Consider the following 45,571-nt stretch of genomic DNA (forward strand, 5'->3'; position numbering starts at 1 on the left):
CCCGCCGCGCCGGAGGCGCGGCCAATGTCACAGCGGGCCTATGTCACAGCTTGACGGCGACGCCGCCGAGAATGGGCACGTCTGGGTCGGAGGCGAGGATCCATTCGTCGGGACGCCAGCGGCGTAGGCCGACCAAGCCGGGTTCGACCAGTTTCAGGCCGTCGAAAAAGGCGGCGATCTCAGCCGTGGTGCGGGGGACGGCGGGCGAGGTGGCACCCTCGTAGCAGTCCACCAGCGGGTGTAGTACGGGGTCCCGGTGCAGGTGCGAGATGACCAGGCAGGAGCCGGGGGGCAGGGCGGCGAGCAGCGTGGCCACCACCTGGTGCGGGTGCTCGGCGTCCGTCACGAAGTGCAGCACCGCCAGCAGCAACAGCGCCACCGGCTGGGCGAAGTCGATGAGCCCGCGCACCTCGGCGTCGGCGAGGATGTCGGCGGGTTTGCGCACGTCCCCCTCCACCGCCACGGTACGGCTGTCGCGGGCCAGCAGCGCCCGCGCGTGCGCCAGCACGATCGGGTCGTGGTCCACGTAGACGACCCGGGACTCCGGGTCCGCCCGCTGGGCGATCTCGTGCACGTTCTCCTGGCCGGGCAGACCGGCCCCGATGTCGATGAACTGGCGGATGCGCCGCTCGCCCGCCAGGAACCGGACCGCCCGGCCGAGGAACCGCCGGTTGGCCCAGGCGATCTCCCTGACCGGCGGGACCTGGCGGACCACCTCGTCCGCGCAGGCCCGGTCGATCAGCGTGTTGTCCTTGCCGCCCAGCAGGTAGTCGTACATGCGGGCGACGTTGGGGACGCTGACGTCGACACCCTCCGGCACGACGGGAAGCGGCGGCTTCTCGGGCGGGGGGGAATTCACGGTCCCTAGGAAAGGGGAAAGCCGCCTTTCTGGGGGTAGCCCGCGAGGGTGGCCAGCTGAGGACAATCAGGCATCAAGAGGCACGACATAGACATTGGCGAACCACGTGCCGACCGTGGCCGCGTGCAGATGACCGGAAACGCCCTTGTCGCCCTCGATCGCCATCACCACGTGGATGTGCGGGGCGCCGTTGACAATCTCCCCGGTGCCGGTCATCTCAGCCGGGACGTCATAGTCGGTGACGATGTCCTTGGTGGCGTCCGCGGCCGGCATGGTGGAGAGCCGGAACGAGTCCACCCCGCCGATCAGCGAGACGATGGCGCCGTTGGCGATGTCGAGCTCGGCCAGCCGGGCCTGGAGCGTCTCGATCAGCTCGCCGTTCTTGATCTCGATCAGATGCACGGGTCCACTCCACTAAGGATCATGCCAATAGTCCGGATATTTTCGGATATTGGCTCGGACCGCAATGCGGCGCGCAGGGCGGAAGTGGTGCTTTCGTCCGGATGATCCCGAAGGAGCATCGCCGAGCACCAGCGGGCGCCCGCGTCCCTCGGGTTGTACAGCTCCTTGATCAGCGCCTGCGGGCTGGTGCCCACCCGGTTGCCGACCGCGCGCAGGTAGAGGTCGCGGATCTCGTGGTCCCGGCGGAGCGCGTGGGTGGCCGAGTCCACCAGTTCCGGACGGGCCGACTTGGCCACGATGCCGCAGGCGTTCACCCGGAGCACGGCCGGGCCCTCCTCCAGCCAGCGCACCAGGCGGCGCGAGGTGGCCGCGTCCCCGGAGGCGAAGTGGGAGATCAGCAGGTCGGTCTCGTGCGAGGTCTGCACGGTGGCCAGCGGGCCGGTGTCACCGGCCGCGATGGCGGAGACGATCTCGGCCGCCGAGTCGTGGGAGTGGGCGGGTAAGCGCAGGTTCGGCGGGCTGAGCGCGCCGAACGAGCCGGACAGGGCGGGCAGCACGAACGCGCGCCGCCGTGCCTGCCCGAGTTCCAGCACCCGGACGTCGACGTCCAGGGCTCTCGCGATATGCGGCAGCCAGAACGTGGGTTGGCGCTTCCCGTTCTCCCACCGCGACACCATCTCCCGAGTAACCGTCGTGCGTCCCGAAATATCGCAGCAAAGGCGGGCGAGCTCTGCTTGAGATAATCCGGCGGCTTCCCGAAGGTCTTTGATCAGGGGACCGATCGCCACAAATACGATCGTACGGGCCAAGTGCCGCACATGTCCGTTCCCGCAATCCAATTCGGTCAACTGTCACATTCTGTTAACAGGATTCCCAGGCCACCCCTTAGAAACCAACCCACCCGGCAATCGACTCCGGTAGTCGTATGTGGGGTTTGCCCGGCCGCGCCGGTGTCTGGACTGAACGGAGGGAGCGCAGCGACCGGAGAGAGGGAAGACACCGGCTGCGAAGCGGCCGGGCCGCCGTGCCGGAGGCGCGGCCAATGTCACAGTCAGGACTTGACGCGGGTGCGGTTACGTGCGCGGAAGGCCCGTATTTGAGCTGCGGCCTTCTCGGCCAGTTCCAGCAGGGTGATCGCGATCTTCCGGAGGACCACCGGTCCACGTCGCCGGATCTCGCCGAGAAGCGTGAGCGCGCCCTCCTGCGCCCTGGCCAGGGCGGCGCGGCCCTGGTCGGCGGCCTCGTCGCGGCGGCGGGCCAGTTCGCGGCGGTTCTCCTCGGCCAGTTGGCGGCCCGCCACCTCGGCCCCGGCGGTGAGCAGGACGACCACCATCAGGGCCGCCCGGGTGGCCAGTTCGTCGGTGCGGCCGTCCAGCGCGTACCGACGTTGTTCGCGCCACCAGTCGACCCAGGCGGGGCCGCCCTTGCCGAGCGAGGACAGGCCCTCCAGGCGGAGGCGGCGACGGTGCCGCCGGATGGCGCCGGGGTCCAGGGTGGTCTCCACGGCCACCGCGACGCCCCGGTTCCACTCCCGGGCGACGATCTCGCCGGTGCGCTCGCGCATCTGGTCCAGCACGTCCCTGGCCTGGGCGAGGATGATGGGCAGCTCGTCGCGGACCCGGGCCACCTCACGGCAGTCGGCCCCGGCGCAGGCCTGGTGCCCGCACGGGTGCCGGGCGACGTGGGCGAGGGCCCCGGAGGTGAGCACCTCGGCCAGTACGAGGTGGCCGGTGGTGTCCCCGGAGGCCAGTTCCCTGAGCCCGTCCGCGTCCACGGCGAAGCCTCGGTAGCGGGGGCGCAGGCCGGGGGTGAAGGTGGCGGCCAGCCCGGTGAGCACCAGCGGGGGCGGTTCCTCCAGCAGGGCCCGGTCCAGTTTCCGGTCGCCGACGTCCAGATCCAGCCAGTTGGCCAGGAGCACGTCGCCGCCCTCGAGGAGCCACCGTTCGGTGTCGGCGGGGTGCGCGGTCATGTGGGCGACCAGCGCGGCGGGAGTGCGGTGCTCGCGGCCCTCGAAGCGGATCGGCTCGGGGACCCGGTCGGGCGTGACGGCGGGCGTGCCCCCGGCCAGCCAGGCGGCCACCTCGCGGCCGGTCCAGCGGGCCTGCGGGTCCACGGTGAGCAGGCCCGCCAGCAGCGGGCGCCACCGGCCGGGACCGGCCTCGCCCAGCTCGACGGCGGGCTCGCCCGGGGTGAACTCGGGCGGCCGGCCGGTGAGCAGCTCGTGCACGACCACGCCCAGCGCCCACCAGGTGGCGGGGTCGCCGTTCTCCCCTGCCTGGCTCTCCGGCGCGGGTGGGCGGCTCCAGCCGTACCTGGCGGGGCGCGGGATCAGGCCCACGCTCAGGGTGAGCGGTTCGAAGCCGCTCACGGTGAGGTCCTCGGGGCGGAAGTCGCCGAGGTCCCGGTCGGTGGCCGCGCGCCAGGCGGCGGCCAGGTCGGCGACCGCGGCGACCACCTCCTTGGCCCGCTCCTCCGTCCAGGGTTCACCGGTCATCAGGCCGCGCAGGGAGCCGGCGGGCTGGTGGACCTGGGTGAGCCAGGGCAGGTCGCCGGCGCCGGACCCGGCCCTGCCGTACCCGAGCAGTCCGGCCACGGGCTGGCCGGTGAGGCGGTCCAGCAGGGGTTCGTCCAGCCAGCGGCCCGGCTGGTAGACGCGGAGGGTGAGCGGTCCCGTGCCGTTGTTCCTGGGCCGCGCGAGGTAGAGGTCGCTCTCGTCGTCCTGGGCGAGCAGGGATTCGATCACGAATCGCCGCCGCAGGGAGAGGGGCACCAGGGAGAACCGGGTCACAGGGACGGATCCTCTCAATCACCAACTAAAGGGAGCCAGACGATCTGACTACGAACTGCTAACGGGCCTGGCCGCCCACCCGGTTCCTCGGTCGGCCATGCTGGAGGACATGGAGCTGACTCCGGCGCAGGCGCGGCTGCGGTTCCGGCGCGGGGAACGGGTTCCCACAGCGGGGTGGTGCCCCGGCTGGACGCAGGCGAACCTGCTCGCGGTCCCCAGGGAGCACGCCTTCGACCTGCTGCTGTTCGCGCAGCGCAATCCGCGGCCCTGCCCGGTGCTGGACGTGGGCGATCCCGGCGCGACCCGGACCGCGCTGTTCGCGGGGGATCTCCGTACCGACCTGCCCGCCTACGTGGTCTACCGGGACGGCGCGCCGGTGGCGGAGCTGCCCGAGGTGACCGCGCACTGGCGGGAGGATCTGGTTCCGTTCCTGTTCGGGTGCAGTTTCACCTTCGAGGAGGCGCTGCTGCGGGCCGGGGTGCCGGTGCGGCACATCGAGGCGGGGGTGAACGTGCCGATGTACCGCACCTCGCTGCCCTGCGTCCCGGCGGGCGTGTTCACCGGGCCGCTGGTGGTGTCGATGCGGCCGGTCCCGGCCGGTCTGGTGCCCACCGCCGTACGGGTGACCGCTCGTTACCCGGCGGTGCACGGCGCCCCCCTGCATGTGGGGGCGCCCGAGGAGATCGGGGTGACCGACCTGGACCGGCCCGACTTCGGCGACCCGGTCGAGATCCGCCCCGGCGAGCTCCCGGTCTTCTGGGCCTGCGGCGTGACCACGCAGGCCGCGGTGATGGCCGCCGCGCTGCCGTTCGCGATCGGGCACGCGCCCGGCCACATGGCGATCACCGACGCCCGGGATGCGGATTATGCGGTGCTGTAGGGCCGGAGCGGTCCGGCGGCGCTGCTAGCTTGAACGGCGTGGGGACGAGGGTGGCGCACGCGGTGTGGACGGGAGACCGGATCGCGTGGTGGGTGGAGGACGCCGCGCTGCCCCGGACCGCCACTTCCCGCGCGGAGGTCCGCGACCACCCTTTCGCCAGCTCTGAGCGGGCCGAGGGCTCCGTCGTCCTGCTGCTGCCGAGCACGGCGCGTGGACCGCTGCCGTCACCGGAATCGGGCCTGCCGGTCCAGGCCCGCGCGCCCCGGCCGGGCCGCTGGCGGGTCCCGGTCCGGTACGGCGCCGCCGACGACGCCCTGCCCGGCCCTTCGGTGCGGTACTTCGGCGTGGTGGAGGAGTTCGCCCGCGACCTCGTCCGCCGGGGCCGCATTCTGCCGCAACTGCTCGCTGAGGAGGCCCGCTGGCGGCCGGTGCTGACCGGCCAGGACGCGGCCCGGTTCCGGGAGCTGGCGCTGGCCATGCCGCCGGTGTGCCGGGCGGTGGAGCGGGAGCGGCCGTCGGCCGGGGTGCTCCGCGAGACGCTGGACGCGCTGGTGGACCGCACGGCGCGCAAGGCCTTCCCGGAACGGCTGATCGGCGCCTACCGGCCCGGCCGCAAGGCCGCGCTCGCCGACAGGTGGCTGCTGGCGCTGACCGACCCCGACCCCCGGCTCACCGAGGTGGAACAGGACGAGGCGGTTGAGCTGACCCGTGCGCTGACCGCCTGGTTCGACGCGGCGCACCGCTTCGACGGCCCGATCCGGCTGGGGTTCCGGCTGGTGGAGCCCGCTCTGGAGGGCGACGACTGGCGGGTGGCGTTCGACCTGGTGTCCACGGAGGATCCGAAGGTGCGGATCAGCGCGGCACGGGTGTGGGCCGGAGAAGGGTTGCCCGGCATCGAGGCCGACCCGGTGGAGGCGTTGCGCGGCGGGCTGACCAGGGCGGTTCGGCTCTACCCGGACCTCGACCGGGCGCTTCGGGTGCCGTACCCGACGGAGGTGACCGTGGACACCCGGGGCGCGTTCGGGTTCCTCCGGCACAACGCGCCGCTGCTCGGGGCGGCCGGCTTCGAGGTCACGCTGCCGCCCTGGGTGGGCAGTACCCGGCTGGGGGTGAAGATGACCACCCGGGCCCGGCGCGACCCCGGCGGGCAGGGGCTGGGCGAGCGGGTGGACTTCCGCGTCGATCTCATGGTGGGCGACCAGGTGATCGGTGAGGCCGAGCTGGCCGAGCTGGCGCGGCGGCGGGTGCCGCTGGTGCGGGTGGACGGCGGCTGGGTGGAGCTGGCGGACGGGCAGCTGAAGGCCGCGCTGCGGGCCATGGAGCAGCGCAGGGCCGGGGAGCTGACCGTGGGCGAGGTGATCCGCGAGGTCGTGGTCGGCGGCGTGGAGGAGCTGCCGCTGGTGGCGGTGGACGCCGACGGGCTGCTCGGCGACCTGCTCTCCGGTGAGACCGAACGGCGGCTGCGGCCGGTGCCCACGCCGGTGACGCTGCACGGGACGCTCCGGCCGTACCAGGAGCGGGGGCTGGCCTGGCTGGGGTTCCTGAACGGGCTCGGGCTCGGCGGCATCCTCGCCGACGACATGGGGCTGGGCAAGACGGTCACCACGCTGGCGCTGCTGCTGGCCGAACGGGAGGCCGGAAAGCCGGAGCCCACCCTGCTGGTCTGCCCGATGTCGCTGGTCGGCAACTGGCAGAAGGAGGCGGCCAGGTTCGCGCCGAGCCTGCGCCTCTACATCCACCACGGGGGCGCCCGCCGCCGCGACGAGGAGCTCGACGAGGCGGTGCGCGCCGCCGACCTGGTCATCACCACGTACGGCACGGCCCTGCGCGACCTGCCCGCGCTGGCCGGGCGGGCCTGGGAGCGGGTGGTCTGCGACGAGGCCCAGGCGATCAAGAACAGCGCGGCCAGGCAGGCCCAGGCGGTGCGCGGCATCCGGGCGCGGAACCGGGTCGCGCTGACCGGCACCCCGGTGGAGAACCACCTGGCCGAGCTGTGGTCGATCATGGAGTTCTGCAACCCCGGCCTGCTCGGCCCGGCCCGGCTCTTCCGGGAGCGCTACCAGGAGCCGATCGAGACGCGCCGGTCTGAGACCGCGATGGCGGCCCTGCGCCGCGCCACCGGCCCGTTCGTGCTCCGCCGCCTGAAGACCGACAAGAGCATCATCTCCGACCTGCCGGAGAAGCTGGAGATGAAGGTCTGGTGCACGCTCACCCCCGAGCAGGCCGCCCTCTACCAGCGGGTGCTGATCGAGGGCATGGGCCGGATCGAGGACAGCGACGGCATCGAGCGGCGCGGCAACGTGCTGGCCACCATGACCCGGCTCAAGCAGGTCTGCAACCATCCGGCCCACCTGCTCAAGGACGGCTCCCGGCTGGACGGGCGGTCCGGCAAGCTGGCGCGGCTGGAGGAGATCGCCGAGGAGATCCTGGCGGAGGGCGACAAGGCGCTGGTGTTCACCCAGTACGCCGAGTTCGGCACCCTGCTCCAGCCGTACCTGGAGGCCCGGCTGGAGCGGCCGGTGCTCTGGCTGCACGGGGGTCTGAGCAAGCGACGGCGGGACGAGCTGGTGACCCGGTTCCAGGAGGACGACGAACCCATGATCTTCCTGCTCTCGCTGAAGGCGGGCGGGACCGGGCTGAACCTGACCGCCGCCACCCAGGTGATCCATGTGGACCGGTGGTGGAACCCGGCGGTGGAGAACCAGGCCACCGACCGGGCCTTCCGCATCGGGCAGACCCGGAACGTGCAGGTGCGGAAGTTCATCTGCGCGGGGACGCTGGAGGAGCGGGTGGACGAGCTGATCGAGCGGAAGCAGGCGCTGGCCGAGCGGGTGGTGGGCGCCGGCGAGGAGTGGATCGCCGAGCTCTCCGCCGAGCAGCTGCGCGAGCTGTTCCGGCTGGACCCGGAGGCGGTGCGATGAACGACTTCCAGGACAGGGAGATCGAGGATGTTCCGTTCGCGGAGCGGATGGACGACTTCTACGGGACCGGGGTCTCGGTGGCCCGGCTGAGGGCCCATCGGGAGGCCGCCGCCCCGGCCGACCTGCTGCTGCGGGCACTGGAGCCGCCGCCCATCAAGATCCGGCACATTCCGCTGCTCGACCTGCTCCGCCCCGCCTACCGGGGTCTGGCCTCACGTGTCGACGAAATCCTGCCCGACCATGACACGGACGCCGTTGGGGATGGTGGTGAGGGTCAGGGGGGTGCGTAGCCGTACCTCGCCGTCGATGTCGGCGGCCATCGGGGGGTCGGTTTCGATGAGCATCTCCCGGCCGACCACGAACGGGCCGCCGGCCAGGCTCCGCCACTTGCCGGTGGTGGCCCGGACGAGGGTCTCCACCAGCAGCCTTAACCGCTTGCCCGACCCCAGCTGGTAGGCGACCAGCTGCCGGTTGTCGATGCTGATGTCGCGAGCGATCTGCCAGCCGCCGTGGAAGCGGCCGTTGGCGATGTTGAGCTGGTGGGTGAGGAGTTCGTGGCGGACGCCGTCCACGGTCACGTACGCGCGGAAGGGGCTGTGGCCGGGCAGCACGGTGAGGGCGGTCAGCGGGTAGGCGGGCCGGCCGAGCGCCCGCTTCAGCCAGGGTTTCACGGTGCCGGCCACCTCCACGGAGACGCCGAAGCTGGCCAGGTTGGCGAACGGGCGGTCGCCGCACAGGCCCACGTCGATGTCGGCCACCTTGCCCTCGGTGAAGATCCGCACCGCCCCGGCCAGGGTGAGCGGCAGCCCGAGGCTGCGGGCGAAGTTGTTGGTGGTGCCCAGCGGGAGCGCGCCGAGGGCCACGTCGCGGTGGGTGAGGTGCTTGACGGCGCTGCTCAGCGTGCCGTCGCCGCCGCCCACGACGAGCAGGTCGGGCTCCAGCCCGAGCGCCTCGTCCAGCAGCGCGCGGAGCCGCCGGGGGTCCTCCACCGGGAAGACTCCGAGCGGGGCGAACCCGGCGGCCCTGATCAGCCGCAGCACCTCGTCGTAGTGCTTGCGACCGCGCCGGGACTTGGTGTTGACCACGACGGCGGCCCTCCGGTTCTCCCGGACGGCCGCCGTGTGCTCAGCCTTGCTGCGCATGATCACATGCTAGCCCTGTATTTCGCGCATCAATCCCTACCGATATCCCGTTCGAAGGGAACCACGAAATACAGGGCTTGGCTCACTTCTTTGGTGCTGTCACCTGAAGAATCACGCCCAGGTTGAGCGGGAGTGGGGTGATCAGCTTGATCTTCGCGCCGAGTGCCTTGCCCTCGTCGCCGGGGTTGCCGGTGCCCAGGGTGAAGCCCAGGAGCTGGCTGCCGTAGACCTCCGTCGCCGGGGTGCCGTCGGGCTTAACGACCCGTACGCCGTACGGCTGGTTGTCCTTGGCGGGGACCACTGCGGAGGCGTCCCGGCTCCGGTTGATGAACGAGGTGCCGCCCCGCCACTCGAAGCCCGGGTACCAGGTCTTGGCGTCGGTGAACTCCTTGACCGGATCCTGCGCCGGGAAGTTCGTGCAGTACATGCTGTACGGCTCGCCCGCCGCCTCCAGGCACTCCTTGAACGGGTAGGTCTTGTTGAAGCCGAATGCCCCGTTGGACGCCTGCGGACGCATCGGGATGTTCTTACTCGTGCTGGGATCCTTGGTGGCGGCCACGCCGGTCCTGCGCAGCGGGTCGAAGTGCGAGTCGACCAGCAGCAGCCCGCCCTTGGAGCCGTAGGACGGCAGCTCGGCCGTGTGCAGCGCCGGGTTGTTCTGCTCGTAGTAGGAGGCGTCCCGCAGCCAGACCAGCAGGCCGGGCGCGTTGTACTTGATCTTCTCCACGTTCCAGACGCCGTCGCGCTGGTAGTTGGTATCGTAGGTGTAGGCCAGGCCCTTGTCGAAGCCGTCCAGGTTCCGCCACTCGGCCAGGTAGAACTGGTCGGTGATCTCGGTGCCGCTGTGGATCTTCCAGCCCTGGCCCTTGCTGTCGGTGAAGGTGCCGGTGGTGGCGGTCCAGCCGTTGGCGCCGGACTCCACGTCGTCGCTCCACACGGTGGCGCCGGCGGCGGTCACCGCGAAGTCGTCGGCGAACCAGCCGCGCTCCATGAACGCGGCGTCGGTGGCGTACCGCAGGCGCAGCTGCACGGTCTGGCCGGCGAACGGGGTGAGGTCCACGTAGTCGTGCCGCCAGCCCTCGGTGGTGCCGGTCAGGCCGTACTTCTTGTCGCCGTAGTCCTTCAGGCGCTTGTTGGGGTCGCCGTAGCCGTCGTCGGTGGAGACCAGCGTGCCGCTCTCGTCGTAGACCTTCTGCTCGTGCCAGGTGGCGCCGCCGTCGGTGGACACCTCGACGAAGCCGTAGTCCCACTCGTCCTCGATGACGTAGTCGTTCCACATCCAGAACTTCACGTCGGACCCGGCCGGGACCGGCACGGTGCGGGTGATCTTCGAGTCGGCCCAGTTCTGGTCGGAGCCGGTCCACCAGGCGTTGCCGCCGCTGTGCGGCACGGTCAGCTCGGTGGACTTGTCCGGCAGGTTGATGCGGACGCCGTCCTCGGTGAACTTGGGCGTGTTGGAGGACTGGCCGACGGTGATCGTCTTGGTGCCGTCGCCCATGTTGAGCGTCTTGGGGTTGGCCCAGCCGAGCACCCACTTGCCCCAGAGGTCGATGTGCGCGGGGAGTGACTGGAAGATCGGGCCGGAGTGCGAGCCGGTGGACATCAGCGACCAGAACTCAACGCTGGTGTCGCCGGCGCCGGTCACGTCGTAGAGGTCGGGCAGGCCCAGGTCGTGGCCGTACTCGTGGGCGAAGACGCCGACGCCGGAGTCCTCGGGCTGCACGATGTAGTTGGCGATCTTCTTGTTGGTGCCGGGGATGGTGTAACCCCCGGTGATCGTCGAGGCGTGGGCCCAGATGGCGTAGGTGCCCTCGGCGCCACCGCCGCCCGACTTGTCCTTACCCGCGTGCACCAGCACCAGGTGGTCGATGACCCCGTCCGGCTCCAGCAGGTTGCCGTCGCCGTCGGCGTCGGAGATGTCCTCCAGGTCGTAGTCGGCCCACGGGAAGTTCGGCTGCTGGGCGGCCAGCGCGTTGATCGCGTCGACGGCGAGCGCCGCCGCGCCGAGCGGGTTGTCGGGGTGGCCGTTGGTGTTCTGCGGGGCGTTGTCCTCGCCCGCCACGCAGGCCGCGGCGCCGTACCAGGCCTCGGAGTGCGGGGCCTTGATCCAGCCGACCGCCTGGCCGCTGACCGAGTAGGCGCCCTTGGACATCTCCTCGTACATGTTCTTCATGGTGGAGCCGGAGATGTCGATGCCCTTCTTCCCGTCCCGGGGGTCGGTCAGGTCGGGGCGGACCCGCTTGGTGATCCCGGTGGTGCTGTAGAGCATCTTGTTGAAGTGGTCGGCGGAGAAGTCGTCGACCCACATCGAGTTGTTGTCCTTGCCCGGCCCGGGCAAGGTGGCCGGATTCGGGATCTTGTTGTGCAGCGGGCCGTTCAGCTTGGTGCCGGGCGGCTCGACCACGCAGGTGTTCGGCTCGGCGGTGGACTTCTGGCGGCTGAAGCCGGAGAAGTCGTCGTTGGCGTTCTCGTTGAACTCCACCAGCAGTGTCAGCAGCTTCGCCGTCTGCTTGGTCTTGGCCTTCTTGTAGATGAACTCGAAGGGGTTCTTGCCGGTGCGCAGCGCCTCCCGCTCGTTGCGCGCCAGGATCCTGGCGGCGCCGGGGTTTCCGCTCGCGTACTTGCGGTCGACCTCCTTGGCGATGTCCTGGCCGGTGAGCGCGGTGGCGTCCTTGGCCTCCCGGCCGAGCCGCTCGGTGTCGGCCGCCGCGACATCGTCCTGGATCATCGGCGGGGCGTAGTTGATGTAGTGGTCGCTCGCCGACGGGACCCAGTTGGCCGCCGTCGCGTCAGCCGCGCCGGCCGGGATGGCCGCCAGCCCGGCCGCCGCGAGGCCGAGGGCGGGCACGATGGCGGTTAATCGGCGGGCTCTTGAGGATGCTCTCGGAAACAAGTCTGTCCCTCCCTGCCTGTGACGGCACAGCACGTGCGCCGCATGCGGGACGTTAGATCAACCCGCTGGAGAAAGGGAAAGTCAACTATGGATGTTGCGAAACCGTAATGAGACCGGAAATTTCACACGGCCGGTCAAACGACGGCGGCCGCCCGGGAGGTCCCGGACGCCCGCCGCTTTCCGCGAAACGCGGTTACTTCTTGGCCGCGGTCACCTGGAGGATGACACCCAGGTTCAGCGGGAGCGGGCTGAGCAGCTTGATCTGCACGCCCGCCGCCTTGCCCTCGTCACCGGGGTTGCCGCTGCCGAGCAGGAACCCGTTGACGTCCTCTCCGTAGAGTTCGGTCGCCGGGGAACCGTCGGGGTTGACGATCCTGGTCGAGTACGGCTGGTTGCCCCGCGACGGGACCACCACGGAGCCGTCCCTGTAGCGGTAGAACAGGCCGCCGTTGCGGAACTCCAGACCCGGGTACCAGGTCTTGGCGTCGGTGAACTCCTTGACCGGGTTCTGCGCCGGGAAGTCCGTGCAGTACATGCTGAACGGCTCGCCCGCCCCTTCCAGGCACTCCCGGAACGGGTAGGTCTTGTTGAAGCCGAACGCCACGTCGGAGGACTGCGGACGGGACGGAAGGTTCTTCAGCGTGCTCGTGTCCTTGGTGGCCGCGACGCCGGACCTGCGGAGCGGGTCGAAGTGGGAGTCCACCAGGAGCAACTGGCCCTTCGACCCCACCGACGGAAGGGTGAAGGTGTTGGCCGCCGGGTTGTTCAGGCTGTACGAGGCGTCCCGCAGCCAGACCAGCAGGCCGGGGGCGTTGTACTTGATCTTCTCCACGCTCCATTTGTCGTCGCGCTGGTAGTTGGTGTCGTAGGTGTAGGCCAGGCCGTTGTCGAAGCCGTCCAGGTTCCGCCACTCGGCCAGGTAGTACTGGGCCGCCTGGACGTCGCCGCTGTGCCTGGTCCACCCGGCGCCGGTGCTGTCGGTGAAGGTGCCGGTGGTGGCGGTCCAGCCGTTGGCGCCGGACTCCACGTCGTCACTCCACACGGTGGCGCCGCCGACGGTCACCGCGAAGTCGTCGGCGAACCAGCCGCGCTCCAGGGCCGCCGCGTCGGTGTTGTACCGCAGGCGAAGCTGGACGGTGGTCCCGGCGAACGGGGCCAGATCCACGTAGTCGTGGCGCCAGCCGTGGGTGTCACCGGTCAGGCCGTACTTCTTGTTGCCGTAGTCGTGCAGGCGGCCGTTGGGGTCGGAGTAGCTGTCGTCGGTGGTGACCAGCGTGCCGTCCTCGGCGTAGACCTTCTGCTCGGCCCAGGTGGTTCCGCCGTCGGTGGACACCTCGATGAAGCCGAAGTCCCAGTCGGACTCGATGACGTAGTCGTTCCACATCCAGAACCTGGCGTCGGACCCGGCCGGGACCTGCACGGTGCGGGTGATCTTCGAGTCGGCCCAGTTCTGGTCGTTGCCGGACCACCAGGCATTGGCCCCGCTGTGCGGCGTGGTCATGACCACGTGCTTGTCCGGCAGGTTGATCCGCACGCCGTCCTCGGTGAGCTTGGGCGTGTTGGAGGTCTGGCCGACGGTGACCAGCTTGGTGCCGTCACCGGGGTTGATCACCTTCGGGTTGGCCCAGCCGAGCACCCACTTGTCCCACAGGCCCATGTGGGTCGGCATGGACTGGAAGATCGGGCCGGAGTGCGAGCCGGTGGACATCAGGTCCCAGAAGTCCACGGCGGAGTCGCCGGCGCCGCTGGCGTCGTACAGGTCGGGCAGGCCCAGGTCGTGGCCGTACTCGTGGGCGAAGACGCCGACGCCGGAGTCCTCGGGCTGCACGATGTAGTTGGCGATCTTCTTGTTGCTGCCCGGGATGGTGTAGCCGCCGGGGATGGAGGAGGAGTGCGCCCAGATGGCGTAGGTGCCCTCGGCGCCACCGCCGCCCGACTTGTCCTCACCGGCGTGCACCAGCACCAGGTGGTCGACCACACCGTCCGGCTCCAGCACGTTGCCGTCGCCGTCCGCGTCGGAGGTGTCCTCCAGGTCGTAGTCGGCCCACGGGAAGTTCGGCTGCTGCGCGGCCAGCGCGTTGATCGCGTCGATGGCCAGGCGGGACGCGCCGGCCGGGTTGTCGGGGTGGCCGGACATGTTCTGGGGGGCGTTCCCGCCGCCGGGGTTGCAGCGGGCGGCGCCGTACCAGGCCTCCGAGTGCGGGACCTTGATCCAGCCGACCGCCTGGCCGGTGACCGTGTAGGCGCCCTTGGACATCTCCTCGTACATCTTCTTCATGGTGAAGCCGGAGATGTCGATGCCGTTCCTGCCGTCCCGCGGGTCCTTCAGGTCGGGGCGGACGCGGGTGGTGATGCCCTTGTCGGAGTAGAGCATCTTGTTGTAGTGGTCGGTGCTGAAGTCCGCCACCCACATGGAGTTGTTGTCCTTGCCCGGTCCCGGCAGGGTGGCCGGGTTCGGGATCTTGTTGTGCAGCGGGCCGTTCTGCTTGGTGCCGGGCGGCTCGACCACGCAGGTGTTCGGTTCCGCGGTGGACTTCTGGCGGCTGAAGCCGGAGAAGTCGTCGTTGGCGTTCTCGTTGAACTCCACCAGCAGCGTCAGCAACTTCGCCGTCTGCTTGGTCTTGGCCTTCTTGTAGATGAACTCGAAGGGGTTCTGGCCGGTCCTGATGGCCCGGTGCTCCCGACCGGCCAGCACGCGCGCCGCGGCGGGGTTGCCGCTGGCGAACTTGCGGTCGAAGCGCTCGGCGGCGATCTGCCCCGGCGTGCCGGACCGGTTGTTGGCCCCGGTGGGCACCCGTTCCGCGCCGGCGTCCCCGACGTCGTCCTGGACCATGGGCGAGGCGTAGTTGATGTAGTGGTCGCTCGCTGACGGCACCCAGTCGGCCACCGTCGTGTCGGCCGCCGCCGCGTTGACCGCCGCGCCGGGGATGGCCGCCAGCCCCGCAGCCGCGAGGCCGAGAACGGAAGCCACGGCGGCCAGTCGCCGGGTCCGTCCTAAGGATGATCTGCTTGACAAGGTATGACCCTCCCTGCCCGGGGTTACCGGGCGACATCCTTCAAGCGCGCAAGGGGTTGACGCGCGCCTGCGACGTGCGAAACCCCGGAAATCACAGGGGATGACACACGTCGCAAGCCGGACGTTAGATCAACAGGTCAAGGAACGGTAAAGTCAACAGTGGATGTTGCGAAACCGTGATCGATTCGGATTTTTCATGCGACGGACGGCGATGCGACGGCCTGAGCATTCCGGCTGGCGATTATGTTCGAAGCGTGAAAGATCTGATCGCGGCGCTGCCGCCGGGACGGGTGATCGTGGACCCCGACGTGGTCGGCACCTATACCCGGGACCGGACCTATCTTCAGCCAGGGCAGGCGGTCGGGGCCGTGCTGGCCGAGTCCCGCGAGGACGTGGTGACCACCCTGCGCTGGGCCACCGAGCACCGGGTGCCGGTGGTGCCGCGCGGCGCGGGCACCGGCCTGGCCGGGGCGGCCACCGCCACCGACGGGTGCCTGGTCCTCGCCCTGCACCGGATGACGGCCATCACCGAACTCTCCCCCGACGACGAGATCGCGGTGGTGCAGCCGGGCGTGATCACCGCCGACCTGGACCGCGCCGCCCGGGTGCACGGCCTCATGTACGCGCCCGACCCGTCCTCGTACGAGATCTCCACCATCGGCGGCAACCTGGCCACCAACGCGGGCGGTCTGCGCTGCGTGAAGTACGGCGTGACCCGGGACTCCACGCTCGGCCTCGAGGTGGTGCTGGCCGACGGGCGGGTGCTGAACACCGGCCGCCGCACCATGAAGGGCGTCACCGGCTACGACCTGACCAGCCTGTTCGTCGGCTCGGAAGGCACCCTGGGCGTGATCACCGAGGCCACCGTACGGCTGCGCCGCGCCCCCGCGGAGCCCCCGGCCACGGTGGCCGCCGAGTTCGGCTCGCTCCGGGACGCCGCGGCGGCGGTGGCGGCGATCATTGCCGCCGGCTGCCAGCCGGCCATGTTGGAGCTGATCGACCGCAACACCCTCCAGGCCATCGACGACTGGAAGCACATCGGCCTGGAGCCGGGGACCCGGGCCATGCTGATCGCCCAGTCCGACGCCGCCGACTCGGCCACCGCCACCGCGCGCATGGCCAAGCTCTGCGACGAGAACGGCGCGTCGTTCACGGCCGTCTCCAGCACCCCGCAGGAGTCCGCCGAGTTGGTCGGCATCCGGCGGCTGGCCTACGACGCCAAGGAGCGGCTCGGCGCCTGCCTGGTGGAGGACGTCTGCGTGCCGCGTTCCGCGCTGCCCGACATGATCTCGGCCGTGGAGGCGGCCGGGGACCGGCACGGGGTGCTGATCTGCACGGTCGCGCACGCCGGTGACGGCAACGTGCACCCGGTCTTCATCTTCGAGCACGGGCTGGCCGAGCCGCCCGAGCACGTGTGGGCGGCGGCCGATGAGGTGTTCCGCGCCGCGCTGGCGCTCGGCGGCACCCTCACCGGGGAGCACGGGGTGGGGATGCTGAAGCGGCGCTGGCTGGCGCTTGAGGCCGGGCCGGTGGTGGCCGATCTGCACCAGGGCATCAAGGCTGTCTTCGATCCGCTGAACATTCTCAATCCCGGCAAAGCCATCTGACACTGGTACCGTTCAGCCACTTGAGCACCGATATTTCGGGGAGAAGTGGTGGAAGGGGATCCGGTACGGCTGGGGCCGTTCACGATCGTGCGCCGCCTGGGCGAGGGCGGGCAGGGCGTGGTGTTCCTGGGCACCGGGCCATCCGGGGAACAGGTGGCCGTCAAGCTGCTGCACACCCGGCTCACCGCCGACCCCGAGGCCAGGACCCGCTTCCTGCACGAGGTGGCGCTGGCCCAGCGGGTGGCCAGGTTCTGCACCGCCCCCGTGCTCCACGCCGACCTGGCCGGCAACCAGCCGTACATCGTCAGCGAGTACGTGCCCGGCAGTTCCCTGCGCGACCTGGTCGACCAGGAGGGCCCGCGCCGGGGGGCGGCGCTGGACCGGCTGGCGATCAGCACGGCCACCGCGCTGGCCGCCATCCACCGGGCGGGCATCACCCACCGCGACTTCAAACCGGCCAACGTGCTGATGGGCCCGGAGGGCCCGGTGGTGATCGACTTCGGCGTCGCCAAGGCGCTGGACTCGCCGCAGACCACCGGCACCGGCGCCACCATGGGCACCCCGGCCTACCTGGCCCCCGAGGTGATGTCCGACGGCCAGGCCACGGCCGCCTCCGACGTGTTCGCCTGGGGGGTCACCATCGTCTTCGCGGCGACCGGCCGCCCCGCGTTCGGGGCGGACTCGATCCCGAAGGTGATGAACCGCATCCTGCACCAGCCGCCGGACCTCGGCGAACTGACGGGCGAGCTGCGCGAGCTGGTCACCGCCTGCCTGGCGAAGGACCCGGCGCGGCGGCCGACCGCCGAGGCGGTGGTGGCGCATCTGACGGGCGGCGCCAAGGTCACGGCTCCCCTCCCGGCACGCCGTCCCGACCGGCGGCGTCCGGTGATCGTGGCCGCCGCCGCGGCCGTCTCGGCGCTGGCGGTCACCGCCGCCGCCGTGCTCTCCAACCAGCAGCCCGACCCGGTCCCGGTGGCGGCGCCGCCGACGTTACCCGCCCCGGCGGCCACCACCCCGGAGAGCTCGCCGTCCCGGCCGCCCCGGAGGTCGCCCGCGCCCGTGAAGAGCGCGGCGGTGGTCCCGGTCAAGCAGCCGGTGAAACCGTCCCAGACGCCGAAGCCCACGCCCAGTCCCACGCCGAGCCCTTCCCCCACTCCCTCCCCCAGCCCCTCGCCCAGTCCTTCCCCCAGCCCGTCGCCGACGCCGAAGCCGGCGCCCAAGCCCAACCCGTACACGCCGCGCGGGCTCTGCGGCGGGCAGTTCCGGGTGATCGGCACCCACGGCTGGTCCGGCAAGGCGACCACCTACCTGCTGAAGAACCCGGCCAACAACCGCTACTGCGTGGTGACGCTGTCCAAGAACGAACTGGAGGGCAAGGTCAGGATGGGCGCGGTGCTGCTGGTGAAGGACGGCCCCACCGGCCGCGACTGGGGCCGGTACACCGCCTACGCCGGGCCGATCAAACTGGCCGCCCCCGGCAAGTGCGTGATCTGGGGCGGCGGCTACGCCCAGACCTCCTGGAAGAGCACCTGGACGCACTGCGGAACCTGACCCCGAGCACAATGTGCCCATGAGTCTGATCGCCAGCGGGCTGGACACGGCAGCCCCCGAGTACGGCGCCCGTCGTGCCGCCATGCTCGCCAAACTGGACGACCTGGCGGCCGAGCACGCCAAGGCGGTGGCCGGCGGCGGCCCCAAGTACGCCGACCGGCACCGGGAGCGGGGCAAGCTCCTGGCCAGGGAGCGGGTGGAACTACTGCTGGACCCCGACTCCCCCTTCCTGGAGCTGTCGCCGCTGGCCGCCTGGGGCAGCGACTTCCCGGTCGGGGCCAGCGTGGTGACCGGCATCGGGGTGGTCGAGGGCGTGGAGTGCGTGGTCGTCGCCAACGACCCGACCGTGCGGGGCGGCGCGTCCAACCCGTGGACGCTCCGCAAGACGCTGCGGGCGGCCGACATCGCGCTGAAGAACCGGCTGCCGCTGATCAACCTGGTCGAGTCCGGCGGCGCAGACCTGCCCACCCAGAAGGAGATCTTCATCCCGGGCGGCCAGGTCTTCCGCGACCTCACCCGGCTGTCGGCGGCGGGCGTCCCCACCATCGCGCTGGTCTTCGGCACCTCCACCGCCGGCGGCGCGTACGTGCCCGGCATGAGCGACCACGTGGTCATGGTCCGGGACCGGGCCAAGGTCTTCCTGGGCGGCCCGCCGCTGGTGAAGGTGGCCACCGGGGAGGAGTCCGACGACGAGTCGCTGGGCGGGGCGCTGCTGCACGCCCGCGACTCCGGCCTGGCCGACCACCTGGCCGCCGACGAGCGGGACGCGCTCCGGCTGGGCCGCCGCATCGTGCGCCGCCTCAACTGGCGCAAGCTCGGCCGCGCCCCCGGCCCGGTCACCGCCCCGGTCTACGACGAGGACGAACTGCTCGGCGTGGTGCCGGAGGACCTGCGGGTGCCGTTCGACCCGCGTGAGGTGATCGCCCGCATCGTGGACGGCAGCGACTTCGACGAGTTCAAGCCGCTGTACGGCGACAGCCTGGTCACCGGCTGGGCGGCCCTGCACGGCTACCCGATCGGCATCCTGGCCAACGCCCGCGGCGTGCTGTTCGGCGCCGAGTCGCAGAAGGCCGCCCAGTTCATCCAGCTGGCCGACCAGACCAGGACGCCGCTGCTGTTCCTGCAGAACACCACCGGCTACATGGTGGGCCGGGAGTACGAGCGCTCCGGCATCGTCAAGCACGGCTCGATGATGATCAACGCGGTGGCCAACTCCACGGTGCCGCACATCACGATCGTCCTGGGCGCCTCCTACGGCGCGGGAAACTACGGCATGTGCGGGCGGGCCTTCGATCCGCGCTTCCTGTTCGCCTGGCCGAGCGCCAAGTCGGCGGTGATGGGCCCGGCCCAGCTGGCGGGGGTGCTGTCCATCGTCGGCCGGGCCGCCGCCGAGTCGCGCGGGCAGGTCTACGACGAGGAAGGGGACGCGGCCATGCGCGCCATGGTGGAGTCCCAGGTTGAGGCGGAGTCGCTGGCGTTCTTCCTGTCGGGGCGGCTCTACGACGACGGGGTGATCGATCCCCGGGACACCCGTACCGTGGTCGGGCTCTGCCTGTCCGCGATCAACAACGCCGCCGAACCCGCGCCTGGCGGGTTCGGCGTCTTCCGGATGTGAGCGCCACATGAGCCGTACGAGCATCGCCCGCCTGCTGGTGGCCAACCGGGGGGAGATCGCCCGCCGGGTGCTGCGTACCTGCCGGGAGCTGGGCATCGAGACCGTCGCGGTGTTCACCGCCGCCGACGCCGCCGCGCCGCACGTGGCCGAGGCCGACCACGCGGTACGCCTCGGGGACGGCGACCCGAAGGCATATCTGGACATCGGCCTGGTCATCGAGGCCGCCACCCGCGCGGGGGCGGACGCGGTGCACCCCGGCTACGGCTTCCTGTCGGAGAACGCCGAGTTCGCCCGTGCCGTACAGGCCGCGGGGCTGACCTGGATCGGGCCCCCGCCGGAGGCCATCGCGGCGATGGGCTCCAAGATCGAGGCCAAGGAGCTGATGGCCAGGGCCGGGGTGCCGGTGCTGCCGGGCGTCACGGTGGCGGACTCGCAGGATCCGGCCGAACTGGCGGCCCAGGTCGCGGAGACCCTGGGCGAGCAGCCGCTGCTGGTCAAGGCGTCCGCCGGGGGCGGCGGGCGGGGCATGCGCATCGTCCGGGACCCCGCCGAGCTGCCCGACGCGGTGGCCGCCGCCCGGCGGGAGGCGGCGGCCGCGTTCGGCGACGGCACGGTCTTCGTCGAACCTCTGGTGGAACAAGCCCGGCACGTCGAGGTGCAGATCCTGGCCGACGCGCACGGCACGGTCTGGGCGCTGGGCGAGCGTGACTGCTCGATCCAGCGCCGCCACCAGAAGGTGATCGAGGAGGCGCCCTCCCCCGCCGTCACGCCGGAGCTGCGCCGCGAGCTGGCCGAGGCGGCGACGCAGGCCGCCAGAGCCATCGGCTATCAGGGTGCGGGCACGGTGGAGTTCCTGCTCGCCGGGGGCCGCTTCCACTTCCTGGAGACCAACACCCGGCTCCAGGTCGAGCACCCGGTGACCGAGTGCGTCTACGGCGTCGACCTGGTCCGGCTCCAGATCGAGATCGCCGAAGGGCTGGCCCTGCCCGCGCTGCCGCCCAGCCCGGTCGGCCACGCCATCGAGGTCCGCCTCTACGCCGAGGACCCGGCCAAGGACTGGCTGCCCGGCCACGGCACCCTCCACCACTTCGCGATCCCGGGCGTGGAGAGCGAGTTCGAAGCCGGTGGCCTCCGCCTGGACTCAGGGGTGGTGGACGGTGACGAGATCGGCACCCACTACGACCCGATGCTGGCCAAGCTCATCTGTTACGCGCCCACCCGCGACGCCGCCGCCCGCCGCCTGGCCACCGCGCTGGCCGGAGCCCGCATCCACGGCCCCGTCACCAACCGCGACCTGCTGGTCCGCGTGCTCCGCCACCCGGAGTTCCGCTCCGGCGCCACCGACACCGGCTTCCTGGACCGGCACCGGCTCACCGAACCCCTCGCCGACCCCGAATCCGTGCGACTGTCGGCGCTGGCGGCGGCACTGTCCCGCTCGGCCGCCAACCGCCACACCGCACCCGTACTCGGCGGCCTGCCCAGCGGCTGGCGGAACGTGCCCTCCCAACCCCAGCGCGTCGAGTACGCGGAAACCGGGCCGATCGAATACCGCTTCACCCGCGACGGCCTGGACCACCCGGGCGTCGTCCTGGTGAGCGCCGACCCCGGCCGGGTGGTGCTGGAGTCGGAGGGCATCACCCGCACCTTCACGGTCGCGGCCCACCCCGAGGCCACCTTCGTCGACTCCCCCCTCGGCCCGGTACGGCTCACGCCACTCCCCCGCCTCCCCGAACCGGCGGAAAAAGTCGCCCCCGGATCGCTACTGGCCCCCATGCCGGGCACAGTGCTCAGGGTGGAAGCCGCCCAAGGCGAGCGAATCGCCGCGGGAAAGGCCGTGGTGGTCCTGGAGGCCATGAAGATGGAACATCAGATCGCCGCACCGGCCGACGGGCTGGTGGCGGAGCTCAACGTCGCCCCAGGCGACCAGGTCGAGGCCGGGAGCGTGCTCGCGGTCATCACAGCGGAAGGCGAATAGACAGATGGAAAACGTGGTGCACCTGGCGGTGGAGCGGGGCGTCGCGACGGTCACCCTCGACTCGCCCCGGAACCGCAATGCCCTGTCCCGGCAGTTGGTGGAGGAGCTCTCCGGCCATTTGGAGGCGGTCACCGCCGACGAAGCGGTGCGGGCTGTGCTGCTCACCCACACCGGATCGGTCTTCTGCGCCGGGGCCGACCTGGGCGAGGCCGCCGCCGAGGGCATGGAGGCGGGCAGTCGCCGCCTGATCGACCTGCTCACCCTCATCGTCGAGTTGCCCAAGCCGGTGGTGGCCATGGTCACCGGCAAGGCCAGGGCGGGCGGGCTCGGCGTGCTCGGGGCCTGTGACATCGTGCTCGCCGACGCGGGCGGCGACTACGCCTTCACCGAGGCCCGGCTGGGGCTCAGCCCGGCGATGATCTCGCTCACCCTGCTGCCCCGGCTGGACCCGCGCGCCGCCGGGCAGTACTTCATCACCGGCGAGACCTTCGACGCGGCGGAGGCCGAACGCATCGGCCTGATCACCCGGGCGGTGCCCGCGCCCGGCCTGGCGGAGGCGGTGGAGAGCGTGCTGGACGGGCTCCGGCTGGCCTCGCCGCAGGGTCTGGCCGAGTCCAAGCGCCTTGTCACCGAGCCGGTTCGGCGGGCGCTCGCCGAGCGGGGCGCGGAGATGGCCACCCTGTCCGCGCGGCTCTTCTCCTCCCCGGAGGCCCGCGAGGGTATGAGCGCCTTCCTCCAGAAACGACCGCCGAGCTGGGCCGTGCGGTGACCGGGCCGCTGCGGATCGCCAACTGCTCCGGCTTCTACGGAGACCGGCTGTCGGCGGCGCGGGAGATGGTCGAGGGCGGGCGGATCGACGTGCTCACCGGCGACTGGCTGGCCGAGCTGACCCTGCTCATCCTGGCGGGGAACCGGCGCAAGGGCCGTCCCGGCTACGCCACCACGTTCCTGCGGCAGCTGGAGCAGGTGCTGGGCGCCTGCCAGGAGCGGGGCATCCGGATCGTGGCCAACGCCGGCGGTCTCGACCCGGCCGGGTGCGCGGAGGCGGTCGCCGAGCTGGCCACCCGGCTCGGCCTGCACGGCCTGCGCATCGCCCACGTCACCGGCGACGACCTGCTGACCTCGCTCGCCGGGGAGCCGCTGGTCAACGCCGACACCGGGGAGATCCTGGCCGCCCAGCCGGTCACCGTCAACGCGTATCTGGGCGGGCGGCCGATCGCGACGGCGCTGGCGGCCGGGGCGGACGTGGTGGTGACCGGCAGGGTCACCGACGCCGCGCTGGTCACCGGGCCCGGAATGTGGCGGTTCGGCTGGGGTCCGGAAGACCTGGACCCGCTGGCGGGGTCGGTGGTGGCCGGGCACGTCATCGAGTGCGGCTGCCAGGCCACCGGCGGCAACTACGCGTTCTTCGACGAGGTGCCCGACCTGGCGCACGCCGGGTTCCCCATCGCCGAGCTGCACCCGGACGGCTCCGCGGTGATCACCAAGCATCCCGGCACGGGCGGGCTGGTCAGCGTGGGCACGGTCACCGCCCAGCTGCTCTACGAGATCGCCTCGCCCCGCTACCTCGGGCCCGACGTGACCGCCCGCTTCGACACCGTACGGCTCACGCAGGAGGGCCCCGACCGGGTCCTGGTCTCCGGGGTGACCGGGGAGCCGCCGCCGGAGACGCTCAAGGTCGCCGTCAACCACCTGGGCGGCTACCGGAACACCATGACGCTGGTGCTCACCGGGCTGGACATCCCGGCCAAGGCGCGGCTGGCCGAGCAGGCGATCTGGGCCAGGGTGCCCAGGGACTCCTTCGAGCAGGTCCACGTCGACCTGGTGGAAGGCAGCGAGACCGCGCTGCTGCGCATCACCGTGCTGGACCCGGACCCGGCGAAGGCCGGGCGCGCCTTCTCCTCGGCGGTGGTGGAGACCGGCCTGGCCTCCTATCCGGGCCTGTACGCCATGGCCCCGCCGGGCGAGGCCACCCCATACGGGGTCTACTGGCCGGTCACGGTCCCCCGCGACCTGGTCAAGCCCGTGGTCTGGCTGGACGGCCGCCGCATCCCCGTGGACCCCGCGCCGCCCCCGCTCCCGGAGCCGGAGCCCGCGGTCGAGCCCACTCTCCCGTACGGCACCCACGTCGGCCCCTGGACGTCGGCGGGGCTGCCGCTGCCACCCGACCATCCCCCGCTGGAGCCCTTCGGGAAGATCGCCGGGGCGCGTTCCGGGGACAAGGGCGGGAACGCCAACGTCGGGGTCTGGGTGCGGACGCTGGAGCAGTACAGCTGGCTGACCGGCTACCTCACCCCCGACCGCCTGCGCGAGCTGCTGCCCGAGACCCGCGCCTGCCGGATCGACCGTTTCGAGCTGCCCAACCTGCTGGCCGTCAACTTCGTGGTGCACGGCCTGCTCGGCCGGGGTGTGGCGGCCTCGCCGCTGCTCGACCCGCAGGCGAAGGCGCTGGGTGAGCGGCTACGGGCCGCGCTGGTACCGCTGCCCCGGACAAACGTGACGAACGGCCATTCCCCCGAAACATGAGTCCCCCTACAATTGCCCGCAATTGCGCGATTTTTCGTGCCTTTTCGGGGAAGGGGACATCCTCATGCGACTGAGATTTCTAGGGTCCACCTCCGAGGCGGGCGCCTGCCCGTCCCTCTACGAGACCGACCGGGGCACCATCGTGGTGCAGGGACTGGAGCTCGTGGACGCGGAGGCGCGCGGCGATCTGCGCCACGTGCTGGACGGCGAGACCGCGGTGGAGGTGCCCCGCGAGCTGCTGGTGGAGATCGCCCGACGGGTGCTGGTTCACGAGAAAACCGTCCCACAGCCAGCCGCATAGCCCCTGATCAGGGGACTCGCCGCGGCGGCTGTCCAGATCACGCCTTTCTCATGAAGAATTGAGACCTGAACTGATCAACTCTTAGGGAGTTCCCTATGGCCTGACGGTCACGATGCGTCTACCTTTGAGCGCACTATGGCCGGAGGTGAGTGGTGAGCGGGTTCCAGCAAGCTCGGATCGATCTTGGACTCCAGCTTCGGCAATTGCGGGAGAGCGCCCACCTGTCCGGCAAGGATCTGGCCGAGCGCCTGTCCTGGCAGCCCTCCAAGGTGTCCCGGATCGAGAACGCGCGGCAGACCGCCACCGAGGACGACGTGGTGGTCTGGGCGCAGGCCGTACAGGCCGAGCCGACCACCATGGACAACCTGATCCAGCAGGCGGTGGGGCTGGTGGAACGCCAGGACTCCTGGCGCGGGCGGCACAAGAGCGGGCTGGCCGCGCTGCAGGAGGACATCAGGGACCTGGAGTCGCGGACCCGGCTGTTCCGCGCCTTCGAACCGGGCGTGGTGGTCGGACTGCTCCAGACCGCCGAGTACGCCCGGCACATCTTCACCAAGGTGCGCCGCCTCTACGACGCCACCGACGACGTGGACGCGGCCATCCGGGTGCGCATGCAGCGGCAGGAGATCCTCTACGACCCCACCCGCACCTTCCGGTTCGTGGTGCCCGAGGCGGTGCTGTACTACCGGCTGGCCCCGGTGGACGTGATGCGCGGCCAGCTGGACCGGCTGCTGGCCGTCACCACCCTGCCCAACGTGGAGTTCGGCGTGCTGCCGTTCACCACGCCGCTGCCCTCCTCCCCGCTGAACGCCTTCTGGATCTACAACGACGCGCTGGCCGCGGTGCCCACCCGGACCAAGGACATCCTGCTCCGCGACCCCGACGACATCGCCTTCTACGCCCGGGCCTTCGAGGAGTACGCCGAGGTGGCCAGCTTCCGCGAGGAGGCCAGGGCGATCATCGTCAAGGCCGCCGACGCGTACGCCAAACAATCGACGGATTGATCACTTCAATTGCTTGCTCTGTAGAAGTCAGGCGTGCAATCCTTTTCCCTTGACCGGGAGGTGATTGTGCAATGCTGGACACAATGTCATGCCTTGAGCGGTTCGCCGCGGCCACGCGGGAGCACATCGATCTTTCGGTCCGGGTGATGACGGCGGCGCCGCCCCGGGTCCAGGTGCGCAACCGGTTCAGCGAGAACCTCACCGAGACGGTCACCGTCACCGGCAACGGCGCCTTCATCACCTCCTGGGGCTACCGGCTCGGCACCGTCGACTCCGTCGAGGACGCCGCCGCCCGGCTGGCCTACCTGATGGCCGCACTCCCCGCGTAGTCCCGCGCCATCCGCTCCAGGTTGAGCAGGAACCGGCGGGCGTCGTCCTCACCGTGCTGCACCGAGAGCGTCCACTGCTCGCACTTGCCCCACGGGGGCAGGAACACCCCGCCGTTGTGCTGGTAGAGCCAGTGCGCCTGGCCCCACTCCTCGGGGTAGTCCAGGAAGTCCCGGTAGTCGCGGAGCAGCCGATCGTGGAAGATCACCGCGCCCTTGGCGCCGAAGGACTGCACGTAGCCGGGCAGGCCGTACCGTGCCAGCACCGCCTGGGCGCCCTCGGTCATGATCCTTCTGAGCCGGTCGAAGTGCCGGTAGGCGTCGGCGTCCAGCACCTCCAGCAGGGTGCTCCGGGCCGCGGCCATGGTCAGCGGGTTGCCGTTGAAGGTGCCGACCTGCTCGTACACGCCCTCGGCGATAAGGCCCATCAGTTCGGGGGTGCCGCCGATGGCGCCGCACGGCAGGCCGCCGCCGAGCGCCTTGGCCAGGCAGACCAGGTCGGGGACCACGCCGAACAGCTCGGTGACGCCGCCAGGGGCCACCGCCAGGCCGGTCTTGACCTCGTCGAAGGCCAGGTAGGCCCCGTACCGGTTGAGCAGGGCCTTCAGGGACGCCAGGTAACCGTCCGGCGGCGGGATCAGGCCGATGTTCATCATCACCGGCTCGATGATCATGCCGGCGATCTCGTTCGGGTTCTCGATCAGCACCCGCTCGACCGCCTCCAGGTCGCCGAACGGGACCACCACGGTCAGCCGGGCCAGGTCGGGGGGCACGGCCGGGCCCTGCCGCACCGACCGGGGGCGCAGCGGCGGCCCGGCGTCCTCGGGGGACGGGTAGACCGAGACCTGCACAGAATCGTGGTGGCCGTGGTAGCTGCCCTCCACCTTGATGATCTTCATGCGGCCGGTGGCCACCCGCATCAGGTGCACCGCGTCCATGGTGGACTCGGTGCCGGAGTTGCCGAACCGCCACATCGGCAGGCCGAACCGGCGGGCCAGCTCGCGGGCCACCTCGACGGCGTTCTCGGTGGGCTGGGCGAAGTGGGTGCCCTTGCGGACCCGCTCGGCCACCGCGGCCACCACCGCAGGGTGGGCGTGCCCGACCAGGCCGACCCCGAAGCCGCCGTGCAGGTCGACGTAGGAGGTGCCGTCCACGTCCACGACCCGGGAGCCGGAGCCGTGCGAGATCCAGACCGCGCCGGGCGGGGCGTCCTGCCAGTTGGAGGCCACCCCGCCGGGAAGCACGTCCTCGCATTCGCGGCGGATGCGCCGGGATTCCGTGGTGCGGGCCAGGAAGATCTCCTCCTGGCGGGCGATCAGGTTTTCCAGGTTTCCGATGCTGTCTGGGCGAACCGTGATCGGCTCGCTGACGACGGACATTTCAGATCCTCTCCGGAAGGGCCGGGGCGCGGCCCGTGAGATAGGCGGTCGCCATGGTGGCGATCCACTGGTAGGTGACGTCCTCATCGGTGGAGAACGGGCCAGGCACGTAGCCGCGGGAGGAGACCCCCCGCTGCACGCCCTCGCAGGCCGCCCAGTCCTGCCGGTTGGTGAGGTCCCAGAAGTCGACCGCGTACGCCGTGTCGGTCGTGCCGGGCGGGAAGAGCCACTGGCAGGTCACCTTGGTGCGGCCCGCGCTCAGCGGCTCCATCACGTGCGTCATCACGTAGTCGGGGTGCAGGCTGAGCAGCACGTTGGGGAACAGGTGCAGGTACTCCACGATGCGCAGCCGCTCGCCGGTGATGCCCGGCAGCGGCCCCGCCGCCGAGGAGCCGTCCATGGACATGGTGGCGGCGCCCTCGACCAGGTCCATCCTGCCGCCCGCCCACAGGCCCGCCGGGCGGTAGTTGTCGCCGCTGTCGGGCGGGGAGACCCGGCAGAGCTCGGGGTGGATGGCCGGGCAGTGGTAGCACTCGTGGTAGTTCTCGATGATCAGCTTCCAGTTGGCGTCCAGCACGTACTCATGGGAGGCGGCCACCTCCAGGCCGGCCATGCCGTACGGGGCGACGATCTCCTCCAGGCCGGTCAGGTACTCCGCGATGGGCGGGGCGTCGCCGGAGGCATTGACGAACACGAAGCCGTGCCACTCGGTGACGGGCACCGGCACCAGGCCCAGGCCGGGCGGCGTCGCCTCCCTGGGCACCTTGTGCAGGTCGCCGCGCAGGTCGTAGACCCAGTTGTGGTACGGGCAGGCGATGAACCGGCCGGTGGCGCTGGAGCCGCAGGGCAGCAGTTCGTGGCCACGGTGACGGCAGACGTTGTAGAAGCCGCGCAGCGCGCCGTCCTCGTCCCGGACCAGCAGCACCGAGTCGTCGCCGACGGCCACCGCCATCCGGGACCGGGGGGCCAGCGTGGTGGCCCGGCCCGCGCACACCCAGCCGCCGCCGAAGACCACCCGGCGCTCCCAGTCCAGGACCGCGTCGTCGGTGTACGCCTCCCGGGGCAGCATCATCCCGGGCGGCTCCAGGCAGGCGCGGACGGCGTCGAGCTCCAAGGGGGCGGTCTGCGTCATTTCCACCACTTCCTGTCTTTAAGCACACGTTTGCCACAGAGATAACCAGCAATTCCCGTCACACCGCCACCACCGTGGGTGGCCGACGAGCACTGGTAGAGCCCCTTGACCGGTGTGGTGTAGTCCGCGTAGCCGGGGGCCGGGCGCAGGTGGAAGAGCTGGTCCGGGGAGAGCTCGCCGTGGAAGATGTTGCCGCCGACCAGGCCGTACTCCTCGGCCATCTGGTGTGGGCCGATCACCTGGCGGTGCAGCACGGACGCCTTGAAGCCGGGGGCGAGCCGGTCGTAGCCGTCGATCACCCGGTCCGCGTACGCGTCGAGCTCCTCGGTGTGCGGCTCGTCCGCCCAGGTGTGCGGGACCCACTGGGTGAACATCGACATGATGTGGGTGCCCTCGGGCGAGAGCGACTTGTCCAGGGTGGTGGGGATGACGCTGTCGGAGAAGGGCGCGGTGGCGGCGCGCCCGGCGCGGGCGTCCTGGAACGCCTGCTCGACGTACTCGATGGAGTGGCAGAGCTCCACCGACCCGCTCAGCTGCTCCTCCGTCAGCTCCGGATTCGCGGTGAACCTCGGGAGCTCGGCGAGGGCCACGTTGATCTTGACGACGCCGCTGCGGGAGCGCCAGCGTTCCATGTCGGCGACGAACTCCGCCGGGAGCCGGGACCGCTCGATCTGCTCCAGGAAGGTGATCCTGGGATGCGTGGCCGCCACCACGATCCTGGCGTGGAACTCCCGGCCGTCCTTGAGCGCGACCCCGGTGACCCGGCCGTCCGCCACGAGGATGCGCGCCACCGGCGCGTCGGTGAGCACGGTGGCCCCGAACGCCTCCGCCGAGCTCCGGATCGCCGCGCCGACCGCGCCCATGCCGCCCACCGGGTAACCCCAGCTGCCCATCTTGCCGTCGCCGACGTCGCCGATGGTGTGGTGCATCATCACGTACGCGGTGCCGGGCTCGGCCGGGCCCGCCCAGGTGCCGATCACGCCGTTGATCGCCATCATGCCCTTGACCTCGGGCGACTCGAACCACTCGTCGAGCAGGTCGGCGACCGACATGGTGAACAGCCGGACCGCGTCGGCCGCCCCCCGGGTGGACAGGCCACGCATGCCCCAGGCCAGCCGGAGCTGGTCGAGCAGATCGCGCGGGCGGGTGGAGCCGACGTTCGGCGGGGTCTTCATCAGCAGCGGGGAGAGCACGTCGCCGATGCCCTTCAGCCAGGCCTCGTACTTCGGCATGTTCTCGGCGTCCTTCTTGGAGAAGGCGGCCAGCTGGGCGTACTCGTGGGCGGGGTCGCCGGTCTCGGTGAGCAGCGAGCGGCCATCGGGGAAGGGCACGAAGGAGGGGCCCATCGGGATGACCCGGTAGCCGTGCTCGGTCAGGCGCAGGTCCTTCAGGATGGTGGGGGGCATCAGGCTCATCACGTACGAGAGCGCGGTGACCTTGAACTCGGGGCCCCAGGGGGTTTCCGTGGTGGCGGCGCCGCCGGTGACCGGGCGGGCCTCCAGCACGAGCGGCGACAGGCCGGCCCGGGCCAGATAGGCGGCGGCGACCAACCCGTTGTGCCCGCCTCCCACCACGATCGCGTCGTAGGTCTGCTTCAGGTCCACCGATTGGAACCCCTTCTGCGCGGCGTTACGACCCGGGAAACTTGTGCCCGCAAGCCTTGTTACCTGTGGGCCTCAGCGACAGACTAACTGGGCAACCAGTCAGTCTGGCAAGAGGTGATTTGCGTTCCAGAAGAGAGACCGCCATGCCCCCCTCGATAGATAGACGGAAGTTTCTGCTGGTCAGCGCACTCGCCGGGGTGACCGCCGCGTGCGGTTCCGATCCCACCCGGCGGCCCTCCGCAGCCTCGGCGGTGCCGCTCAGCCGTACCGACTCGCCGGCCGCGCTGCCACTGCACGACGACGTGCCGATGATCGCCAACGGCCTCTCCCCGGAGAGCGGTGGCACCCTGAAGCTGCTCAACTACGCCGAGTACATCTCCCCCGATGTGGTGAAAAAGTTCGGCAAAGAGCACGGGGTGGAGGTGGAGATCACCACCTTCACCACCATGGACGAGGCGATCGCCAAGCTCCGCACCGCCGGGACCAGCTTCGACGTGTGGTTCCCCACCCCCGACGTGATCGCCAAGGCGGCGGTGGGCAAGCTGGTGCAGCCGCTGAACAAGACCTACCTCGGCAACCTGGGCAACGCCTGGCCGCAGCTGCAGAACCCGTTCTACGACGAGGGTTCGCGGTACACGGTGCCGTACAACGCCTACACCACCGGGATCGGGTACCGGGCCGACAAGGTCAAGGAGGTCACCGGGTACGACCTGCTGTGGAACCCGGCGTACAACGGCAAGGCGTACCTGATCGACGACGCCCGCGAGGCGCTGGCGCTGGCCATGCTGAAGAACGGGTCCATCGAGATCAACACCGAGGAGCCCGGCAAGATCACCAAGGCGGGGGCCTGGCTGACCGAGCTGGTGGACCTGATGAACATCAAGGTCGGGGTCACCGCGTACCAGTACATTCCCGAGGGCCAGGCGACCGTGCACCACTGCTGGTCCGGGGACATGGTCAACGCGCAGTCGTACCTGCCGAAGGGCGTCGAGGCCGACGTGCTCGGCTACTGGTACCCCGACGACAACACCGGCGTGGTCGGCACCGACGCGATGGCCGTGCCGCGCGGCGCCACCAAGCCGGTCCTCGCCCACCTGCTCATCAACCACCTGCTGGACAACGCCGTCGCCCAGGAGAACTTCTCCTACACCGGATACCAGCCCGCGCTGACCGCGATCACCCCCGAGAAGATGGTCACCGACGAGTTCGTCACCGAGCAGCTCAAGAGCACCATCGTCACCCCCGAGGTGTACGCGCGCAGCCAGCAGATCTTCCAGATCAGCCCCGCCGCCGAGGCGCTCTGGAACGACTCCTGGGCGCAGTTCAAGGCAGGCCAGTGAGGCGTCGCACAGGGTTCTGGGCCGCGCTGGCCGCGCCCGGAACCCTCTGGATCGTCGCCCTGTTCGCGGTGCCGTTCTACGCGGTCGCCGCCGTCGCGTTCGGCTACACCGACCCCGTGTTCAACTCCCCCGTGCCGGAGTGGGACCCCCGCTACTGGGACCTCACCGCGTTCGGGGAGATCCTCGACCGCTCGCTCACCGGCGACCTGCGGCCGGTGTTCCTGCGGACCTTCCTGTACGTGCTGCTCGCGCTGGCCGTCTGCCTGCTGGTGGGCTACCCGGTGGCCTACTACCTGGCCCGGCACGCGGGGCGGCGGCGCGGGCTGCTGCTGGCGCTCATCCTGGCCCCGTGGTGGGTCAACTACATCACCCGCATGCTGGCCTGGCTCAACCTGCTCCAGGACGACGGGTACGTCAACGACCTGCTGCTGCTCACCCGGCTGGTGGACGAGCCGGTGCGGTGGCTGTCGGGCAACCCGGTGACCGTGGTGCTGGCCCTGGTCTACGGCTACATCCCGTTCTTCATCGTGCCGCTGTTCTCGGCGCTGGACCGGATCGACGAGCGACTGCTGGAGGCGGCCAGGGACCTGGGCTGCTCGGGGCGGCGGGCGTTCTGGCACGTCACGCTGCCGCTGTCCCGGCCGGGGCTGATGACGGCGGGGGCGATCACGGCGCTGCCCATGTTCGGGGACTACTACACCAACAGTTTGGTTTCCGGCTCCCCCACCACGACCATGATCGCCAACCAGATCGAGTTCTACCTGCTCGGCGGGACCCGGAAGGAGCTCGGGGCCTCGCTGGTGCTGCTGCTGTCCGCCCTGCTGATGGTGCTCATGGCGTACTACCTGGTGTCCAGCAGGCGGGCCGAGGAGGCGGGGGCATGAGACGCAGACCCCTCGTGCTGGCCACGGTCACCTGGGCGTACGTCGTGTGGTCGCTGGTGCCGGTGCTGATCGCCATCCAGTTCTCCTTCAACGACGGCAAGTCGCGCAGCACCTGGCAGGGCTTCTCGTTCCAGTGGTACGCGGGGAACCCGAACTCGGTAGCCGGGGATCCCTCGCTGCGTCTGGCGCTGGTCAACAGCCTGGTGCTGGCCACGCTGACCACGCTCATCGCCACCCCGCTCGGGGTGGCCATGGCGCTCGGGCTGGCCCGCTGGAAGGGCCGGACGAGCCGGGCGGCCAACGGGCTGATGCTGCTGCCGCTGGCCACCCCCGAGATCGTCATGGGCAGCGCGCTCTACCTGGTCTTCACCAACCTCTACCTGTTCGTGCCGCTGGGGATGCCGGCCCAGGTGCTCGGGCACGTGACGTTCTCGGTGTCGTACGTGGTGGTGATCGTCCGGTCCCGGCTGGTCTCGATCGGGACCGACTACGAGGAGGCGGCCAGGGACCTGGGCTGTGGCCGGCTGACCGCGTTGCGGCTGATCGTGCTGCCGCTGCTGGCCCCGGCCGTGTTCGCGGGCGCGATGATCGTCTTCGCCTCGTCCATGGACGACTTCGTGATCTCGGCCTTCCTGTCCCCGGACGCCTCCTCGGCGACCGTGCCGATCAAGCTCTACAGCGCGGTGCGGAACGCGCCGTCCCCGGCACTGAACGCGCTGGCCACGCTGCTGCTGGTCGGGTCGGCGGTGGCCCTGGTGCTCGCCTGGCTGGTGCTGCGGCGACGGACGGGGAGCAAGGCCCTGGAACAGCTGGCCTCGCTCTAGGCAATCACCGGACGGACGCCCCGGCGTTCCAGGGAGCGGGCGATGATCAGACGCTGGATCTCGCTGGTGCCCTCCCAGATCCGGTCAACCCGGAGTTCGCGGAGGAAGCGTTCGGCGACGTTGGTGCGCATGTACCCGCGCCCGCCGAAGGTCTGCACCGCGCGGTCGGCGCAGCGGTAGGCGGCCTCGCTGGCGAAGAGCTTGGCCAGCGAGGCCTTGGCGTGGACGACCTTGCGATCGGCGCCCGCGTCGGACAGCGCGGCCACCTCGTAGACCATCAGCCGGGCGGCGGCCGCGTCGGCCGCCGAGTCGGCCAGCGGGAAGGCGACCCCCTGGTGGTCGATCAGCCGGGCGCCGCCCTGCTCCCGGGTGGTCGCCCAGGCCACGGCCTCCTCCAGCAGGCGGCCCATCGCGGCCACACAGTGCACGGCGATGCCGAGCCGCTCCTCCACGAACCAGTTCTGCTGGAGCGCGTCGGCCGCGCCCAGGCCGCCGAACACGGCCTCCGGACCGACCCGCACCCCGGTCAGCCGGAGGGTGGGGTGGCCGTGCGGGAAGGTGTGGGTGAACAGAGGGCTGTCGGCGAACTCCAGGCCCTCGGCGTCGGCGTCCACGATGAACAGCGTCGGGCCGTGGCCTTCGACCTGGGCCACCACGATGTGCGCGGCGGCCACGTCGCCGCTGGTCACGAACCACTTCTCGCCGTCCAGGCGCCAGCCGTCGCCGTCCGGGACCGCCGTGGTGGTGATGCCGGAGGGGTCGGATCCGGCGTGTTCCTCGGTCACCGCGTACGAGATCCAGGCTTCGCCGCGCAGGGCGGGGCGCAGGTACTTCTCGATCTGCTCGGGGGTGCCGGCGGCCAGCACGTTGTAGGCGTCGGGCACCCACCACCACAGGCCGTTGGTGTTCCGGCCGAACTGCTCGTGCACCACCACGTAGTCGGTGGCCGACCAGCCCTGGCCGCCGTGCGCGGGGTCGTGCCTGCCGCCGTTCAGCCGGGCCGCCACCGCCGCCTTCATGATCGCCTCGACGTCCTCGGCCGGGAGGCGGCCGCCCGCGCGTTCCGCGGCCTCCTCGCGCGGGATCAGCACCTGGTCCACGAACGCCTTGGCCCGCTCCCGCAACTCGCCCTGCTCGGCGGTCAACCGCACCAGCGACATGCCCCACCCCTTTAACTGATTGGTCACCCAGTCAAATAGGGGTGGACAAGTGTGTCAATAGCGGGCTTTCCCCAAGGTCAGGCCGGGAACGACTCGCGCGCGACGCCGACCTCGTGGCAGGCGGCGATCCTGGCGTGCTCCAGCAGGCGCTTGCGGGACATCGCCCCGGAGTGCAGCGTGTAGCGCACGACCAGCCCGTCCAGCATGCCGTCGAGGCGCTCGGCCGCGCCGTTCGGGTCGTCGCAGACGAACTCGCCCTTCTGCACGCCCTCGGAGATCACCTCGGCCAGGATCTCGATCCAGCCGCCCTCCAGTTCCAGGAGGATCTCCCGGACGTGCGGCTCCCGCACCCCTAAGGCCCAGGCGTCCAGCCAGAGGATCCAGCTCTGGTCGGAGCGGGAACTGGGGATGTAGTAGCGCAACACCCGGTCCAGCCGCTGGATGGCGGTCCCCGGGCCGGCGATGATCTCCCGCAGCCGTTTGACCTCGGTCTCCGAGGTGGCGCGCAACATCGCGGTGATCAGATCGTCCTTGGTGGCGAAGTGGTAATGGATCAAGCCACCGCTGACATTGGTCGCCTTCGCGATATCCGCGACCCGAGTGCTGGCCAGCCCTCGTTCGAGCACGACACGCCGGGCGGCGTCCAGCAGTTCGGCCCGGCGCTGATCAGCCTGATCGGCCCGGCTACTCCGGGCGCCCTCCGCACTGCGCACACCGGCAAGACTACCGCAGTACGGGGTCCGTTTCGGGGGGAGCAGACAACCCTACCCTTGACGGTTGACTGGTCAACCAACCAGTGTGGGAAAATGTGAATCCGGCACGTCTGCTCGCACCCAGGTCCATCGCCGTGGTGGGCGCCTCCACCCGGCCCGGCTCGTACGGAAACCAGGCCGTGGCCAATCTGGTGGCGGCCGGATTCGCCGGACCGGTGTTCGGGGTGCATCCGACGGCGGCCGAGGTACACGGCGTGCCGTGCTTCCCGACGATCGCCGATCTGCCGCTCGCGCCGGACGCGCTGGTGATCGCCACCCCCGCCGCCACGGTGCCGGGACTGGTGGCCGAGGCGGGCGCGTACGGGTGCGGGGGCGCGGTGGTCCTGGCGGCGGGCTTCGCCGAGGTGGCCGGGGGGCGGGCGCTCCAGGACGAACTGGTGACGGCGGCCCGGCGGTACGGCCTGCCGGTCTGCGGACCCAACGGGAACGGCATCGTCTCGGTGACGCACCGGGCGCCGCTCTGGGGGGACGCCTACACCCCGCGCCGTCCCGGGCCGGTGGCGCTGGTCTCGCAGAGTGGGAACGTGGCGGTGAACGCGCTGCTCAGCACCCGGGCGCTGGGGCTGCACACGGTGGTCTCCTGCGGGAACCAGGCGGTGCTGGACGCGGCCGACTACCTGTCGGCGCTGGCGGAGCTGGACGGCGTGCGGTCGGTGGCGCTCTACCTGGAGGACGAGGGCGACGGGGAGCGCCTGGCGGTGGCCCTGGCGGACTGCGCCGAGCAGGGCATCAGGGTCGCCGTGCTGAAGGCGGGGAGCAGCGTGCTGGGGGCCGCGGCCGCCGCCGCGCACACGGGATCGGTGGCCGGGGACGCGCGGGTCTCGCGGGCGCTGGTCGAGGAGGCCGGGGGCGCCTGGGCGCGCAATCCGCACGAGCTGCTCGAACTGGCCAAGACCCTGGCGATCCGGCGGCCGTCCCGGGCGCCCGGCGTGCTGGTGGTGACCTGTTCCGGCGGGGACGCGGCCACGGCCGCCGACGAGGCCGAGCGGCTGGGGGTGCCGTTGCCGGCCCTCGCTCCGGGGACCGAGCGGGCGCTCGGTGGTGTGCTGCCCGCGACGGCGACGCCGGGGAATCCGCTGGACTACACCGCGGTGATCTTCGGCGAGGTGGAACGCACCGCGGAGCTGATCACTATCGCCGCCCAGGACGCCGCGGTCGGGCCGGTGCTGGTGTACTACGACCGGCCTGCCCGGATGTCGGAGGAGGCCGCCGAGAGCTGGGACGGGGCGCTCGACGGGATCATCCTGGCCGCCTCCCGCCTCGACCAGCCGGTTCTGGTCGCGTCGACCCTGCCCGAGCTGATGCCGGAGGCGACCGCGGAACAGCTGGCCGCGCACGGCGTCGTCCCGGTGGCGGGGCTTTCCGAAGGGCTGCTCTGCGCGGGGGCGCTCCTCGGTCCGGTCCCGGATCCCGTGCGGCTCAAGGACATCGCGGCGGCGGCCGGGCGTCTGGAGTCTGGGGGCTGGCTTGCCGAGCATCGGGCGAAGGAACTGCTCGCCGGGCGGGGAATCCCGGTTCCCCGGGGCCGGGTGGTCGCCGATCCCGAGGACGCGGTCCGCGCCGTCGGCGAATTCGGGGGAAATATCGCGATAAAGGCCAGTTCGGAGGGCATTCAGCATAAATCGCGGATTGGCGCTCTGGTGCTGGGCGCGGACGCCGACCAGGCGCGTGCCGCGTTTCCCCGGCTGCGCGCCTTCGGCGAGGTCCTGGCCGAGGAGATGGTGACCCCCGGCGTGGAGGTCCTGGTCGCCGTCCGTCGTGACGGGCTTGTTCCCGTGCTCGTCCTGGGCCTCGGCGGCGTCTGGGTCGAACTCCTGGACGATGTGGCCTTGATCCCGCTGCCCGCCGACGCCGCCAGGGTGAGCCGTGCCCTGTCGACGCTGAAGGCCCACCCTCTACTCAAGTCCGGAAATATCGGGAAATTGGTTGAACTAGCGGTGGCGGTTGGGGAGCTGGCGATGGACGAGGGTCTGGGGCTGGTCGAGCTGAACCCGGTGTTCGTCCGGCCCGACGGCGTGGTCGCGGTCGACGCGGTGATCCGCCGGGGAACCTGAGCGCCCCCGCCGGTGTACCGAGGGCATGAAGCGACGCGCATTCCTGGCACTCTGCGGCGGAATCACGCTGACGGGCGCCTGCGCGGGCCCCGACCGGCCCGCCGCGAGCCCCTCGCTGCCTCCCAAGAGCTCCCTGCTGTACGCCGAGACCCCCGGCGGCCTGTCGGTCATCGACTCCGCCACCGGCCTGCCCCTCGCCGCCGCCATGCTGGCCGACACCAACTGGAACCGGCTCTACACCCTCACCGGCCGATCCCTGATCACCCTGGACGGCAAGGGCGGCGAGCTCACCCGTACACCCGTTCCGGGCGGGGCGGCCGTCCGCACGGTCTCTCCCTCGGGCCTGCGCGTGGTGCTGGCCGACCCCGCCCCGGCCGACCCGTACGGCGCCGGAGGCCGTACCACCACCCGCCTGGTCGTCGCCGACCCCACGGGCGCCCGCCCCGCCAGGACGTACAAGCTGGACGGGAACTACCAGCCGGACGCCTTCTCCACCGCCGACAGCCACCTCTTCCTGGTGGACTACCTCCCGGCCGGTCACCCGGAGGGCTACCGGGTGCGCGTGCTGGACCTCGCCACCGGCGCGGTCGGCCCGGTGCTGACCCGGCTGAAGCAGGCCGTCCCGGAAGGCGCGGAAGAGATCATGCGCGGCGACGGGCGGCTGGGCGTGCCGTCCCCCGAGGGCGACCGGCTGTACACGCTCTACACCCACCAGCCCAACCACCTGCACACCCGCGACCTGGTGGCGGGCCGCTCCACCGGCGTGCACGCCTTCGTCCACGTCCTCAGCCTGACCGAACACTGGGCGTACTGCCTGGACCTGCCCGACCCCTTCGGCCACGGCCCGGCCGAAAGCCACGCCGTCGCCGTCAGCCCCTCCGGCCTGTACGTCTTCGACACCGCGAACGGCCAGGTCCTGCGCGCCCAGACCCCCGACCTGGAGGCGGTGTCCACGGCCGCCATCCCCAAGTCCGAGGGCCCCGCCCACGCCGCCGCCACCGACGACGCGATCTACCTCGCCGCCGGGACGAACGTCCTCACCCTCGACCCCCACACCCTCGCGGTCCGGCACACGACCCCGATCCCGGGGACACCGCGCGGCCTGACCGTGGACCGGGACGGCACCTTCTGGCTGGGCCTGTCCGGCGCCGCCGTCCACCTCGCCCCGTCGGACGGCGCCGAACTCGCCCGGGTGTCCATCCCCGGCCTGGTCGCCCTCCGGCACGCCAGGCTCATGTTGTGACCACATCCGTGGCGGCCAGTTCGTAGAGGGTGGTGTTCTCGGTTGTGCCGCCGTATTCGGAGGCGTCGACGAGGGTTCCGTGCTCCCGCACCCAGGCGGTGATCTCGGAGCTTCCGCCACGGTCTCCGTCGCCGACCATGATGTAGCGGAGTTGGCCGGAGGCCACGTACGACGCCAGCTTCTCGACGGTCATCGCCGGGTCGGAACCCGTGAAGCCGCCCATCGCGATCACCGGGCGTCCGGTCGAAAGAATCAGCGAGGACGCGCTCTGCGCGCTGCTCACCGCCACCAGCCAGGTCGCGCCTCCCTGGTTCCGCACCAGGTAGTCGGCCATCTCCGACGTCACCTGATCACGCCCGCCGCCAGGTCCACGCCCGAACCCGATATCGCCGCCCTCAGGGGGCATTCCGCCCAGGTGCCCCGATCCGCCAAGTTCGCCGGGTTCGCCGCGCATCCCAGGGAATCCGCCGCCGCCAGGCATGCCCATGCCACCGCGAGTGGCCGGCCCGGCCGTGGGGTTCGTCCCGTTCACCGCCGAACTGAGGGGCGTGACGGCGAACGCGGCGGGTGCGGCCAGGCCCGCCACGAGCGTGGCCACGATCGACACGGCGGCCACCCTCCGCGCGCCGAACGCCCGCGCCGCGAGAGCGAGGACCGCCACCACGGTCGCCGCCGCCACCGCCCACCACAGCCAGGGCACGAAGTCAGGCGTACGGCGCAGGACCACGACCGCCCAGCCACCGGTCACCGCGACTCCCACCGGGAGCACCCACGCCCAGCCACGGGGCGCCCGCCACAGCAGGACCACGCCGATACCGGTCAGGGCGGCGACGGCGGGCGCCATGGCCGTCGTGTAGTACGGATGGAAGGTCCCGCTCGACAGGCTGAACACCGCGAAGTGCACGACCAGCCAGCCGCCCCAGAGCAGCAGCGCCGCCCGCACGGCCGGTCGCCGGAACGCGAGCCACAACCCGGCGATCAGGGCGATCCCCGCGAAGGGCAGCAGCCACGAGATCTGACCGGCCATGACCTCGTTGAACAGGCGCCCGATCCCCGCCTCGCCGCCGAAGGAGGCGCCGCCGCCCCGGCCGCCCCCGCCGCCGAAGATCCGGCCGAGCCCGTTGTACCCGACGACGAGATCCCAGACCGTGTTGTCCGTGCTGCCGCCGATGTACGGCCGCGACGCCGCCGGCCACAGATCCACGACCACCATCCACCACGCGCTGGACACCACCAGCGCGACCCCGGCGACCAGCAGCCGCCCGAACCTGCGCACCAGCGTGCCGGGCGCGGCGTACAGGTAGACCAGCGCGAACGCCGGAACCACCAGATACGCCTGGAGCATCTTGGTGTTGAACGCGAACCCGACCAGCACGGCCGAGATCACGATCGTCCGGAGCCTGCCGGTGCGGATCGCCTCCAGGCAGAACCAGGCCGCCAGCACCAGCAGCAGCGCCAGGATCGTGTCGGGGTTGTTGTCCCGGTTGATGGCCACGGTGATCGGCGTCAGCGCCATCACCAGGGCGGCGATCAGCGCGGCGGCGTGCGCAGCCCTGCGGGGAGCCAGCGAACGCCGTACCGCGGAATGGACCAGGCCGACCGTGGCCACCCCCGCGACGGCCTGCGGCAGGAGCAGGCTCCACGTGCCGAAGCCGAAGATCCGCGCCGACAGGCCCATCACCCAGAGGGCGAACGGCGGCTTGTCCACCGTGATGAAGGAGCCCGCGTCGAGCGCGCCGAAGAAGAAGGCGTGCCAGCTGCGCGTTCCGGACAGCACGGCCGCCGAGTAGTACGCGTTGGCGTAGCCGCCCGCGCCCAGCGCCCAGGTGTAGAGAACCGCCGCCAGGCCGAGCACGCCCCACAGGGCGGGACGCGCCCACACCGGATCCCCCACCGCACCGAGGAAGGTCCGCGCCAGTGCTCCCCTGGCCCGATGGCCCGCCACGACGTGTTTCGGAGTCAGAGTGGCGGTCATCGGACCCTCCGGTTCGGGTGGAAGACCCAGCCGCGCAGCAGCGCGAACCGCACCACGGTCGCCACCAGGTTGGCGCCGATCACCGTGACCAGTTCCACCAACCGGGACGCCGTGGCCGGCAGCGACGCCAGGGCGGCCGTGGTGACCGCGAGCCCGACCGCGAACGCGATCAGCCCCTCCAACTGGTGCCGCACCATCCCCGCCCGGGCGCGGACCCCGAAGGTGAACCGCCGGTTGGCCGCCGTGTTCGCGACCGCCGTGACCAGCAGCGCCAGAAAGTTGGCCGCCACCGAGGGCAGCGCGAGCCGGAAGCCGGAGTACAACACCAGGTACGCCAGCGTGCTGACCAGTCCGACCACCACGAAGACCGGGATCTGCCGCGCCATGCCGCCACCCGGTCCCGTACGCCTGGCGGTGACCAGGTCGCCGCCGTCCGACAGCGTCACGCGGGCGACCCTGGCCAGGCCGCGCAGATCGTCCAGGGCGGTACGGACGATGTCGACCCGGCTGTCGGGGTCGTCCACCCAGTCGACGGGCACCTCGTGGATGCGCAGGCCGTGCCGCTCCGCCAGCAGGAGCAGCTCGGTGTCGAAGAACCATCCCTCGTCCTCGACGGCGGGCAGCAGCGCCTGGACGACCTCGGTGCGGGCGGCCTTGAACCCGCACTGGGCGTCGGAGAAGCGCGCCCCGAGGACCGCGCGGAGCAGCAGGTTGTAGGCGCGCGAGACGAGTTCGCGTTTCGGGCCGCGCACCACGTTGGCCGCCGCCGACAGCCGGGTTCCGATGGCCAGGTCGCTGTGGCCGGACATGAGGGGCGCGATCAGCGGCAGGAAGGCGTCCAGGTCGGTGGACAGGTCCACGTCCATGTAGCTGACCACATCGGCGTCGCTCAGCGTCCAGACCCGGCGCAGGGCGCGGCCCCGTCCCTTCTCGGACAGGTGGATGGCCCGTACCCCGGGCAGTTCCCTGGCCAGGTCCTCCGCGATGGCCCAGGTGTCGTCCGTGCTGGCGTTGTCGGCGATGGTGACGCGGAAGCCGTACGGGAAGTCGCGGGAGAGGTGGGCGTGCAGGCGCCGGATGCTGTCGGCCAGCACGCGCCGCTCGTTGTGGACCGGGACCACGATCTCGACGAGCCGGGTCCGGTTGGACGCTTCGGCCGGTGGCGGGAAAACCGTTGTTGTGCTCATGCCGTTCAAGCTCGCGGACCGATCTTGAACGGCGCTGAGCCGTTCGTTAAGACCGAATGAGAAGGCAGTTCAGGGTGCCGGTTCGCTGCCGGGGAGGCGGATGGTGGCCAGGGTGCCGCCGTCCGGCGGGCTGGCGAGGGTGACCTCGCCGCACGCGCCGCGGACCGCCTGGGCGACGATGGCCAGGCCGAGGCCCGAGCCGGGCAGGCTGCGGGCCGACGGGGAGCGCCAGAAGCGGTCGAAGACGTGCGGCAGCTCGTCGTCGGGGATGCCGGGGCCCTCGTCCCGGACGGTCAGCACGCCGTCGCGGAGCCGTACGGTCACCTGCCCGCCGGGCGGGCTGAACTTCACGGCGTTGTCCAGGACGTTGACCGCCGCCCTGGCCAGCCCGCGGGCGTCCCCGTGCACCCGCCAGGGGCGCAGCTCCACGTCGAACCGCAGGCCGGGGCCACGCCGCCGGGCCCGCTCCACCGCCGCCGCGACCACGTCGTGGAACTCCACATCGGTGGAGAGCTCCCCGGTCTCGGCGTTCCTGGAGAGTTCGAGCAGGTCGCCGATGAGGCTGGACATCTCCTCGAACTGCTCCTTGACGCTGACCAGCAACCGGCGCTTGGCGTCGGGGTCGAGCGGCCGGCCGGTGTTCTCGCTGCGCAGCAGCAGATCGATGTTGGTGCGCAGGCTGGTCAGCGGGGTGCGCAGCTCGTGTCCCGCGTCGGCGACGAGCCGCCGCTGCCGGTCCCTGGAACTGGACAGGGCGGCGGTCATCGTGTTGAACGAGGCGCTCAGCCGGGCGATCTCGTCGGTTCCCGCCACCGGGATGCGGACCGTGAGGTCCTCGGTGCGGGCGATGTGCTCCACCACCCCGGTCAGCCTGCCCACCGGGTGCAGGGCGGTGCGGGCCAGCCAGAGCCCGGCCAGCGCGGCGCCGAGCACCCCGACGGCGGTCACGGCGGTCAGCACCAGGCCGAGCACGCCCAGCGCCGCGTCGATGTCGTCGATGGGGCGGAACACGCTGAGCGCCAGCGGTCCCGGCAACTCGCCGGCGTGCGGCCCCGGCCGGAAGAGCTCGGTGTGGACGAGCACGGAGGCGCCGTCCTCGGTGGTCGCCTCCCTGACGATCGGGGCGCCGCCGGAGGCGGTCAGCGCGATCTCCTGGGCGGTCGGCGTGATCTGCGCGTACCCGCCGGGGCAGACCGTTCCGTCGGAGCGGATCACCTGCCAGCTCCGGCCCGCGGGATCCATCTTCGGCGAGTACGCCGACGGTTGCCCGCACGCCATCAGCGCCCGCGCCACCTGTTCGTCCGGCACCGGGCGCTCGATCTGCTCGACGACCTGGCCGTACAGCTGGCCCCTGACCAGCAGCCAGCTGGCCCCGGCGCAGACGGCGATGGCCACCGCGACCGCGACCGTGATCAGCAGGGTCAGCCGGCGGCGCAGGCTCACGGTGCTGTCCGCAGCACGTACCCGACGCCGCGCACGGTGTGGATCAGCCGGGGCAGGCCGCCCGCCTCGGTCTTGCGGCGCAGGTACATGACGTACACGTCCAGGGAGTTGGAGGACGGCTCGAAGTCGAAACCCCAGACCTGGCTGAGGATCTGCTCGCGGGTGAGCACCTGGCGCGGGTGGGCCAGGAAGAGTTCGAGGAGCAGGTACTCGGTGCGGGTCAGGTCCAGGGGGTTACCGTCCCTGGTGACCTCGCGGGACGCCGTGTCCATCCGCAGCCCCGCGTAGGCGAGCACGTCTGATGAGGCCGGGCTGGACAGGGCGCTGCGGCGCAGCAGCGCGCGGACCCTGGCCAGCAGTTCGTCCAGCTCGAACGGCTTGACCAGGTAGTCGTCGGCGCCCGCGTCCAGACCGGAGACCCGGTCGCCGACCGCGTCCCTGGCGGTGAGCATCAGCACCGGCACGTGGTCGCCCCCCTGCCGGAGCCGCCTACAGGCGGTCAGGCCGTCCAGGCGGGGCATCATCACGTCCAGCAGGACGGCGTCGTACGACTCCCGCGCCAGCTCCTCCAAGGCGGTCTGGCCGTCGGCGGCCGTGGCCACCTGGTATCCCTCGAATTCCAGGCTGTTGCGCAGCGCGTCGCGCAACGCGGGCTCGTCGTCCACCACCAGCAGCCGTGCGCTCTCACTCACGGGTCCACGGTAGTCAGGCTTTATGAGAGCCGCCTGAATCACGTTATTAGATCTTTAGTCGCCTCATGAGAGCCGCCCGAGCACGGCCATCGCAGCATCGTGCCCAGGCGAGTCACCTCGTGGAGTTATGAGAGCCGCCCCAGCACGGCCATCGCAGCATCGTGCCCAGGCGAGTCACCTCGTGGAGTTATGAGAGCCGCCCGAGCACGGCCATCGCAGCGTTGTGTCCCGGAATGCCGCTGACGCCGCCGCCACGCCTGGCCCCCGCGCCGCACAGCAGCAGTCGCTCGTGCGCCGTTTCCACGCCCCAGGGGCCGTCCTCGTCGGACTCGGCGAACGGCCAGCTCAGATCGCGGTGGAAGATGTGGCCGCCCGGCAGTCCCGCCTCCCGCTCCAGGTCGAGCGGGGTCTTGGCCTCCAGGCAGAGTTCGCCGGAGGGGGTGCGCAGCAGGCAGTCCTCGATCGGCTCGGCCAGCACGCTGTTGATCGAGGCGAGAGTGTGGCGGATCGCCTCCTCCTTGGCGCCGTCGCGCTCGAACAGCCGGGCGGGCAGGTGCAGGCCGAACAGGGTCATCGTCTGGGCCCCGGAGGCGCGCAGATCCGGGCCGAGGATGGACGGGTCGGTCAGCGAGTGGCAGTAGACCTCGGCGGGCGGTAGCGCCGGGATCCGCCCCGCGCTCGCCTCCGCGTACGCCGCAGCCAGCTGGTCGCGGCTCTCGTTGATGTGGAACGTGCCGCTGAACGCCTCCCGGGGGTCCACGTCCGGGTCCTTCAGCCGAGGCAGCCGGGAGAGCACCATGTTCACCTTGAGCTGGGCCCCCTCGGGCTTCTCCGGGGTCTCCCCCAGCAACCGGGCCAGCACGGCCGGGGGCAGGTTGGCCAGCACGTGACCACCGCTTACGGTGTGCTCCCGCCCGTCCAGCGTGAAGGTCACCTCTCCGTTGCCCGGGTCCACCCCGGTGACCTCCGCCCCGGTACGGATCTCCGCTCCGGCCGCCCTCGCGATCCCCGCCAGCCCCTCGGTGACCGCGCCCATGCCGCCCACCGGGACGTTCCAGTCCCCCGTCCCGTCGCCGATCACGTGATACAGGAAACACCGGTTCGCCAGCAGGTCGCTGTCCGGATCGGCGAAGGTTCCGATCAGCGCGTCGGTGAGCACCACGCCTCGCACCGTGTCATCCGCGAACCGCTCCGCCACCACCTGCCCGATCGGCCGCTCGAACAGGTCCCGCCAGGCTTCCGCGCCCACCAGCCCTCGGAACTCGTCCCTCCCCCGCAGCGGCTCCAGCAACGTCGGCGCGACCCGCTGCGCCACCTCGGCCGTCATCGCGTAGAACCGCCGCCAGGCGGTCAGATCCCCCGTCCCCCCGGTCACCTTGGCGAACGAGGCCACCGTACGGTCCTCGTCCCCGTTGTCCACCAGCAGCCCGGTCCCGTTCACCGGCGTGTACGAGGCGAACCTCCGCCGCTTGAGCTCCAGCTCCAGCCCCAGATCCCGCACGACTTTGCCCGGCAGCAGACTCACCAAATACGAGTACCGCGACAGCCGAGCCTCCACCCCTGCGAACGCCCGCGCCGACACCGCCAGCCCACCCACATGCCCGAACCGCTCCAGCACCAGCACCTGCCGCCCGGCCTTGGCCAGATAAGCCGCCGCAACCAGCCCGTTGTGCCCGCCACCCAGCACCACGACGTCATACCGCGTCATCGCAGAAATCCTTTACCTCATCGACTCTTCAGAGAATCCGGGCAACCTTCGGGCACCAGGGAAGCGGGAGTATCCGCAGAGAAGTAGATGAGGCCCTTAGAGGCCGGTCTGCCAGTGAGGTTCAGGGCAAGGGGCACTCATAACCCCGACACTACATGTCCCCTTTTGTCATGACTAGTAGCGATATGTCACCCTACCCCCACAAGCCAAAACGAAGCGCTGACAACACATCCGATCACCCACCCGCCCACAGTGATTACCCCACCCACCCTTCTGCCCCTCCGGCTCCAGCCCCGACTTCCACCGAAACGACCAACCACCACTCCGCCACACAAACCAGTTGCCGAAGCACACCCACCCACCCGCC

Annotated in this window: 34 protein-coding genes; 17 read left to right on the forward strand and 17 right to left on the reverse strand. The window is 71.1% G+C overall.

Translation table 11 applies throughout. From position 1 onward, the window contains the following. Positions 1-43: 43 nt before the first annotated feature. From KIP79_RS40415 to KIP79_RS40430, 4 genes are all read right to left on the reverse strand, one after another. Entirely contained in the window at positions 44-859 is an 816-nt protein-coding gene (locus KIP79_RS40415; protein WP_308170148.1) for an SAM-dependent methyltransferase, read from the reverse strand. Positions 860-925: 66 nt separating this feature from the next. Beyond that, the gene (locus KIP79_RS40420) at positions 926-1,261 is read right to left on the reverse strand and encodes a PCC domain-containing protein (protein WP_308170149.1); all 336 of its coding nucleotides are present in this window, start codon (positions 1,259-1,261) and stop codon (positions 926-928) included. After that, positions 1,252-2,079, reverse strand: a complete 828-nt coding sequence (locus tag KIP79_RS40425; RefSeq protein WP_308170155.1) for a helix-turn-helix domain-containing protein — start codon at positions 2,077-2,079, stop codon at positions 1,252-1,254. Before KIP79_RS40425 ends, KIP79_RS40420 begins: the two co-directional genes overlap by 10 nt. Positions 2,080-2,312: 233 nt before the next feature. Further along, positions 2,313-4,049 (reverse strand): serine/threonine-protein kinase, encoded by a 1,737-nt coding sequence (locus tag KIP79_RS40430; protein WP_214110323.1) that lies wholly within the window; start codon positions 4,047-4,049, stop codon positions 2,313-2,315. Positions 4,050-4,158: 109 nt separating this feature from the next. On the opposite strand from KIP79_RS40430, the gene KIP79_RS40435 reads away from it, so the two are divergent. The 3 genes from KIP79_RS40435 to KIP79_RS40445 are packed head-to-tail and all read left to right on the forward strand — an operon-like array spanning position 4,159 to position 8,140. Continuing rightward, the gene (locus KIP79_RS40435) at positions 4,159-4,929 is read left to right on the forward strand and encodes a putative hydro-lyase (protein ID WP_250214651.1); all 771 of its coding nucleotides are present in this window, start codon (positions 4,159-4,161) and stop codon (positions 4,927-4,929) included. Positions 4,930-4,967: 38 nt separating this feature from the next. Continuing rightward, positions 4,968-7,850 (forward strand): SNF2-related protein, encoded by a 2,883-nt coding sequence (locus tag KIP79_RS40440; RefSeq protein WP_308170150.1) that lies wholly within the window; start codon positions 4,968-4,970, stop codon positions 7,848-7,850. Then, the gene (locus KIP79_RS40445) at positions 7,847-8,140 is read left to right on the forward strand and encodes a hypothetical protein (protein WP_214110326.1); all 294 of its coding nucleotides are present in this window, start codon (positions 7,847-7,849) and stop codon (positions 8,138-8,140) included. The genes KIP79_RS40440 and KIP79_RS40445 overlap by 4 nt, the downstream gene beginning before the upstream one ends. On the opposite strand, the gene KIP79_RS40450 is transcribed toward KIP79_RS40445, so the two are convergent. From KIP79_RS40450 to KIP79_RS40460, 3 genes are all read right to left on the reverse strand, one after another. Continuing rightward, the gene (locus tag KIP79_RS40450) at positions 8,063-8,992 is read right to left on the reverse strand and encodes a diacylglycerol/lipid kinase family protein (protein WP_214110327.1); all 930 of its coding nucleotides are present in this window, start codon (positions 8,990-8,992) and stop codon (positions 8,063-8,065) included. The two genes, KIP79_RS40445 and KIP79_RS40450, sit on opposite strands and share 78 nt — an antisense overlap. 82 nt (positions 8,993-9,074) lie before the next feature. Next, positions 9,075-11,885, reverse strand: coding sequence for an immune inhibitor A domain-containing protein (locus KIP79_RS40455; RefSeq protein ID WP_214110328.1), 2,811 nt, complete (start codon positions 11,883-11,885; stop codon positions 9,075-9,077). A 193-nt stretch (positions 11,886-12,078) separates the two neighbouring features. Beyond that, positions 12,079-14,856: an immune inhibitor A domain-containing protein gene (locus KIP79_RS40460; RefSeq protein WP_308170151.1), complete on the reverse strand. Its 2,778-nt coding sequence runs from the start codon at positions 14,854-14,856 to the stop codon at positions 12,079-12,081. Positions 14,857-15,155: 299 nt separating this feature from the next. On the opposite strand from KIP79_RS40460, the gene KIP79_RS40465 reads away from it, so the two are divergent. The 9 genes from KIP79_RS40465 to KIP79_RS40505 all read left to right on the forward strand — a co-directional run bounded on the left by KIP79_RS40465 (position 15,156) and on the right by KIP79_RS40505 (position 25,809). Beyond that, the gene (locus KIP79_RS40465) at positions 15,156-16,508 is read left to right on the forward strand and encodes an FAD-binding oxidoreductase (RefSeq protein ID WP_214110330.1); all 1,353 of its coding nucleotides are present in this window, start codon (positions 15,156-15,158) and stop codon (positions 16,506-16,508) included. 48 nt (positions 16,509-16,556) lie between these two features. Continuing rightward, positions 16,557-18,059 (forward strand): serine/threonine-protein kinase, encoded by a 1,503-nt coding sequence (locus KIP79_RS49065; RefSeq protein WP_308170152.1) that lies wholly within the window; start codon positions 16,557-16,559, stop codon positions 18,057-18,059. Positions 18,060-18,078: 19 nt separating this feature from the next. Then, positions 18,079-19,674: an acyl-CoA carboxylase subunit beta gene (locus KIP79_RS40475; protein WP_214110331.1), complete on the forward strand. Its 1,596-nt coding sequence runs from the start codon at positions 18,079-18,081 to the stop codon at positions 19,672-19,674. 7 nt (positions 19,675-19,681) lie between these two features. Next, positions 19,682-21,649 carry an ATP-binding protein gene (locus KIP79_RS40480; RefSeq protein WP_214110332.1) on the forward strand — a complete coding sequence of 656 codons (1,968 nt, stop codon included), beginning with the start codon at positions 19,682-19,684 and terminating at the stop codon, positions 21,647-21,649. A 4-nt stretch (positions 21,650-21,653) separates the two neighbouring features. After that, positions 21,654-22,418, forward strand: a complete 765-nt coding sequence (locus KIP79_RS40485) for an enoyl-CoA hydratase family protein (protein WP_214110333.1) — start codon at positions 21,654-21,656, stop codon at positions 22,416-22,418. Then, a complete protein-coding gene (locus KIP79_RS40490; RefSeq protein ID WP_214110334.1) occupies positions 22,415-24,175 on the forward strand; it encodes an acyclic terpene utilization AtuA family protein in 1,761 nt (586 codons plus the stop codon). Before KIP79_RS40485 ends, KIP79_RS40490 begins: the two co-directional genes overlap by 4 nt. Positions 24,176-24,239: 64 nt before the next feature. Further along, positions 24,240-24,476 (forward strand): hypothetical protein, encoded by a 237-nt coding sequence (locus KIP79_RS40495; RefSeq protein WP_214110335.1) that lies wholly within the window; start codon positions 24,240-24,242, stop codon positions 24,474-24,476. A gap of 152 nt (positions 24,477-24,628) precedes the next feature. Beyond that, positions 24,629-25,480, forward strand: a complete 852-nt coding sequence (locus KIP79_RS40500; RefSeq protein ID WP_214110336.1) for a helix-turn-helix domain-containing protein — start codon at positions 24,629-24,631, stop codon at positions 25,478-25,480. Positions 25,481-25,563: 83 nt separating this feature from the next. Further along, complete coding sequence (locus tag KIP79_RS40505; RefSeq protein WP_250214652.1) at positions 25,564-25,809, forward strand: hypothetical protein; 246 nt, start codon at positions 25,564-25,566, stop codon at positions 25,807-25,809. Here the strand turns inward: KIP79_RS40505 and KIP79_RS40510 are convergent. Genes KIP79_RS40510 through KIP79_RS40520 form a run of 3 tightly spaced genes read right to left on the reverse strand, consistent with a single transcriptional unit; the run spans position 25,782 to position 29,921 of the window. Then, on the reverse strand, positions 25,782-27,185 hold the full coding sequence (locus tag KIP79_RS40510) for an aspartate aminotransferase family protein (protein WP_214110338.1): 1,404 nt from the start codon (positions 27,183-27,185) through the stop codon (positions 25,782-25,784). The two genes, KIP79_RS40505 and KIP79_RS40510, sit on opposite strands and share 28 nt — an antisense overlap. 1 nt (position 27,186) lies before the next feature. After that, on the reverse strand, positions 27,187-28,317 hold the full coding sequence (locus KIP79_RS40515) for an aromatic ring-hydroxylating oxygenase subunit alpha (RefSeq protein WP_214110339.1): 1,131 nt from the start codon (positions 28,315-28,317) through the stop codon (positions 27,187-27,189). Beyond that, a complete protein-coding gene (locus tag KIP79_RS40520; protein ID WP_214110340.1) occupies positions 28,314-29,921 on the reverse strand; it encodes a phytoene desaturase family protein in 1,608 nt (535 codons plus the stop codon). Before KIP79_RS40520 ends, KIP79_RS40515 begins: the two co-directional genes overlap by 4 nt. Positions 29,922-30,064: 143 nt before the next feature. Between KIP79_RS40520 and KIP79_RS40525 the strand changes: the two genes are divergently transcribed. The 3 genes from KIP79_RS40525 to KIP79_RS40535 are packed head-to-tail and all read left to right on the forward strand — an operon-like array spanning position 30,065 to position 32,969. After that, positions 30,065-31,261, forward strand: a complete 1,197-nt coding sequence (locus KIP79_RS40525) for a polyamine ABC transporter substrate-binding protein (RefSeq protein ID WP_214110341.1) — start codon at positions 30,065-30,067, stop codon at positions 31,259-31,261. Then, positions 31,258-32,145, forward strand: a complete 888-nt coding sequence (locus KIP79_RS47890; protein WP_214110342.1) for an ABC transporter permease — start codon at positions 31,258-31,260, stop codon at positions 32,143-32,145. Before KIP79_RS40525 ends, KIP79_RS47890 begins: the two co-directional genes overlap by 4 nt. Continuing rightward, positions 32,142-32,969, forward strand: coding sequence for an ABC transporter permease (locus KIP79_RS40535; RefSeq protein WP_214110343.1), 828 nt, complete (start codon positions 32,142-32,144; stop codon positions 32,967-32,969). Before KIP79_RS47890 ends, KIP79_RS40535 begins: the two co-directional genes overlap by 4 nt. Here KIP79_RS40535 and KIP79_RS40540 read toward each other — a convergent pair. Next, positions 32,966-34,129 (reverse strand): acyl-CoA dehydrogenase family protein, encoded by a 1,164-nt coding sequence (locus KIP79_RS40540; protein WP_214110344.1) that lies wholly within the window; start codon positions 34,127-34,129, stop codon positions 32,966-32,968. The genes KIP79_RS40535 and KIP79_RS40540 overlap by 4 nt on opposite strands. A 77-nt stretch (positions 34,130-34,206) precedes the next feature. Beyond that, a complete protein-coding gene (locus KIP79_RS40545; protein ID WP_214110345.1) occupies positions 34,207-34,842 on the reverse strand; it encodes a TetR/AcrR family transcriptional regulator in 636 nt (211 codons plus the stop codon). Positions 34,843-34,937: 95 nt separating this feature from the next. On the opposite strand from KIP79_RS40545, the gene KIP79_RS40550 reads away from it, so the two are divergent. Together KIP79_RS40550 and KIP79_RS40555 are read left to right on the forward strand one after the other, a co-directional pair. Then, a complete protein-coding gene (locus KIP79_RS40550) occupies positions 34,938-36,956 on the forward strand; it encodes an acetate--CoA ligase family protein (protein WP_214110346.1) in 2,019 nt (672 codons plus the stop codon). Between the two features lie 25 nt (positions 36,957-36,981). Beyond that, positions 36,982-38,199 (forward strand): NHL repeat-containing protein, encoded by a 1,218-nt coding sequence (locus tag KIP79_RS40555; protein WP_214110347.1) that lies wholly within the window; start codon positions 36,982-36,984, stop codon positions 38,197-38,199. On the opposite strand, the gene KIP79_RS40560 is transcribed toward KIP79_RS40555, so the two are convergent. The 5 genes from KIP79_RS40560 to KIP79_RS40580 form a co-directional block, all read right to left on the reverse strand. After that, positions 38,189-40,174, reverse strand: coding sequence for a mannosyltransferase YkcB-related protein (locus tag KIP79_RS40560; protein ID WP_214110348.1), 1,986 nt, complete (start codon positions 40,172-40,174; stop codon positions 38,189-38,191). The genes KIP79_RS40555 and KIP79_RS40560 overlap by 11 nt on opposite strands. Then, entirely contained in the window at positions 40,171-41,361 is a 1,191-nt protein-coding gene (locus KIP79_RS40565; RefSeq protein WP_214110349.1) for a bifunctional glycosyltransferase family 2/GtrA family protein, read from the reverse strand. Before KIP79_RS40565 ends, KIP79_RS40560 begins: the two co-directional genes overlap by 4 nt. 69 nt (positions 41,362-41,430) lie before the next feature. Continuing rightward, positions 41,431-42,804: a sensor histidine kinase gene (locus KIP79_RS40570; protein WP_308170153.1), complete on the reverse strand. Its 1,374-nt coding sequence runs from the start codon at positions 42,802-42,804 to the stop codon at positions 41,431-41,433. Continuing rightward, positions 42,801-43,496, reverse strand: a complete 696-nt coding sequence (locus tag KIP79_RS40575; RefSeq protein ID WP_308170154.1) for a response regulator transcription factor — start codon at positions 43,494-43,496, stop codon at positions 42,801-42,803. The genes KIP79_RS40570 and KIP79_RS40575 overlap by 4 nt, the downstream gene beginning before the upstream one ends. Positions 43,497-43,683: 187 nt before the next feature. Further along, a complete protein-coding gene (locus tag KIP79_RS40580; protein ID WP_214110350.1) occupies positions 43,684-45,204 on the reverse strand; it encodes a phytoene desaturase family protein in 1,521 nt (506 codons plus the stop codon). Between the last annotated feature and the right edge of the window lie 367 nt (positions 45,205-45,571).

The organism is Acrocarpospora catenulata (genome assembly GCF_018476525.1).
In the GTDB taxonomy this organism is placed as follows: domain Bacteria; phylum Actinomycetota; class Actinomycetes; order Streptosporangiales; family Streptosporangiaceae; genus Acrocarpospora; species Acrocarpospora catenulata.

What these genes read in the sequence shown, in the direction of transcription:
- KIP79_RS40435 (WP_250214651.1), top strand. Translation starts at nt 4,159, where the DNA reads ATGGAGCTGACTCCGGCGCAGGCGCGGCTGCGGTTCCGGCGCGGGGAA.
- KIP79_RS40445 (WP_214110326.1), top strand. Translation starts at nt 7,847, where the DNA reads ATGAACGACTTCCAGGACAGGGAGATCGAGGATGTTCCGTTCGCGGAG.
- KIP79_RS40450 (WP_214110327.1), bottom strand. Translation starts at nt 8,992, where the DNA reads ATGCGCAGCAAGGCTGAGCACACGGCGGCCGTCCGGGAGAACCGGAGG.
- KIP79_RS40475 (WP_214110331.1), top strand. Translation starts at nt 18,079, where the DNA reads ATGAGTCTGATCGCCAGCGGGCTGGACACGGCAGCCCCCGAGTACGGC.
- KIP79_RS40480 (WP_214110332.1), top strand. Translation starts at nt 19,682, where the DNA reads ATGAGCCGTACGAGCATCGCCCGCCTGCTGGTGGCCAACCGGGGGGAG.
- KIP79_RS40485 (WP_214110333.1), top strand. Translation starts at nt 21,654, where the DNA reads ATGGAAAACGTGGTGCACCTGGCGGTGGAGCGGGGCGTCGCGACGGTC.
- KIP79_RS40495 (WP_214110335.1), top strand. Translation starts at nt 24,240, where the DNA reads ATGCGACTGAGATTTCTAGGGTCCACCTCCGAGGCGGGCGCCTGCCCG.
- KIP79_RS40505 (WP_250214652.1), top strand. Translation starts at nt 25,564, where the DNA reads ATGTCATGCCTTGAGCGGTTCGCCGCGGCCACGCGGGAGCACATCGAT.
- KIP79_RS40510 (WP_214110338.1), bottom strand. Translation starts at nt 27,185, where the DNA reads ATGTCCGTCGTCAGCGAGCCGATCACGGTTCGCCCAGACAGCATCGGA.
- KIP79_RS40515 (WP_214110339.1), bottom strand. Translation starts at nt 28,317, where the DNA reads ATGACGCAGACCGCCCCCTTGGAGCTCGACGCCGTCCGCGCCTGCCTG.
- KIP79_RS40525 (WP_214110341.1), top strand. Translation starts at nt 30,065, where the DNA reads ATGCCCCCCTCGATAGATAGACGGAAGTTTCTGCTGGTCAGCGCACTC.
- KIP79_RS40535 (WP_214110343.1), top strand. Translation starts at nt 32,142, where the DNA reads ATGAGACGCAGACCCCTCGTGCTGGCCACGGTCACCTGGGCGTACGTC.
- KIP79_RS40540 (WP_214110344.1), bottom strand. Translation starts at nt 34,129, where the DNA reads ATGTCGCTGGTGCGGTTGACCGCCGAGCAGGGCGAGTTGCGGGAGCGG.
- KIP79_RS40555 (WP_214110347.1), top strand. Translation starts at nt 36,982, where the DNA reads ATGAAGCGACGCGCATTCCTGGCACTCTGCGGCGGAATCACGCTGACG.
- KIP79_RS40560 (WP_214110348.1), bottom strand. Translation starts at nt 40,174, where the DNA reads ATGACCGCCACTCTGACTCCGAAACACGTCGTGGCGGGCCATCGGGCC.
- KIP79_RS40565 (WP_214110349.1), bottom strand. Translation starts at nt 41,361, where the DNA reads ATGAGCACAACAACGGTTTTCCCGCCACCGGCCGAAGCGTCCAACCGG.
- KIP79_RS40580 (WP_214110350.1), bottom strand. Translation starts at nt 45,204, where the DNA reads ATGACGCGGTATGACGTCGTGGTGCTGGGTGGCGGGCACAACGGGCTG.